The 56,491-nt window shown below is 68.2% G+C and carries 50 protein-coding genes and 1 tRNA gene (2 of these 51 cut by a window edge); 27 read left to right on the top strand and 24 right to left on the bottom strand.

The window, feature by feature from the left end; translation table 11 throughout:
* Window positions 1-1,038, bottom strand: the 5' portion of a protein-coding gene (gene argH, locus GQR91_RS05700; RefSeq protein WP_149682830.1) for an argininosuccinate lyase. It extends 330 nt beyond the left edge of the window; only the first 1,038 of its 1,368 coding nucleotides appear in the window; it begins with the start codon at window positions 1,036-1,038; its stop codon lies beyond the left edge, outside the window.
* Window positions 1,039-1,054: 16 nt separating this feature from the next.
* On the opposite strand from argH, the gene GQR91_RS05695 reads away from it, so the two are divergent.
* Window positions 1,055-1,639 (top strand): TlpA family protein disulfide reductase, encoded by a 585-nt coding sequence (locus GQR91_RS05695; protein ID WP_149682700.1) that lies wholly within the window; start codon window positions 1,055-1,057, stop codon window positions 1,637-1,639.
* Between the two features lie 31 nt (window positions 1,640-1,670).
* On the opposite strand, the gene GQR91_RS05690 is transcribed toward GQR91_RS05695, so the two are convergent.
* Window positions 1,671-4,661: a TonB-dependent receptor domain-containing protein gene (locus tag GQR91_RS05690; protein ID WP_235904067.1), complete on the bottom strand. Its 2,991-nt coding sequence runs from the start codon at window positions 4,659-4,661 to the stop codon at window positions 1,671-1,673.
* Window positions 4,662-4,881: 220 nt separating this feature from the next.
* Between GQR91_RS05690 and GQR91_RS05685 the strand changes: the two genes are divergently transcribed.
* The 3 genes from GQR91_RS05685 to GQR91_RS05675 are packed head-to-tail and all read left to right on the top strand — an operon-like array spanning window position 4,882 to window position 10,106.
* Window positions 4,882-6,393: an OpgD/OpgG family glucan biosynthesis protein gene (locus tag GQR91_RS05685; protein WP_149682699.1), complete on the top strand. Its 1,512-nt coding sequence runs from the start codon at window positions 4,882-4,884 to the stop codon at window positions 6,391-6,393.
* Window positions 6,390-8,219, top strand: coding sequence for a glucans biosynthesis glucosyltransferase MdoH (gene mdoH / locus GQR91_RS05680; RefSeq protein ID WP_235904066.1), 1,830 nt, complete (start codon window positions 6,390-6,392; stop codon window positions 8,217-8,219). The genes GQR91_RS05685 and mdoH overlap by 4 nt, the downstream gene beginning before the upstream one ends.
* A 54-nt stretch (window positions 8,220-8,273) precedes the next feature.
* The gene (locus GQR91_RS05675; protein ID WP_235904065.1) at window positions 8,274-10,106 is read left to right on the top strand and encodes a methyl-accepting chemotaxis protein; all 1,833 of its coding nucleotides are present in this window, start codon (window positions 8,274-8,276) and stop codon (window positions 10,104-10,106) included.
* Window positions 10,107-10,297: 191 nt separating this feature from the next.
* Here GQR91_RS05675 and GQR91_RS05670 read toward each other — a convergent pair.
* Window positions 10,298-10,371: transfer RNA gene (locus GQR91_RS05670), tRNA-Gln, on the bottom strand.
* 159 nt (window positions 10,372-10,530) lie between these two features.
* Between GQR91_RS05670 and GQR91_RS05665 the strand changes: the two genes are divergently transcribed.
* Complete coding sequence (locus GQR91_RS05665; RefSeq protein ID WP_112383728.1) at window positions 10,531-11,589, top strand: Ppx/GppA phosphatase family protein; 1,059 nt, start codon at window positions 10,531-10,533, stop codon at window positions 11,587-11,589.
* On the top strand, window positions 11,586-12,260 hold the full coding sequence (locus tag GQR91_RS05660) for an RlmE family RNA methyltransferase (protein WP_112383729.1): 675 nt from the start codon (window positions 11,586-11,588) through the stop codon (window positions 12,258-12,260). The genes GQR91_RS05665 and GQR91_RS05660 overlap by 4 nt, the downstream gene beginning before the upstream one ends.
* Window positions 12,261-12,535: 275 nt before the next feature.
* Here GQR91_RS05660 and GQR91_RS05655 read toward each other — a convergent pair whose 3' ends face one another.
* The gene (locus GQR91_RS05655) at window positions 12,536-12,898 is read right to left on the bottom strand and encodes a response regulator (RefSeq protein WP_112383730.1); all 363 of its coding nucleotides are present in this window, start codon (window positions 12,896-12,898) and stop codon (window positions 12,536-12,538) included.
* Between the two features lie 39 nt (window positions 12,899-12,937).
* Here GQR91_RS05655 and GQR91_RS05650 point away from each other — a divergent pair, with 39 nt between their 5' ends.
* The 4 genes from GQR91_RS05650 to GQR91_RS05635 all read left to right on the top strand — a co-directional run bounded on the left by GQR91_RS05650 (window position 12,938) and on the right by GQR91_RS05635 (window position 15,798).
* The gene (locus GQR91_RS05650) at window positions 12,938-13,216 is read left to right on the top strand and encodes a DUF3572 family protein (protein WP_149682698.1); all 279 of its coding nucleotides are present in this window, start codon (window positions 12,938-12,940) and stop codon (window positions 13,214-13,216) included.
* Window positions 13,213-13,836 (top strand): HAD family hydrolase, encoded by a 624-nt coding sequence (locus GQR91_RS05645; protein WP_149682697.1) that lies wholly within the window; start codon window positions 13,213-13,215, stop codon window positions 13,834-13,836. The genes GQR91_RS05650 and GQR91_RS05645 overlap by 4 nt, the downstream gene beginning before the upstream one ends.
* 303 nt (window positions 13,837-14,139) lie before the next feature.
* Window positions 14,140-14,601, top strand: a complete 462-nt coding sequence (locus GQR91_RS05640; protein WP_149682696.1) for a RidA family protein — start codon at window positions 14,140-14,142, stop codon at window positions 14,599-14,601.
* Between the two features lie 63 nt (window positions 14,602-14,664).
* The gene (locus GQR91_RS05635; RefSeq protein WP_149682695.1) at window positions 14,665-15,798 is read left to right on the top strand and encodes a GNAT family N-acetyltransferase; all 1,134 of its coding nucleotides are present in this window, start codon (window positions 14,665-14,667) and stop codon (window positions 15,796-15,798) included.
* Window positions 15,799-15,882: 84 nt separating this feature from the next.
* Here GQR91_RS05635 and GQR91_RS05630 read toward each other — a convergent pair whose 3' ends face one another.
* The 4 genes from GQR91_RS05630 to GQR91_RS05615 form a co-directional block, all read right to left on the bottom strand.
* Window positions 15,883-17,499, bottom strand: a complete 1,617-nt coding sequence (locus GQR91_RS05630; protein WP_149682694.1) for a hypothetical protein — start codon at window positions 17,497-17,499, stop codon at window positions 15,883-15,885.
* 10 nt (window positions 17,500-17,509) lie between these two features.
* Window positions 17,510-19,045 (bottom strand): hypothetical protein, encoded by a 1,536-nt coding sequence (locus GQR91_RS05625; RefSeq protein ID WP_149682693.1) that lies wholly within the window; start codon window positions 19,043-19,045, stop codon window positions 17,510-17,512.
* Window positions 19,042-20,139, bottom strand: a complete 1,098-nt coding sequence (locus GQR91_RS05620) for a hypothetical protein (RefSeq protein ID WP_149682692.1) — start codon at window positions 20,137-20,139, stop codon at window positions 19,042-19,044. The genes GQR91_RS05625 and GQR91_RS05620 overlap by 4 nt, the downstream gene beginning before the upstream one ends.
* Before the next feature lie 836 nt (window positions 20,140-20,975).
* Window positions 20,976-22,193 carry an argininosuccinate synthase gene (locus GQR91_RS05615; RefSeq protein ID WP_112383738.1) on the bottom strand — a complete coding sequence of 406 codons (1,218 nt, stop codon included), beginning with the start codon at window positions 22,191-22,193 and terminating at the stop codon, window positions 20,976-20,978.
* Between the two features lie 147 nt (window positions 22,194-22,340).
* Here GQR91_RS05615 and GQR91_RS05610 point away from each other — a divergent pair, with 147 nt between their 5' ends.
* Window positions 22,341-22,730 carry an EF-hand domain-containing protein gene (locus GQR91_RS05610; RefSeq protein ID WP_160146791.1) on the top strand — a complete coding sequence of 130 codons (390 nt, stop codon included), beginning with the start codon at window positions 22,341-22,343 and terminating at the stop codon, window positions 22,728-22,730.
* A gap of 248 nt (window positions 22,731-22,978) precedes the next feature.
* On the opposite strand, the gene GQR91_RS05605 is transcribed toward GQR91_RS05610, so the two are convergent.
* The 3 genes from GQR91_RS05605 to GQR91_RS05595 form a co-directional block, all read right to left on the bottom strand.
* Window positions 22,979-24,337 carry an ammonium transporter gene (locus tag GQR91_RS05605; RefSeq protein ID WP_149682691.1) on the bottom strand — a complete coding sequence of 453 codons (1,359 nt, stop codon included), beginning with the start codon at window positions 24,335-24,337 and terminating at the stop codon, window positions 22,979-22,981.
* An 11-nt stretch (window positions 24,338-24,348) separates the two neighbouring features.
* Window positions 24,349-24,687: a P-II family nitrogen regulator gene (locus GQR91_RS05600; RefSeq protein ID WP_112383741.1), complete on the bottom strand. Its 339-nt coding sequence runs from the start codon at window positions 24,685-24,687 to the stop codon at window positions 24,349-24,351.
* A gap of 142 nt (window positions 24,688-24,829) precedes the next feature.
* Window positions 24,830-25,030: a putative signal transducing protein gene (locus GQR91_RS05595; protein WP_149682690.1), complete on the bottom strand. Its 201-nt coding sequence runs from the start codon at window positions 25,028-25,030 to the stop codon at window positions 24,830-24,832.
* Window positions 25,031-25,079: 49 nt separating this feature from the next.
* Between GQR91_RS05595 and GQR91_RS05590 the strand changes: the two genes are divergently transcribed.
* Together GQR91_RS05590 and GQR91_RS05585 are read left to right on the top strand one after the other, a co-directional pair.
* Window positions 25,080-25,325 (top strand): type II toxin-antitoxin system CcdA family antitoxin, encoded by a 246-nt coding sequence (locus GQR91_RS05590; RefSeq protein WP_112383794.1) that lies wholly within the window; start codon window positions 25,080-25,082, stop codon window positions 25,323-25,325.
* Window positions 25,325-25,624 (top strand): CcdB family protein, encoded by a 300-nt coding sequence (locus GQR91_RS05585; protein ID WP_149682689.1) that lies wholly within the window; start codon window positions 25,325-25,327, stop codon window positions 25,622-25,624. Before GQR91_RS05590 ends, GQR91_RS05585 begins: the two co-directional genes overlap by 1 nt.
* 7 nt (window positions 25,625-25,631) lie before the next feature.
* Here the strand turns inward: GQR91_RS05585 and tldD are convergent, their stop codons facing one another.
* Together tldD and GQR91_RS05575 are read right to left on the bottom strand one after the other, a co-directional pair.
* The gene (gene tldD, locus GQR91_RS05580) at window positions 25,632-27,059 is read right to left on the bottom strand and encodes a metalloprotease TldD (RefSeq protein ID WP_149682688.1); all 1,428 of its coding nucleotides are present in this window, start codon (window positions 27,057-27,059) and stop codon (window positions 25,632-25,634) included.
* A 46-nt stretch (window positions 27,060-27,105) separates the two neighbouring features.
* Window positions 27,106-27,339 carry a zinc-finger domain-containing protein gene (locus tag GQR91_RS05575; RefSeq protein ID WP_112383744.1) on the bottom strand — a complete coding sequence of 78 codons (234 nt, stop codon included), beginning with the start codon at window positions 27,337-27,339 and terminating at the stop codon, window positions 27,106-27,108.
* Between the two features lie 82 nt (window positions 27,340-27,421).
* On the opposite strand from GQR91_RS05575, the gene GQR91_RS05570 reads away from it, so the two are divergent.
* Window positions 27,422-28,342, top strand: a complete 921-nt coding sequence (locus tag GQR91_RS05570) for an ABC transporter ATP-binding protein (RefSeq protein WP_112383796.1) — start codon at window positions 27,422-27,424, stop codon at window positions 28,340-28,342.
* 39 nt (window positions 28,343-28,381) lie between these two features.
* Here GQR91_RS05570 and GQR91_RS05565 read toward each other — a convergent pair whose 3' ends face one another.
* Window positions 28,382-29,179, bottom strand: coding sequence for an SDR family NAD(P)-dependent oxidoreductase (locus tag GQR91_RS05565; RefSeq protein ID WP_112383745.1), 798 nt, complete (start codon window positions 29,177-29,179; stop codon window positions 28,382-28,384).
* 122 nt (window positions 29,180-29,301) lie between these two features.
* Here GQR91_RS05565 and nadB point away from each other — a divergent pair, with 122 nt between their 5' ends.
* The 4 genes from nadB (at window position 29,302) to GQR91_RS05545 (ending at window position 36,631) form a co-directional block, all read left to right on the top strand.
* A complete protein-coding gene (nadB, locus tag GQR91_RS05560) occupies window positions 29,302-30,891 on the top strand; it encodes an L-aspartate oxidase (protein WP_112383746.1) in 1,590 nt (529 codons plus the stop codon).
* A gap of 129 nt (window positions 30,892-31,020) precedes the next feature.
* A complete protein-coding gene (locus tag GQR91_RS05555; RefSeq protein WP_149682825.1) occupies window positions 31,021-32,139 on the top strand; it encodes a serine hydrolase in 1,119 nt (372 codons plus the stop codon).
* A gap of 78 nt (window positions 32,140-32,217) precedes the next feature.
* Window positions 32,218-34,977, top strand: a complete 2,760-nt coding sequence (gene polA / locus GQR91_RS05550; RefSeq protein ID WP_149682687.1) for a DNA polymerase I — start codon at window positions 32,218-32,220, stop codon at window positions 34,975-34,977.
* Window positions 34,978-35,113: 136 nt separating this feature from the next.
* Entirely contained in the window at window positions 35,114-36,631 is a 1,518-nt protein-coding gene (locus tag GQR91_RS05545) for a lipopolysaccharide biosynthesis protein (RefSeq protein WP_149682686.1), read from the top strand.
* A 5-nt stretch (window positions 36,632-36,636) separates the two neighbouring features.
* Here GQR91_RS05545 and GQR91_RS05540 read toward each other — a convergent pair whose 3' ends face one another.
* The 5 genes from GQR91_RS05540 to GQR91_RS05520 all read right to left on the bottom strand — a co-directional run bounded on the left by GQR91_RS05540 (window position 36,637) and on the right by GQR91_RS05520 (window position 42,577).
* On the bottom strand, window positions 36,637-37,143 hold the full coding sequence (locus GQR91_RS05540; RefSeq protein ID WP_149682685.1) for a hypothetical protein: 507 nt from the start codon (window positions 37,141-37,143) through the stop codon (window positions 36,637-36,639).
* 90 nt (window positions 37,144-37,233) lie between these two features.
* Entirely contained in the window at window positions 37,234-38,823 is a 1,590-nt protein-coding gene (purH, locus tag GQR91_RS05535; protein WP_149682684.1) for a bifunctional phosphoribosylaminoimidazolecarboxamide formyltransferase/IMP cyclohydrolase, read from the bottom strand.
* A 46-nt stretch (window positions 38,824-38,869) separates the two neighbouring features.
* Window positions 38,870-40,597 (bottom strand): heparinase II/III family protein, encoded by a 1,728-nt coding sequence (locus tag GQR91_RS05530; protein WP_149682683.1) that lies wholly within the window; start codon window positions 40,595-40,597, stop codon window positions 38,870-38,872.
* The gene (gene rpe / locus GQR91_RS05525) at window positions 40,594-41,250 is read right to left on the bottom strand and encodes a ribulose-phosphate 3-epimerase (RefSeq protein ID WP_112383753.1); all 657 of its coding nucleotides are present in this window, start codon (window positions 41,248-41,250) and stop codon (window positions 40,594-40,596) included. Before rpe ends, GQR91_RS05530 begins: the two co-directional genes overlap by 4 nt.
* Before the next feature lie 34 nt (window positions 41,251-41,284).
* Window positions 41,285-42,577, bottom strand: coding sequence for an RsmB/NOP family class I SAM-dependent RNA methyltransferase (locus GQR91_RS05520; RefSeq protein WP_375781608.1), 1,293 nt, complete (start codon window positions 42,575-42,577; stop codon window positions 41,285-41,287).
* A gap of 61 nt (window positions 42,578-42,638) precedes the next feature.
* Between GQR91_RS05520 and GQR91_RS05515 the strand changes: the two genes are divergently transcribed.
* Entirely contained in the window at window positions 42,639-42,800 is a 162-nt protein-coding gene (locus GQR91_RS05515) for a DUF1674 domain-containing protein (RefSeq protein WP_149682681.1), read from the top strand.
* A 53-nt stretch (window positions 42,801-42,853) separates the two neighbouring features.
* Window positions 42,854-44,701 carry an AsmA family protein gene (locus GQR91_RS05510; protein WP_174236645.1) on the top strand — a complete coding sequence of 616 codons (1,848 nt, stop codon included), beginning with the start codon at window positions 42,854-42,856 and terminating at the stop codon, window positions 44,699-44,701.
* Window positions 44,702-44,794: 93 nt separating this feature from the next.
* Here GQR91_RS05510 and GQR91_RS05505 read toward each other — a convergent pair whose 3' ends face one another.
* A complete protein-coding gene (locus GQR91_RS05505) occupies window positions 44,795-45,409 on the bottom strand; it encodes a class I SAM-dependent methyltransferase (RefSeq protein WP_149682680.1) in 615 nt (204 codons plus the stop codon).
* Between the two features lie 166 nt (window positions 45,410-45,575).
* Here GQR91_RS05505 and GQR91_RS05500 point away from each other — a divergent pair, with 166 nt between their 5' ends.
* On the top strand, window positions 45,576-45,893 hold the full coding sequence (locus GQR91_RS05500; protein ID WP_149682679.1) for an antibiotic biosynthesis monooxygenase family protein: 318 nt from the start codon (window positions 45,576-45,578) through the stop codon (window positions 45,891-45,893).
* 33 nt (window positions 45,894-45,926) lie between these two features.
* On the opposite strand, the gene GQR91_RS05495 is transcribed toward GQR91_RS05500, so the two are convergent.
* Window positions 45,927-48,197 (bottom strand): CDC48 family AAA ATPase, encoded by a 2,271-nt coding sequence (locus tag GQR91_RS05495; RefSeq protein WP_112383758.1) that lies wholly within the window; start codon window positions 48,195-48,197, stop codon window positions 45,927-45,929.
* 257 nt (window positions 48,198-48,454) lie between these two features.
* Between GQR91_RS05495 and GQR91_RS05490 the strand changes: the two genes are divergently transcribed.
* A complete protein-coding gene (locus GQR91_RS05490) occupies window positions 48,455-49,345 on the top strand; it encodes a LysR substrate-binding domain-containing protein (RefSeq protein ID WP_112383798.1) in 891 nt (296 codons plus the stop codon).
* A gap of 287 nt (window positions 49,346-49,632) precedes the next feature.
* On the opposite strand, the gene GQR91_RS05485 is transcribed toward GQR91_RS05490, so the two are convergent.
* Window positions 49,633-50,088, bottom strand: coding sequence for a peptidylprolyl isomerase (locus GQR91_RS05485; RefSeq protein ID WP_112383759.1), 456 nt, complete (start codon window positions 50,086-50,088; stop codon window positions 49,633-49,635).
* 111 nt (window positions 50,089-50,199) lie between these two features.
* Here GQR91_RS05485 and mgtE point away from each other — a divergent pair, with 111 nt between their 5' ends.
* Together mgtE and GQR91_RS05475 are read left to right on the top strand one after the other, a co-directional pair.
* The gene (gene mgtE, locus GQR91_RS05480; protein WP_112383760.1) at window positions 50,200-51,597 is read left to right on the top strand and encodes a magnesium transporter; all 1,398 of its coding nucleotides are present in this window, start codon (window positions 50,200-50,202) and stop codon (window positions 51,595-51,597) included.
* Window positions 51,598-51,634: 37 nt separating this feature from the next.
* Window positions 51,635-52,039 (top strand): DUF1489 family protein, encoded by a 405-nt coding sequence (locus tag GQR91_RS05475; protein WP_149682823.1) that lies wholly within the window; start codon window positions 51,635-51,637, stop codon window positions 52,037-52,039.
* A gap of 161 nt (window positions 52,040-52,200) precedes the next feature.
* Here GQR91_RS05475 and GQR91_RS05470 read toward each other — a convergent pair whose 3' ends face one another.
* Window positions 52,201-52,800: an ankyrin repeat domain-containing protein gene (locus GQR91_RS05470; protein ID WP_112383799.1), complete on the bottom strand. Its 600-nt coding sequence runs from the start codon at window positions 52,798-52,800 to the stop codon at window positions 52,201-52,203.
* Window positions 52,801-52,863: 63 nt separating this feature from the next.
* Between GQR91_RS05470 and GQR91_RS05465 the strand changes: the two genes are divergently transcribed.
* The 3 genes from GQR91_RS05465 to GQR91_RS05455 are packed head-to-tail and all read left to right on the top strand — an operon-like array spanning window position 52,864 to window position 54,588.
* Window positions 52,864-53,451, top strand: coding sequence for an SCO family protein (locus GQR91_RS05465; RefSeq protein WP_149682678.1), 588 nt, complete (start codon window positions 52,864-52,866; stop codon window positions 53,449-53,451).
* Complete coding sequence (locus tag GQR91_RS05460) at window positions 53,448-53,879, top strand: YcgN family cysteine cluster protein (protein WP_149682677.1); 432 nt, start codon at window positions 53,448-53,450, stop codon at window positions 53,877-53,879. The genes GQR91_RS05465 and GQR91_RS05460 overlap by 4 nt, the downstream gene beginning before the upstream one ends.
* A 40-nt stretch (window positions 53,880-53,919) precedes the next feature.
* Window positions 53,920-54,588, top strand: a complete 669-nt coding sequence (locus GQR91_RS05455) for a M48 family metallopeptidase (protein WP_149682676.1) — start codon at window positions 53,920-53,922, stop codon at window positions 54,586-54,588.
* Here the strand turns inward: GQR91_RS05455 and GQR91_RS05450 are convergent.
* A protein-coding gene (locus GQR91_RS05450) for a transglycosylase domain-containing protein (RefSeq protein WP_149682675.1) crosses the window boundary here: on the bottom strand, window positions 54,564-56,491 show its 3' portion. The gene runs 211 nt beyond the window's last position; 1,928 of the gene's 2,139 nt are visible here — the last part of the coding sequence; its start codon lies beyond the right edge, outside the window — the gene reads right to left on this strand; its stop codon occupies window positions 54,564-54,566. The genes GQR91_RS05455 and GQR91_RS05450 overlap by 25 nt on opposite strands.

Genomic DNA, 56,491 nt, shown 5'->3' with positions numbered 1-56,491 from the left:
CGCGCTTTCCACCATGCCGGTCATCGCCGCGATCGACAGCGCCAGCAGGTCGTGCGCCTCGAACACCGGCGGCTTGTCGTCCTGCATGTCCTTAGAATAGGCGAGCGGCAGGCCCTTCATCGTCACCATCAGCGCGGTCATGCACCCCATGATGCGGCCCGCATGGCCACGCACCAGCTCGGCCGCATCCGGATTGCGCTTCTGCGGCATGATCGAGCTGCCCGTCGACCATTGATCGGAAAGCGCGACGAAGCCGAAGGGCTGCGACGCCCACAACACGAACTCCTCGGCCAGCCGCGACAGGTGGAGCGAGCAGTTGGTCGCCGCCTGGAGGTAATCGATCGCGAAGTCCCGGTCGCTGACCGAATCGAGCGAATTGGCGGTCGGCCCGTCGAAGCCGAGCGCGGCCGCGGTCGCGTGCCGGTCGATGGGGAAGCCGGTGCCGGCAAGTGCGGCGGCGCCCAGCGGGCACCTGTTCATCCGCGCCCGCGCATCGGCGAAGCGGCTGGCATCGCGCACGATCATCTCATGATAGGCCATCAGGTGATGGCCCAGCGTCACCGGCTGCGCGCTTTGCAGATGGGTGAAACCGGGCATCACGCTGGCCGCATGCTCCTCGGCCCGCACCAGCAGCGCGGCGCGCAGCCCGCCCAGCGCCGCCAGCGTCTGGTCGATCGCATCGCGCACCCACAGGCGGAAGTCGGTCGCGACCTGGTCGTTGCGCGACCGTGCGGTGTGCAGCCGCCCGGCGACCGGGCCGATCAGTTCGGCCAGCTTCGCCTCGGTCTGCATATGGATGTCTTCGAGGGTCAGGTCCTCGGCGACGCCGTTCGCTTCATAATCGGCGGCGACGCGGTGCAGCCCCTCGGTGATCGCGGCGGCATCCTCGGGCGTGACGATCCCCTGTTTGCCCAGCATCGCCACGTGCGCCAGCGAACCGTCCACGTCCTGCCGCCACAATCGCTTGTCGAAGGGGATGGAGGCGTTTATCTCGCGCATCACCGCGGCGGGCCCTTCGGCGAAGCGCCCGCCCCACATCGCATTGGAACCGCCCATGGTATCGCGTGCCGTGATCGCCTGTCTCCTCGGCTTCAGTATCGCGGCGTGCGATAGGCAAAGCGGAAGCGCGGAGCAAGCCGCCACCACCCCCACCGCCGACGAGGTGACCACCGCCGCGCCCGCGCCGGAGAACCGCCCCACCGGCACCGTCGACCGGAGCCACAAGGGCGAGGCCGCCCTTCCCGCCGCCTTCCAGACGCTGGACGGCAAGCCCGCCAGCCTGGCCGATTTCAGGGGCAAGCCGGTGCTGGTCAACCTGTGGGCGACCTGGTGCGCGCCCTGCGTCGCCGAGATGCCGACGCTGGATGCCGCCGCCGGGCGACTCGGCGCGGCCACGCCGGTGATCGCGGTGTCGCAGGACCTGGACGGCGCCGCCAAGGTGAAGCCGTTTCTGGCGGGCAAGAATTTCGCCAACCTGAAGATCTATACCGATCCCAAGCTGGCGCTCAGCACCGGATATGGCGCGAACCTGCCGACGACGATCCTGTACGGCGCGGATGGCCGCGAGATCTGGCGCGTCACCGGCGGCTTCGACTGGGCCGGGGCAGAGGCGCGCAAGCTGCTCGCCGAAGCGGCGTGAACGCCCCGCCCGCAGGGGCGGGGCGCCACCATCAGAACTCCGCCGTCAGCCCGACGAACACCGTGCGACCCACCGCGTCATAGACGCCCGGATAGGTGTTGCCGTTGTTGAACCCGCCCAGCGCGCTCAGCGCCAGGATCGGCGGGTCCTTGTCGAACAGGTTGTTGACGCCCGCGCGGAAGACGATGCCGTCCTGCACCTTGGCGGTCGCGGCTAGGTCGAAATAGGAATAGGCCTTGATCCGCGAATTGAACACCGGCTCGGTCGAATCGAGCGTGGTCCCGCCGATATAGCGCCAGTTGAGCGAGATCGAGCCGACCTGCTCCGCATCCGACCAGGTCAGGCGGGCCTGATGCTTCCATTCCGGTGTCGGCTGTCCGCAGGTCTGGCCGTTCTTGCCCTTGCAGTCATAGGATTCCAGTCCGGGCAGCGGCTCGGTGCGCAGTTCGTTCAGCCATGTGCCCTGCGCATCCAGATTGAGCGCGCCCAGTGAGCCCAGCGGCTGTGCGAAGCTGAAGCCGATATCGATGCCCGAGGTCGCCAGCGATCCGGTATTCTGCGTGTTGCTGGCGATCGCGCCGACATCGCCGAAGATCACGCCGTTGCGCGGATCGCGGGTGATGAGCGCGCAGAAGAACGGGTTGGCGTTCTCGAAACACTGCTCGGTGGTCAGCGCGGGCGCGACGATGCCGATATAATCGCGCACCTTGATGTTGAAATAATCGACGGTCAGCGTCAGCCGCTTCAGGAAACCGGGATTGAGCACCACGCCCGCGGTATAGGTGTCCGCCGTTTCGGGCTTCAGCGCCAGATTGCCACCGGACAGGCCCGTGCAGAAGTCGGTCGGGCATTCCGACACCTGACCATAGAGCGCATCGGGCAGGCCGGTCAGGCGACACACGTCGCGCGAGGCGGTGGGGGTGGCGCCGGCGCAGCCGTCCTGCGCGATCACGTTGCCGCGGATCTGCGGCCCGAACAGTTCGGAGATGTTGGGCGCGCGGATCGCGCGGTTGTAGCTGCCGCGCAGGCGGATATCGCTGATCGGCGCCCAGGACACCTCGCCCTTGTAGGTCGATACCGCCTTGGACAGGTTGCTGTAGTTGGACAGGCGATAACCGCCGTTGATCACCAGTTCCTTGGCGAACGGCACGTCGGACAGGATCGGCACCTCGATTTCGGTGAACAGTTCGGTCACGTTGAACGCGCCTTGCGAGTTGAGCGTCCCCTTTTGCTGCGCCAGCGCATCGGCGGTGAAGCGCAGGCTCTCGCGACGATGCTCGATGCCCAGCACGAAGCCGACACCCTGCGACGACCAGGGCGACCGGATGCCGTAGGTGCCGAGATCGGCGCTGATATTGGCGTTCAGCACCGTTTCCTTGTCGACCCCTTCGGTCGAGGTCGGCGCATAGATATAGCTGAACGCCGCGTCGCTGATCCCGTTGTAGCGGAACACGTCCAGCGGCACGCAGTTCGGGTCGGTGCCGTCGATCACCGACTTGCAGGTCGGCACGCCGTTCACGTTCACCACCTGAAGCCCGCGATTGGCGCGCGCCGGGTCGATGTCGTTCTGGTAGGTTTCGTTGAACAGCACCACCGAATGCAGCGCGTTCACGTCGTAGCGCAGCCCTTCGGCAATCTCGCCGCGCACCCCGCCGGTGAAGCGGTAATCGGTATGGCGCAGATCGTCGCGCCGCGGCCGGGCGTTGCCCGCGACGGGGCGATAGCCGACGAACAGGTCCTGCGTTGCGGTGGAGCCGGGCGCCGCGCCACACAGCAGGCCATATTGCTGCGCGCTGAGCAGCGGATTGTCGCAGTTCACGCGGTAGGTGAAGCCCTGGAACAACGCCGACGGCGCCACCTGCGAAAAGGTGTGGTCGTCCATGAACATCGCGCTGCCATAGACTTCGGCGTAATCGGTCACCTCATATTTGGCGAACGCGCCGGCGGTGTAGCGTACGTCGGACCGCTGGAAATAGTTCAGCGGCGCATAATTGTAGAGGAAGGTCGGGCCATAGGGCACCCAGGTCTTGTTGCCGTCCTTGGTGTTGTTGAGCAACAGACCGCGGCCGGGGCCGGTCTGCGGATTGAACAGGCCGAATTCGTTGTTGCTCGATCCGCCGCACGATACCGTGCTGCCCCGGTCGCCTGCGGCGTTGAGCGCGCAGGAGGATACGTCGCGCGTGCCTTGCGTGATCGGCTTGTAATCGCGGTAGCCGAAATAGGCGGTGACGTTGCCGCGCCCGTCGCCCATCTCCGCGCCGAACGCGATGTTGGCATCCAGCTTCTGTCCATCGGCGACATTGCGATTGGACAGGCGGAAGCCCGCCTGCCGCTGGATGCCGCGGATGAACTCGTTGTTGTTCTCGTGAACGGCCAATCCGTACTGCACGTCGGCGCGGATGCCGTTCAGATTGTCGCGCAGGATGAAGTTCACGACGCCCGAAATCGCGTCCGAGCCATACACCGCCGATGCGCCACCGGTAACGACGTCGACACGCTGTACCAGGAAGGACGGCAGGAAGTTCAGGTCGTTGGCCTGCACCGGCAACAGACGCTGGCCGTTGACCAGCACGAGGTTGCGGGTGGAGCCCAAATTGCGCAGGTTGACGCGCGCGGTGCCGTCCGACCCGTTGGATCCGTTCTCGTTCGAATCCGGCGTCACCTGCGGCAGGCGGTTCAGCACGTTCTCGACCCCGACCGCACCCTGGTAGCGGATTTCGGCGGCATCGACGGAGGTCAGCGGGCTGTTGCTGGTCAGGTTCGGTCGCCGGATGCGCGTGCCCGTCACCACGATCGCGTCGCCGCTCTGCTGCTCGTCGGACACCGTTGCCGCTTCCGGCGTGGATTGCGCCTCTTCCAGGCGGGGGCAGGCCGGATTGTTGGGGTCGGTCTTACATGCCTCGACCTGCGCATCTTGCGATGGGAGCGAGGCTGCTTCCTGTGCGCTGGCGCCACCAGGTAGCATTCCCATGGCGATAAATGCGATTGCCGACCCGCCAGCCCAAGACATCTTCTTACGCATCGATAACCCCCTTGTTTTTATATTACGAACATCCTCCGATAAAAACGACCTGTCAAATATATTATACGGTATTAGGGATGAGGAGTGTTCGGCCGTCCCATCACGTCGGCGAAACGAAACCCTTCTCCGATCGCCGCGTTGCAGCATGAACTCGGCGCGAAAGACGTGCCTTGACCCGGGTCGCCGCGCATGACGGCGGCTCGAATGGCCGGGAGGTGACATGATCGATCCGACAAGGCGTGCGATGCTGGCGGGTGCCATCGCACTGGGGCTGCTGCCTCGCGCAGCGCTGTCGCAGGGTGCCGCCGCGCTGGGCGCGCCCAGGCCCTTCGACTGGGCTGCGCTGCAACAACGCGCCCAGGCTTTGTCGCGCCAGCCCTACCGCGCCGTGCCCGAGGTCGCAGCGGCCGAGGCGGTGGATTACGACCGCGTCGGCGCGATTCGCTACCGTGCGGATCGGCAACTGGCGGGCGGCATCCGCCTGTTCCCGCTCGGTCGCTACGCCCCCACGCCGGTCGGCATCAACATCGTCGAAGGCGGACAGGCCCGCCCCCTCACCTTCTCCCCCGACCTGTTCGAGGCGGAGGCGGGTCATGCCCCCGCGCTCGGCATCGCCGGTTTCCGCGCGGTGACAAAGGACGGCAAGAGCGACTGGATCGCCTTTCAGGGCGCATCCTATTTCCGCGCGTCGGGCGCGCAGGATCAATATGGCCTGTCCGCCCGCGGGCTGGCGATCGATACCGGCATCGCCGGCGCCGAGGAGTTTCCCGCCTTTACCGAATTCTGGATCGAGCGGACCGGCGAGCAATCCTATCTGATCCACGCGCTGCTCGACGGCCCCAGCGTCACCGGCGCATACCGCTTCGCCACCGCCTTCACGCCGGGCGTGTCGGGCGGCACGGTGCAGCAGGTGTCCGCGGTGCTGTTCTTCCGCCGCGACGTCCGCCGGCTGGGAATCGCGCCGGCCACCAGCATGTTCTGGTATGGCGAGGGCAACCGCGCCGCCGCCAGGGACTGGCGCCCCGAAATCCACGACTCCGACGGCCTCGCCATCTGGACGGGCGCGGGCGAGCGCATCTGGCGCCCGCTGACCAACCCGCCGCGCGAAACGCTGGACAGCTTCGCCGACCAGAACCCCAAGGGCTTCGGCCTCATCCAGCGCGACCGCGACTTCGATCATTACCAGGATGACGGCGCCTTTTACGATCGCCGGCCGAACCTGTGGGTGGAACCCGGCCAGGGATGGGGCAAGGGGCAGGTGATGCTCTATGCATTCCCGACGGGCAGCGAGACGGTGGACAATATCGTCGCCTTCTGGACGCCGGCCGCCGCGCCCAGGGCCGGGCAGCGTCTCGCCTTCGACTACCGGCTGCGCTGGGGGTCGCAGGACCCGTCGCTGCCCACCACGGCGCATGCGGTGGATAGCTGGACCGGTGACGCCGGTCGCCCCGGCGCCGAGCCGACGCCGGGCGCACGCAAGCTGGTCGTCGACTTTGTCGGCGCGGGTCTTGCCGGGCTCGATCGGCAAAGCGGCGTTTCGGCGGAAATCGGCGTGGCGCGCGGCCGGCTGCTGACCAGCGCCGCCTATCCGGTCGTCGGCCAGACCAATCGCTGGCGGGTCACTGCCGATATCGCACCGGAGGGGAGCGGTCCCGCCGATGTCCGCCTGTTCCTGAAGCGCGGCAACACCGCGCTGAGCGAGACGGTGCTGTTCCCCGTCTTCCTGCCGTGAGCAGCGCCGCCGCGCTTCCGCCGATCATGCCGCCACCGGCGCCGCTGGACATGCCCGTCCAGCGGTTCGACGGTGCGCCGCCACCGATCACCGCGCCGCTGCCCCGGCCGGGACTGGCGATCGCACCCGAGGACATTCTGGTGCGCCGCGTACTGCTGGTGCTGGTCACCGGCCTGCTGGCCACCGCCGCGGCGGGATCGGTCGAGGAATCGCTGCTCTCCGACGGATTCAGCATCGGCGACGCGCTTCTCCTCTTGTTGTTCTTCCCGCTGTTCGCCTGGATCGCCTTCGGCTTCGTCACCGCCGCGGTCGGCTTCTGGCTGCTCATGTCGGGCGCACATCCCGGCACCACCCGCGCCCCCCGCACCGATGCCCCCCTTACCGGCTGCACCGCGGTGCTGATCCCGGTGCATAACGAGGATGTGGATGCGGTGTTCGACCGGATCGCGCGCATGGGCGCGATGCTGGAGCGGACTGGCCAGGGCGATCATTTCGCCATCTTCGTGCTCAGCGATTCGGGCGAAGCGGCGGAAGCGGAGGAGCGTGCCGCCTGGGCCGCCCTCGCCCCGCGCCTGCGCGTGCCGCTTTACTATCGCCGCCGTACCGAAAATACCGGTCGCAAGCCCGGCAACGTGGCGGAATGGATCCGCGCGCATGGCGGTGCCTTCGACCATATGATGATGCTCGACGCGGACAGCCTGATGGGCGGCGATACCATGGTGGCGATGGCGCAGATCATGGAACAGCGCCCCTCCATCGGCCTGATCCAGACCGTGCCGATGGTGATCGGCGCGACCACGCTGTTCCAGCGCTGGATGCAGTTCGCCAGCCGCCTGTACGGCCCCATCTCCACCGCCGGCCTCGTCTGGTGGTCCGGCTCGGAGGCGACCTTCTGGGGGCACAACGCCCTGATCCGCACCTCGGCCTTCGCCTCGTCCTGCGGCCTCCCCGAACTCCCCGGCAACCCCCCGTTCGGTGGCACGATCATGAGCCACGACATGGTGGAGGCCGCCCTGCTGCGCCGCCGTGGCTGGCGCGTCCACATGATCATGGTGGAGGACACGTTCGAGGAATATCCCCCCACGCTGATCGATCAGGCCGTGCGCGACCGTCGCTGGGCGCAGGGCAATATCCAGCATCTGGGCGTTCTCGGCAGCTCGGGCTTCCACTGGATCAGCCGGCTGCAACTGCTGATCGGTGCCTCGGCCTATCTCACCTCGCCGGCCTGGCTGATCCTGATCGCCACCTCGATCGCGCTCGACCTGTCGGAAGGCGGCGGGTCGGTGCGGGCGGCCACCTCCGCACAGGTGCTGGTGACGACGCTGGCGCTGCTGTTCGGCCCCAAGCTGATGAGCGTGATCTGGGCGATGGCGAACCGGGAACGCCGGGCCAGCTACGGTGGCGCGGGTGGCATCCTGAAATCGGTCGCGCTGGACGTGCCCTTGTCGATCCTCACCGCGCCCGTCATCGCCCTGACTCAGACCATCGACCTGATCGCCATCCTGCGCGGCAGGAAGTCGGGCTGGGCCCCGCAAAGCCGGGTGCGCGACGGCCTGGCGCTGGCGGACGCGCTTCCCCGCTATCGCTGGCATCTCGGGATCGGGCTGGTGCTGGTCGCGGTGTCGTTGCTGCGCCCCACGCTGGGCTGGTGGTTGTCGCCGGTCACCATCGGCCTGTTGCTCGCCCCCTGGCTGGCGATGTGGACCGCGCGGCGACGACCGGGCGACCGGCTGGCGGCCCGCGGCGTGTTCCGGGTGCCGGCCACGCCGCTCGCCGACGAGACGTTGCAGCCGGCCGCCGCTTCCCCTTCGTTAGCGGTTCGCTAACGCCGCACCTTCCATAGCTTGCCCCAGATCAAGCTACGGGAAAGTCGAGTGGAAATGTTACAGCGCAGTGTCACCGCCAGGTTGATGGCGCCGCTGGTGGTGTCGCTGGCGCTGCTGATGCTGCTGGCCGGCGTCATGCTGCACGGCCAGCGGCAGGTGTCGCGCGCCAACGATGCCGCCCGGGCTGCGCAGGACCGGATGCTCGCGCTGGCGGAGCAGCGTTCGCTCAGCCGTGCGCTGCAACGCGATGCCCTGAACCTGGTCACCGAACCCGATGCCAGCGAGCTGGCCGCGATCCGCGGCCGTTTCGAGAAGCGCCGCGACACGCTGGTCACGCAGCTGGACGCGCGGGAGGCGGAACTGCGCGCCGCCACGATCCCCGCCGCCTATTTCACCCGGCAACGCGCACTCGTCGCCGATTTGGCGCGCGTCGCAGCCCGCGCCGATGCCGGTGATCGGGCAGGCGCGTTCCAGGCGTTTCGTCTGGAGGTCCGCCCGGTCGAACGCGCCGCATCGACCATTGCCGAGGCGCAGATCGACGCACTCGGCGAACAGGTGACCACGCTGCGCGCCGCGGCGGATGCGGAGGCCAGCTGGTCGCGCCTCGTCCTGCTCGTCGCCACCGCGCTGCTCGCGATCGCAGGTCTTGCCGCCGGCCTCGTCATCACGCGGCGCAGCGTCGTGGCACCCCTGCACCAGTTGCGCCAAACGATGGAAACGCTTGCCGCAGGGCGCACCGACCTGACGGTGCCGCAGGTCGAGCGGGCGGACGAGGTGGGGCAGATGGCCCGCGCCATGGCGACCTTCCGCGATCAGCTGGCGGGTGCCGAGCGGGCGAAGCAGGATCAGGAAGCCCTGATCGTCGCCAGCATCGGCGAGCGGCTGGCCAGCCTGGCGCGGGGCGATCTGGTGTCGCGGGTAAACGCCGACCTCGCCGGCCCGTTTGCCAAGCTGAAGGATGATTTCAACACCGCGCTCGCCGCGCTTCAGGCGACCATGACCCAGGTCGGCAGCGCGGCGGGCAGCATCGCCCATGGCTCCAGCGAGATACGCCATGCCTCGGGCGACCTGTCGCAGCGTACCGAACAACAGGCCGCCAGCCTGGAGGAAACGGCCGCGGCGATGGTGGAGATCACCGCCACCGTCGGCCGCACCGCGGACGATGCCGCGCACGCCCATGAAAGCGTCGAGCAGGCCAGTGCCGAAGCCGAGCAGTCCGGCGAGATCGTGCGCCGCACAGTGGAGGCGATGGGCGGCATCGAGCGGTCGTCCAGCGAGATCGTCGAGATCATCAGCGTGATCGACGGCATCGCCTTCCAGACCAATCTGCTGGCGCTCAACGCCGGGGTGGAGGCGGCGCGGGCCGGCGATGCGGGCAAGGGGTTCGCCGTCGTCGCCTCCGAGGTCCGCGCGCTCGCCCAGCGCTCAGCGGAAGCGGCCAAGGACGTGAAGGCACGCATCCAGGCCAGTTCCGAACAGGTCGAGGCCGGCGTTGGCCTTGTTGGCGAAACCGGCGCCGCGCTCGGCCGCATCGCCACGCGGATCGCGGAGGTCGGCACGCTCGTATCCTCGATCCGCGTCGCCACCGGGCAGCAGGCATCGGGCCTGCGCCAGATCAGCACCGCGGTGAGCGACATGGACGGCGTGACCCAGCAGAACGCCGCGATGGTGGAGGAAGCCACTGCCGCCGCCCGCAGCCTGGCCGGCGAGACCGAATTGCTGATGCAGCATATCGCCCGCTTCCGGATCGGCGAGACGCCGCCGGCACAAGCGCCGGCCAGCCCGGTCCATGCCCTGCAGAGCCGCGTCGCATCGGCCCCGGCGCGGCGTATCCGGACCGGCGCGGCGGCCTTGGCGGTGGAAGAGGATGACTGGTCGCGCTTCTGACCCGGAAACGGGGGGGCGACCGGAAAGGGACGCCCCGCTCAATCCGTAGTGACACAAGCCTGAGCGGGGCGTTGAGGACGTGCGGAAGCTCGCCTCATCACCCCGAAACGCGCGACATGCGAAAAGGCACCACGCCGCCTGCGCGAATCCTGCGATCCGTGTCGGCAATGCGGCAGGTGGATGAATGTGTCTGGATGCCCCGTGAGGATTCGAACCTCAATTGACGGAGTCAGAGTCCGTAGTCTTACCTTTAGACGACGGGGCAACGACAGGCGCGTGCCTCTAGGCTGGCGGGGGTGGACTGTCAACAGCTTCATGCATGGCATCGTCTTGTCGGAGCGGGGGGGACACGCTACGTTCCATGCCAAGCACCGGACGGGCGATCATGCCCGCGACGGCAGAACAGAAAAAGTGAGATACGGCGATGGGGGATGTTTCCGCCCGAAGGCCGTACCGGCAGGCCAAGCCGCCTGCCCGTTCGGCCCCGACCCGCCCCGCCCGAGGGCGGTGGTCGGATGCGCAGGCCTTTGCCGCGCTGGACCTGGGGACCAATAATTGCCGGCTGCTGATCGCGCGGCCACAGGGCGGCGGCTTTGCCGTGGTCGATGCCTTTTCGCGAATCGTGCGGCTGGGTGAGGGACTGGCGACGAGCGGGCAGTTGTCGGACGCGGCGATCGAACGGACGATCGCGGCCCTGCGCGTCTGCGCCGACAAGCTGAAGCGCCGCAACGTCACGCTGGCGCGCTCGGTCGCGACCGAGGCGTGCCGGCGCGCGTCGAACGGCCCTGCCTTCATCGCCCGCGCGCTGGAGGAAACCGGCATCCATCTCGACATCATTTCCGCCGAGGAGGAGGCGCGGCTGGCCGTGCTCGGCTGCCATGCGCTGATCGAACCGGGCGAGGATCCCGCGCTGGTCTTCGACATCGGCGGCGGCTCGACCGAACTCGTGCTGGTCGATACGCGCAGCCCCGTTCCCAAGGTGCTCGACTGGCATTCGGCGCCCTGGGGTGTCGTCTCGCTGACCGAGAGTGCCGGCGGTGGCGAGGGCGAGGAGGGGCGGCTCGCCGCCTATGCACGGATGCGCGGGCTGGTGGCGGACAGTTTCGCAGGGTTCGCCAGCCGCCTGCCGCGCAACCTGCGCAATCCCCGCCTGCTGGGTACCAGCGGCACGGTGACGACGCTGGGCAGCGTCCATCTGGGCCTCAGCCAATATGACCGCGCCGCGGTGGACGGGCTGATCGTGCCCGCCGCCGCGATGCGCACCATCAGCGCGCAGCTTTCGCGCCAATCGCTTGGCCAGCGCGCCAAGGTGCCGTGCATCGGTACCGAACGCGCGGACCTGGTGGTGGCCGGCTGCGCCATTCTGGAGACGATCATGGACCTGTGGCCGGCCGAACGGCTGGGGATCGCCGATCGCGGCATTCGCGAGGGCATATTGCGCCGCCTGATGGGAAGCCCCCCGCCCCAGAGCGCGCGCGCATGAGTCGCGGCGACAACGGCCTGCGCCAGCGGGTGCGCACCGCGCGCGGCCGCACCGCGCAATCGACCCGCTGGCTGGAGCGGCAGCTGAACGACCCCTATGTCCGCCGTGCCAAGGCGGAGGGGTATCGCAGCCGCGCCGCCTACAAGCTGATCGAGCTGGACGAGCGATTCGGGCTGCTGAAAGGATCGAAGCGCGTCATCGACCTGGGCATTGCCCCCGGCGGCTGGACGCAGGTGGTCCGCCGCAAGGTGCCGGGCGCCAAGGTGGTGGGCATCGACCTGCTGCCCGTCGACCCGATCGACGGCGTCGAGATCTTCCAGATGGATTTCATGGACGATGCCGCACCCGACCGGCTGATGGAGGCGCTGGGCGGCGCGCCCGACCTGATCCTGTCGGACATGGCGGCGAACACCGTCGGCCATCCGCAGACCGATGCGCTGCGCACCATGGGCCTGGTGGAAACCGCCTTCGCCTTCGTGCAGGACGTGCTGGCACCGGGCGGCGCCTTTGTCGCCAAGGTGTTTGCGGGCGGCGCCGATTCGCAGTTCGTCGCCGAGATGAAGCGCCATTTCGCCACGGTGAAGCACGCCAAGCCGCCCTCCAGCCGCAAAGGGTCGGTGGAATGGTTCGTCGTCGCGCAAGGCTTCAAGGGCCGCCGCGGCGAGGATTGAGGGCACGCAGGCGCAGAGCCTTTCGCGTCAGCGAAATTATGCAAGGGCCGCTGTTGCTGTGATCCAAGGCTTCCCCGCCCGCGCGCCCTCTTCGCGTCTTCGCGGCTTCGCGTGACATCACGACCGGCATTCACCAGGTGGATGTCGGTTCGAAGATTGAACTCACGCGAAGACGCGAAGACGCAAAGAGGTTTTGCCTGCCGCACCGTCCGGGGCTCGTTTTCTTCAAGACCATGCCTCAACCGTCGTGGGCAAGACAGCCTGCGGCGCCGGTCCTACAGCAGCGCCGTCACCGCATCGATGAATCGCGCCAGGCTGATCGGCTTGGACACATAGGCATCCGCGCCCGCCGCGCGGATGCGTTCCTCGTCCTCGCGGCCGGCATAGGCGGTGACGGCCATCACCGGGATCCGGCGCAGATCCTCGTCCGCCTTCAATTCCAGGATCAGGTCGTAGCCGGTGACGTGCGGCATCTGGATGTCCATGATGATCAGGTCGGGCCGCACCGCGCGCGCGCGCGCCACCGCCTCGCGCCCGTCGCGTACCGGCTCCGCCACGAAGTCGTGCGCGCGCAGCAGGTCGCAGAACAGCTTCAGATTGAGTTCGTTGTCCTCGACAACGAGCACCTTTCTTGCCACGCGGGTCCTCGAGTCCTTTCCAAAATGGGGTGATAGGCAATGGCCGAACCCGACACAATCGATGACGCAGAGGCGCTGGCGCTCCATGCCCTCGTCTGGACGCTCGGGCAGCAGGAGCGGGCCGAACGCCTGCTCGCCACGACCGGGCTGACACCCGCCGACCTGCGCGCCCGCGCCCGCGCGGGCGACCGGGCGGTGCTGGCGGCCGTGCTCGGCTTCCTTGCCGCGCACGAACCCGACCTGATCGCCTGTGCCGATGCGCTGGACATACGCCCGGAAGCATTGGCCCGCGCGCTGACCCTGCTGGAGTTCCGATGAAACCGCTACTGATCTGCGACTGCGATGAAGTATTGCTCCACATGGTGCGCCATTTCCGCGACTGGCTGGGCGAGCATCACGCGATCGACTTCGCCGTCGGCCATCATGACTTCGCCACCGCGATGACCCGCCGCGACGGCAGCGCCCCGCCGTCCCAGGCCGAGATGTGGCAGTTGCTCGGCGGCTTCTTCCCCGGCGAAATGCACCGCCAGACACTGGTGCCCCACGCTGCCGAGGCGCTGGCGACGCTGGCGGAGCAGGCCGACATCGTCATCCTGACCAACCTGCAGGACGAATGCCAGGCGCCGCGCCTGGCCCAGCTGTCCGCCTTCGGCATCGACCACCGTGTCCAATGCAACACCGGTGGCAAGGGCGAACCCGTCGCGCGGCTGGTGGCCGAACATGGCAACCCGGTCACCGTCTTCGTCGACGATCTCGCGGTGCATCACGCCTCCGTCGCGAAACACGCGCCGGGCGTGCACCGGCTGCACATGATCTCCGAGCCCGAAATGGCGTCGCACGTCCCGCCGGCGCCCGACGCGCACGCGCGGATCGATGACTGGCGGGAGGCGGTGGTGTGGATCGGCGAGCGATTCGCGGCGGGTCGGGCGGCGGATTGAGTTCACGCGAAGACGCGAAGACGCGAAGATGATTTGTTCACGCGGAGACGCGGAGAGTTCCGCCTACGGCATTCTCCCGAGCCGCCGGGGGCGGCTCTTGCTTGGGAAGCAGGATGATAAAGGCTCTCGCTGGCGCGAGACGCGGCCCTAAGCACAACTCTCCGCGTCTCCGCGTCTCCGCGCGAACCCCCTTCTTCTACCCTTCGCGTCTTCGCGTCTTCGCGTGAATCCCCCTCCTCACCCCCGCGCCGCACGAACCGGAACCTTGACCCGGACGCCGCCCCCACGCCACAACCCGCACCCATGACCACGCATATCGACCGCCGCCTGGAAGAACTGGGCATCACCCTTCCCGAGGCTGCCGCCCCCGTCGCCGCCTATGTTCCCGTCGTCGAGGCGGGCGGGCTGCTCCACATTTCCGGCCAGTTGCCGTTCAAGGACGGTCAGCTCGTCACCGGCCGGCTGGGCGAGGACGTCGCGCTGGAGGGCGGCACGGAGGCCGCGCGCCTGTGCGGGCTGATGCTGCTCGCGCAGATCAAGAAGCATGTCGGCGACCTGTCGCGCGTCACCCGCATCGTGAAGCTGGGCGTGTTCGTGAACTCCGCGGCGACCTTCACCGACCAGCCCAAGGTCGCCAATGGCGCGTCCGAGCTGATGGCCGACGTGTTCGGCGAGGCGGGCAAGCATGCCCGCTCCGCGGTCGGGGTGCCGGTGCTGCCGCTCGGCGCCGCGGTCGAGGTCGACGCGATCGTCCAGATCGGCTGATCTTGCGCAGCCGGATCGCCCTTCGCATATCGGTGTCATGACCGAGTGCGAAGGACGGCCGGCTTGACGGCGATCACTGCGCGCCTCGCAGATGGCGTGGCGAGCATCCCCGCCGCCGATTGGGATGCTTGCGCAGGCAACGGCAATCCGTTCGTCGGCCACGCCTTTCTTGCCGCACTGGAAACATCGGGCAGCGTCGGTGGCCGCACCGGCTGGCAACCCCTGCCCATCGTCATCGACGGCGCCGACGGCCGCCCGGCGGCGGTCGCCCCCGCCTATGCCAAGGCGCACAGCCAGGGCGAATATGTCTTCGATCATGCCTGGGCGGATGCCTGGGAGCGCGCCGGCGGGGACTATTATCCCAAGCTTCAGGTGGCCGCCCCCTTCTCGCCCGTGCCCGGCCCTCGTCTGCTGTTGCGCGATCCTGCGCTCGGGTCGGCCCTGATCGGCGCGCTGGAAAGCGTGGTGGACGGCAACGGGCTGTCCTCCGGCCATGTCACCTTTGTCGCGCCCGATCAGGTGCCCTTGTTTGAGGCGGCCGGCTGGCTGATCCGCCACGGCACGCAATTCCACTGGACCAATGACGGGTACGCGTCGTTCGACGATTTTCTCGGCGCCCTCGCCAGCCGCAAGCGCAAGGCGATCCGCAAGGAGCGCGCCGCCGCGGTCGAGGGGCTGACGATCCGCCACCTGACCGGCGCGGAGATCACCCCCCGACACTGGGACGCGTTCTGGACCTTCTATCAGGATACGGGCAGCCGCAAATGGGGCCGCCCCTATCTCACCCGCGCCTTTTTCGCGCGGTTGAACGAGACGATGGGCGACCGGGTGCTGTTGATTCTGGCCGAGCGTGACGGCCACCCGATCGCGGGCGCGCTGAACCTGATCGGCGGCGATACGCTTTACGGCCGCTATTGGGGCGCGGTGGAGGAGGTGCCGTTCCTCCATTTCGAGCTTTGCTATTACCAGGCGATCGACGCCGCCATCGCACGCGGGCTGAAGACGGTGGAAGCCGGTGCGCAGGGTGAACACAAGCTGGCGCGCGGCTATGCCCCGGTGCCGACCTATTCGGCGCACTACATCCCCAACGCCTCGTTCCGCCGCGCGGTCGCCGACTTCCTCGCGATGGAGCGCGACGCGGTGGCGGCGGAGGCGGAGTACTTGGACGAACTGACGCCGTTCCGGCGCGAGGGGTGAGCGCCGACCGGGCACTCTACCCTGCCCGTTCGTGTCGAGTAGAGATTGAGTCGACCTCAACGGATGCCTCGCGGCCCACCCCCGTCAGATCGCGATCCGGCTGGGCTCCGCAGGTGGCGGCCGCCGGATCGGACGCGTCAGCCGCTCATATTCTTCGGGCGAGATGATCGGGCGGCGGTCGTCGATGCGGAACAGCACGCTGCTGCCGTCGCGCCAGATCGGCGTCATGCCCCTGGTCAGGGCCGGGTCATAGGCGGGCGGCTTGACCATCCAGACATAGTCGAACGCGTCGCGCGGCAACAGTTTCAGCGCGGTGCTGATCGGCCTCCACCATTGCCCGCGGCAACGCCGGCCGGTGACGATCTCGGACGGATCATGCGCGAAACGACCCGCCGCGCGGTAGTTGACGGTCAGCAACTGCCCGCCCGCCATCGACCATTGATCGTTGGCATAGGCCAGCTTGCGTTCCAGCGCGAGGCCGGCGACATGCTCCAGCCGCGAGGATTCCCAGTCGTCGATGCAGCGCCGCCCCACGAACGTCACGAGGCGGGCACGCTCCGGAATGTGATCCAGCGCCGCCAGCGTCCGGTCGTAATCGCGGTCGTACAGCCAGTTGCTGTAGGTGCCCGCGGCGATCCGCACGCCAAAGAACGCCAGCCCCAGCGCGGCAAAGGTCGCCGCCCCCCGGAACGACAGCCCGCGCTTGGGACGCAGCCCGATCAGCGCGATCGCCAGCACATAGGGGGCAAGGCGCATATCGGCATAGGCGGAGCCGAACACGATGCGCGGCAACAGGATGTAGACCGCCGCCAGGAACAGCGCCGACAGCGCCAGGTTGCGCGAATATTCGATCCGCTCGTCGCGCACGCCCTTCAGCAGGATCAGGAACATGACGGTGACGGAGGCGAGGTCGAACGCCATCCACCGGTCGCGCAGCACCATCTGCACCCAGTTGATCTTCCACCGCCAGTTGAACCAGTCCGCGGTCTGCCCGGTGACGTGATCGCCCGATCGCCACAGCACCATCATCACCATCGGCAGCGCCAGCGGAATGCACCCGATGCCGGCCCGCCAGAAGGCATGGACCCAGCCATGCCCGCGGTCACGCTGGCGGATCAGCTCGCCGGAAAAGGCCAGCACGCCCAGCACGCCCCAGCCAAAGGTGTGGCACACCCACAGGATGCACGACAACGGCACGAAGATCGCGGTGCGAAGGGCCACGCGGTCATAGCGCCCCAGCCGCAGCCACAGGGCGAACAGGTTGAGCGCCCACGCCATCGACAGCGCGAAGTTCACGAAGCCGAACTGGAAGGGGTAGCTATAGGCCAGCGGCAGCGCGAACAGCGCGGTGGCGGGGATGCGGCCATGCACCTCCCGCGCGATCCACAGCAGCCCCGTCACGGTCAACACCGGGATGGTCAGCACGATCAGCTTGACCGCCGGCTCCAGTCCGATCAGCGGCGCCAGCGGCACGATCAGCAGATCGATGCCGAGATTGCCGATCACCTGCCAGCGGAAATCATACCACTGGTTCAGCCAGGGCTGGCGACCGATTTCGAGCTGGACGCGGTAGCGCCCCATATGCCCCGGCAGGTCGACCAGCGGCGCGATATCGGGCCAGAGCAGCGGCACCGCGGCGAGCAACGCCATCGCCGCCACGAACCACCGCGTCTGCCACCAGTGAAGCGTACCCCCGTTCATCGACCCGTGCCTAGCGGACGGACGGGCTCCGCGACAAGCATCGGCTTTCGCGAACGCGGTAGATCGCAGACGCGCCGTCACTCCAGGCGACCGAAAGATCAGCGGCTTGGGCCCGGCCGGGCGGAAAACCGATCGTCCAGACCAGAGCGAAACTGCACCGGTCGAATGTCCGGATCGCCGTGTCGAAGTCGGTCGCCCCCGCGACCAGCCCGGGAGGATAGACGATGTGCGAGGGATCGCGGTCGAAGGGCGCGGCGCGCGGGTGTCGCGGATGGACGAGCTGTTGCCCGGCCAATGCCCATTGCTGGTTGGTGAAGATGCGCCGCCGGGCGATGGCGATCCCGGCGATATGGGTCAGCCGGTCGTTGCCCCACAGCAATGCCGGCGCTTCATTTACCAAAGTCAGCACCGCCGCGCCCACCGGCAACGCCGGCACCGCGCGCAGCGTCTCGGCCTGCGCTTGCGAAACCTGGACGAAAGCCAGTGTGGTAACGCCGATCCGGGCGACGAAGAACAGCGTGGCGAGCCCAGCCATGCGCGCCGCCAGCACGTCCTCGCCTGTGCGCGGCGCGATCGACAGGATCGCCAGCGCCACCGACGGCGCCAGCATCCGCATGTCGACATAGGCGCCGCCCTGGAACAGCCGCGGCAACGCGATAAAGGCCGCCAGCCCCGCCAGCGCCGGCCAGCCGAGCAGCCCTGAGATGCGCAGCCGGGGCGAGCGTATTGCAGCAAACAGCAACAGGGATATGACGAGCAGCGCTGCAACGTCCCACAGCGCCCATCGCTCACGAAAAAGCGACACCGTCCATCGCAGCTTGGCGGCCCAGTAGAACCAGTCGCCGGTATCCCCCGCCAGCGCATCCGCATGGCCGTGGAGCATCAGCAGCACCGGGCTCGCCATCGGGGCCACGGCCGCGCCTGCGCGCAGCAGGGCGGGCACCGCGCGCTCCCCCGCTTCCACGCGGCGGCGCCATTCCAGCATGCCGGTGAACAGCCCCAGCATTGCCCAGCCGAAGCTGTGACACAGCCAGACGATCGGCGCGAAGGCGGCGAACGCCGCGATCCGCACCCAGCTGGCCCGCGTCCGCGCCAGATACAGCCACGCCGCCAGCCCCAGAAAGACCAGCGACTGCGCCAGACAAAAGTTCACGAAACCCAGCTGGAACGACCAGCCATAGACCAGCGGCAGCGCAAACGCCGCGCTCGGCGGGATGCGGCCATGCACCTCGCGCGCCAGCCACAACAGGCCTGCGACGCCCAGCGCCGGGATCGCCATCACCGCCAGCTTCGCCGCCGGCTCGACATCGAGCAGCGGGTGCAGCGCCAGCACGATCAGGTCGACGCCCAGATTGCCGATCACCGCCCAGCGCACCCCGAAATGCGCTGCCAGCGGCCCTTGCCCCGCTTCGCTCAGGATGCGGTAGCGCCCGATATGGCCGGGCAGGTCGGTCAGCGGCGGGATTGCCGGCCACAGCAGTGGCACCACGGACAGCATCACGCAAAGCGCGACAAAGGTCCGCGACCGCCACCAGCCTGCGCTCAAGGCGTCACCCGGTACAGGGTGGTCGTGCCCACGCGCGCGATGCCGGTCAACGGCGCCCGGCCCTGCTGCAATGCCGCCGCCATGCTGCCCGGCACTTGCCGATAGGGCATCGCGGCACAGGCCAGCACGTAGCGGACACCCAGCCGCTCGGCCATGCGCCGCGCCGCCGGCGGCGGCAGGCGGTAGAAGCGGTAGCTCGCCAGGATCGCCTCGCCCGCGCGGTGATAGGGCGCGGCAAGCACCCGGTGCGGCGTATGCGCGATCAGCATCGCGCCGGCATCCACCGGCGCCAGCACCAGCCCCGCCGGTTGCCGCGCCAGCGTCGCCAGCATCGCCGGCGGCGTGCAGCCCATGTCGGCGGTTCCGCCCGCCGCCGATGCGGCCGTCGCCGGCACCGTCATCTGGGCGACCAGCGCATAAACGATTCCCGCCGACCCCAGCCACGCCCCCGCCATCCGCCATCCCCCGCGCGCCCGAGCCAGCACGACGATGCGCGCCAGCGGCAGGCAGGCGAGCAGCGCCCCGCCATTGGCCGCTCGCGCCTGCACCATCGCCAGGCCCAGCGCGCCGACCAGCAGCACGAGGATGATGATCCAGCCCCGTGTCCGCTCGGCACGCACGGCATGGACCGCGGCCAGCGTGCCTGCGACCAGGAGTCCGCCATAGCCGATCGCCACCGCCGGCGTCGCCAGCAGCGGCCGTGCCTCCGCCACCTGCGACAGCCAGACGCGCACCAATAGCGGGTCGAGCGCGCCATAAGGCGACAGGCAGGCCGGCGTCAGCCGCCACACCGCCCATGCGGCCAGCGCGGCCACGACGCCGATCGCCGCCAGCCGATGCCGCCGGTCGCGCAAAGCCGTGGCGCCCGCCCCGGCAAACACCGCCGCGGCCCCGATCACGCTCGCCACCCAGGCATTGGCGGTAAAGCCGTCGCACGCCGGGTAGAACCAGAAGTTCGGTGCAAAGCACCGCGCGGCGACCAGCCCGAACGCCAGCCCGCCACCATAGCCGACCAGCCGGTCGCGCCGCCCGCTCCACGCCGCCTCCGCCAGAAGGATGGCGGCGAGCAGCGCGAGCAGCGGTGCGGTTTCCATCCCGACCACCAGACTGGCCGCCGACGCCCCGCCGATCAGCGCGCCGATCCGGCCCCAGCAGCCCCGCGACCGCGATCAGCCACAACAGCATCTGCAACCCGTGATGATCGATCCGCCCCGGCGCGAAATATGTGGTGGCCGGGTGGGCGAGCGCGGCAAGCAGCATCGCGACCGGCGCGATCCTGTTCCCGCCCACGTCGCGCGCCGCCCGCGCCATCACGAACAGCACGCCCGCGAACAGCAGGGCGGGCCATGCCACCACCGCGATCCGCTCGGCGGTGGCGACGCCGGCCAGTGGCGAAATGAGCAGGATGATCGCCGCCGGCCCCAGATCGGCAAGGCGCGTCCAGTGCATCGGCACACCGTCGAACCCCAGCCGGTGCTGCGTCAGATCGGCGAAGCGCTGTCCGCCCAGCCAGTCGCGGATCTGGACGAGGCGCATCAGGTCGTCGGTATCGGGCAGCCGCATCGCCGCCAGCGCGGCCGCGTCGCGCAGCGTCCATGCCGCGGTCAGGACGGCCGCCAGCAATACCGCCAGCAGCGCGTCCCGTCGCCATCCCGTACCCAGCGTGGTCATCGTACCACTCATAAGGCCGGGATGGTTAAACGCGAGTTGGAGTCTGTTCGAAAACGTGCCCAAAAGCACGTTTTGCGGTGCCGGCCAGTGCCGGGTGAACAGCGCTCAGCGCTGTTCAGATCATGCCGGGGGCATGATCGACCCGTCACTCCCCCACCCGGCCGCCCATCAAGGATACTCTGTGGGCGGTCGGGTGGGGGAGTGGGCCGGCACCGCTTCAAAACTCGCACTTCCGCGAGTTTTCATACCAGAGCTTGGATCAGCGGTCCCGCCGACCGAGCAGGCGCAGGCGCAGCGCGTTCAGCTTGATGAAGCCGGCTGCATCGCGCTGGTCGTAGGCGCCCTGGTCGTCCTCGAACGTCACCACCTTCTCGCTGTACAGCGAATAGGGCGACTTGCGGCCGGTGACGATGCACGAGCCCTTGTACAGCTTCAGGCGGACGGTGCCCGTCACCTTGGTCTGGCTGTGGTCGACCGCGGCCTGCAGCATCTCGCGCTCGGGCGAGAACCAGAAGCCGTTATAGACCAGCTCGGCATAGCGCGGCGCCAGTTCGTCCTTCAGGTGCGCGGCACCGCGGTCCAGCGTGATCTGCTCGATGCCCCGGTGCGCCATCGCATAGATGGTGCCGCCCGGCGTCTCGTACATGCCGCGGCTCTTCATGCCGACGAAGCGGTTCTCGACCAGGTCGAGCCGGCCGATGCCGTGCTTGCGACCCAGTTCGTTCAGCTTCGCGAGCAGGGTCGCCGGGCTCATCCCCTCGCCGTTCAGCGCAACGCCGTCGCCGCGCTCGAAATCGATGGTGATCGTCTCCGGCGCGTCCGGCGCGTCCTCGGGGTTCACCGTGCGCGAATAGACATAATCGGGCACCTCGTCCCACGGGTCCTCCAGCACCTTGCCCTCGGACGAGGTGTGCAGCAGGTTCGCGTCCGTGGAGAACGGCGCCTCGCCGCGCTTGTCCTTGGATACCGGGATCTGATGCGCCTCGGCGAACTCGATCAGCTTGGTGCGGCTGGTCAGGTCCCATTCGCGCCACGGCGCGATGACCTTGATGTCGGGATTGAGCGCGTAATAGCCCAATTCGAACCGCACCTGGTCGTTGCCCTTGCCGGTCGCGCCGTGGCTGACCGCGTCGGCACCGACCTGCCGGGCGATCTCGATCTGGCGCTTGGCGATCAGCGGCCGCGCGATCGAGGTGCCGAGCAGGTACGTCCCCTCATAGACCGCATTGGCGCGCATCATCGGGAAGACGTAATCGCGCACGAACTCTTCGCGCAGATCGTCGATGAAGATGTGCTCGGGCTTGATGCCCATCAGCTCGGCCTTGGCGCGCGCCGGCTCCAGTTCCTCGCCCTGGCCCAGATCGGCGGTGAAGGTCACCACCTCGCAGCCATAATGCTGTTGCAGCCACTTCAGGATGACGCTGGTGTCGAGGCCGCCGGAATAGGCGAGAACGACGCGCTTGATATCTTCGCTCATGCGGGGGTCCTTGGATGGATAAGGGCTTTGGTCGCGCCCCTATGCGCAAGCGCGGTGCCGTGCAACCGGGTGCGGCGCCATTCATTGGGCATACAAGCCGCAGGTCCTAGCGACCGTGCCCAAAAGCCATCAGGAGTCGACCACCCCATGCCCCGTTTCGCCCTTCTCGCCGCCGCTGTTGCCGGCACGCTTGCCCTGCCCGCCGCCGCGCAGGAGACGCAGGCCACCGCCGCCGCCAAATTCTCGCGCGAGTTCAAGGCGACCGACACCAACAAGGACGGCGTGTGGAGCAAGGCGGAGGTTACCGCGCGCATCGCCCGCATGGGGGCTGCCAACAAGAAGTTCGACAAGGCGCATGCCGACCGGCTGGCGACCAAGTGGTTCGCCGCGGCAGACGCCAACAAGGACGGCAAGGTGACCGAAAAGGAAGCACAGGCGCTGCTCGCCGCCACCTTCCAGGCCTATGACGCCAATCGCGACGGCCGCATCGGCGCGGGCGAACGCTCCACTGCCAAGAAGGCGATCCAGGGACGCTGAGCGTTTGTTTTAAAACGTGCTGTGGCACGTTTTGCGGCGCCGGCCCGCTCCCCCACCCGACCACCCATCAAGGATACTCTGTGGGTGGCCGGGTGGGGGGAGCGGGCCGGCGCCGCCTCGAAACTCGCCCTTTCGCGAGTTTCCAAATGGACATGACAAAAAAGACCCGGTGCGTCACCGCACCGGGCCAGGTCGTCCGCAGGAGGAACATCGTGGGGGGCGGGCTCTGCCGGTCCGCCCCCGATCTCTTAATTGTAAGCGCGCTCGCCGTGCTCACCGAGGTCGAGGCCTTCCTGCTCGACTTCCCTGGAGACACGCAGGCCGGTGACCGCCTTGGCGACGAACATCGCGACAACCGTGCCGATCGTCGCCCAGACGATGGTGGTCGCCACCGCGCCGAGCTGGACGAGCAGCTTGGCGCCCATCGCGTAATCGGCCGCACCCGGTCCGCCGAGCGAAGGGGCATAGACGATGCCCGTGCCGATCGCGCCGACCATCCCGCCGACGCCGTGGACACCGAAGGCGTCCAGCGAGTCGTCGTAACCCAGCCGAGGCTTCACCACCGACACCATGTAGAAGCAGATGACGCTGGCCACCGCGCCCAGCACGATCGCGCCGAACGGGCCGGAATTGCCCGCCGCCGGCGTCACCGCGACCAGCCCGGCGACGATGCCCGAGCAGAAGCCGAGCGCCGACCCCTTGTGGCCGTGCAGCCGCTCGGCCAGCATCCAGAACAGCGCGCCCGATGCGGTGGCGACAAAGGTGTTGATCATCGCCAGCGCCGCCGACCCGTTGGCCTCCAGCGCGGAGCCCGCGTTGAAGCCGAACCAGCCCACCCACAGCAGGCCGGTGCCGACCCCGGTCAGCGTCAGCGAGTGCGGCGGCATCGGCGTGGTCGGATAGCCCATGCGCTTGCCCAGGATGATCGAGGCGACGAGCGCGGAGACGCCGGCATTGATGTGCACCACCGTGCCGCCCGCGAAATCCAGCGCTCCTGCCTTGAAGAACAGGCCGGAGGCCGCCCACACCATGTGCGCGACGGGGAAGTAGACGATGGTCAGCCACACCGCGGCGAACACCATCACCGCGGAAAACTTCATCCGCTCGACCACCGAACCCAGCACCAGCGCGATGGTGATCGCGGCAAAGGTCATCTGGAACGCGACAAAGACATATTCCGGGATCTCTACGCCCGCGGTAAAGGTCGCGGCCTGGCTGGCGGGCGTCACGCCCGACAGGAACGCCTTGCCGAAACCGGCGATGAAGTTCGACGCGCCGCCCGACAGGTCGGGACCGAAGGTCAGCGAATAGCCGTACATCACCCACAACAGCATCGCGAGGCACGCCACCGCGCCGATCTGCGTCATGGTGGACAGCATGTTCTTGGCCCGCGTCAGGCCGCCATAGAACAGCGCCAGCCCCGGCAGGATCATCATCAGCACCAGGACCGTGGACGTCATCATCCACGCGGTATCGCCCTTGTTCACCACTCCGGCGGGCGCGGCCGGCGGCGCCTGCAACGCCGCCTCCTGCGCCACGGCCGGCAACGCGGCGAACAGTGCCGCCCCCAGCGCCAGCCCCGCCGCGGTACGAATCGCTCGGTTCATACGGTCCCCCCTCACAACGCGGTATCGTCGGTTTCGCCGGTACGAATGCGCACCGCCTGACCCACATCGAGTACGAAGATCTTGCCGTCGCCGATCGCGCCGGTGTTTGCCGCCGCCTGGATCGATTCCACGACGCGGTCGGCCAGATCGGTGGCGCACACAACCTCGATCTTGATCTTGGGCACCATGTTGGTGCTGTACTCGGCCCCGCGATAGATTTCGGTCTGGCCCTTCTGCCGACCGAATCCCTTGACCTCGGTGACCGTCATCCCCGCCACGCCCAGAACGGTCAGCGCTTCGCGCACCTCGTCCAGCTTGAACGGCTTGATGATGGCAATGACCAGCTTCATCGCACCCCCTTTTCGGTTACCCGTCAGGCAACTTTGCAAGGGGTGTGCCAGTTACGTTTCGTAAGGGCCCGCCGGGGTTTGAGGGAAACGGGCCACCGATCCCGGTAACTTATTTAGGCACCGATCCGGCCCTGCCCGAAAATCAGGCAGCGTCGACGATTTCGCGCGCCGCATCCAGATCATCCTTGTCCACCATCACCCGCACCGGGATCAGCAGCCACGATCCGTCCGCGATGCTGGCCCCACCATCGAAGGCCAACGCCGGAATGCCCTCGCTCTCCAGCCGCGCCACCAGGATGTGCGCCTCGTTGCGATCATAACGGCCGAGTTCGACGAGGCTCATGGATCAGTACCTTGTTGTGGCGTAGGAAAGATGCGCATATCTTTTGCGCATGGCAACGACCCAACGATCGGCGGCGCCCCGCCGGCCCACCAATGTTTCCCTGCCCGTCGACACGGTCGCCGCGGCCAAGGACCTTGGCATCAACGTTTCGCAGGCCTGCGAGCAGGGTCTGGCCGCTGCCGTGAAGAAGGCGCAAGAGGAACGCTGGGTTTCAGAAAATTGGGAAGCCATCCAGTCCTCCAACGCATGGGTGGAGAAAAACGGTCTGCCCTTCACCAAATACCGCATGTTCTGATGGCGCGGTTCGACGTCCACCGGCTGCGTGATGATGGAGCCTATGCGCTGAATTGTCAGGCCGACACCCTGTCGCACCTGAACACACGTCTTATGGTACCGCTCTGGGCTCCGGATCGCGCCCCCCTTCCGATGCGACGCCTGAACCCGATCTTCGAGGTCGATGGCAGACGCATGATGATGGTGACCCAATTCGCCGGCGCGTTGCCGATCGCCGAAATCGGCGCGCCGGTTTACTCGCTTGCCGAGCACGACTTGATCATCATGGCCGCGCTTGACCTGCTTCTCACTGGCGTCTGAACACGCCTTAAACCGCAGTCCCGCCCACCGTCAGCCCGTTCACCAGCAGCGTCGGCTGGCCCACGCCCGCGGGCACCGACTGTCCGCCCTTGCCGCACATGCCGATGCCCTCGTCCAGCGCGAAGTCGTCGCCGATGCCCGCCACCTTGGTCAGCACGGTCGGCCCGTCGCCGATCAGCGTCGCGCCCTTGATCGGCGCGCCCAGCCTGCCATTCTCGATCCGGTACGCCTCGGTGCAGGAAAACACGAACTTGCCCGACACGATATCGACCTGCCCACCGCCGAAACTCTTGGCGAAGATGCCGGACTTGACGCGCGACAGCAGCTCGGCCGGATCGTCGCGGCCGGCCTTCATGAAGGTGTTGGTCATCCGCGGCATCGGCGCATGCGCGAAGCTCTCGCGCCGCCCGTTGCCGGTGGGTGCCACCCCCATCAACCGTGCGTTGAGCCGGTCCTGCATGTAGCCCTTGAGGATGCCGTCTTCGATCAGGATGGTCTCGGCGGTCGGTGTCCCCTCGTCATCGATCGACAGCGAGCCACGGCGATCCTGGATCGACCCGTCGTCCACCACCGTTACGCCCGGCGCCGCGACCCGCTCGCCGATCCGACCCGAAAAGGCCGAGGTGCCCTTGCGGTTGAAATCGCCCTCCAGCCCGTGGCCGATCGCCTCGTGCAGCAGCACGCCCGGCCAGCCCGGCCCGAGCAGCACGGTCATCTCGCCCGCCGGTGCGGCCACCGCGTCGAGGTTCACCAGCGCCTGCGCCAGCGCCTCGTCGATCGCGCGATTCCATGTCTCGGGCGCCATCAGCCGGTCGTAGAGATAGCGGCCGCCCATACCGAAATTGCCGCTTTCGCGCCGGCCATTCTGCTCCACCACCACCGAGACATTCAGCCGCACCAGCGGCCGCACATCGGTGGCGAGGAAGCCGTCGGCGCGGACGATCTCAACCACGTTCCACGTTCCCGACAGGCCGACCGACACCTGCACCACGCGGGGATCGCGGGCGCGCGCGGCGGCATCGATCGTCTGGCACAGGTTCACCTTGTCGGCGAAGGGGACGAGGTCGAGCGGATCGGCCGCGGTATAAAGATGCCGGTTGGTCCCCTGCGGCGGCGCCGCAGGCGCGGCGCCCGACGGATCGATCAGCGCCATCGTCTCGGCCGCGCGGCGGATCGCCGCCTCGCTCATCTCATTGGCATGGGCAAAGGCGGTCATCTCGCCCGACACCGCGCGCAGGCCAAAGCCCGAATGCGTGTCGTAGCTGGCGGTCTTCAGCCGGCCGTCGTCGAAGCCGAAGGCTTCCGACCGCTTATATTGCAGGAACAGCTCGCCATCGTCGGCGCGCGCCAGCGCCGCCGCGGTCAGGCGCCGGGCGGTGTCGGGATCGAGCGTGTCGCGGTACAGGAACGAGCGGGGATCGGGGGCAAGCGTCATGCCCTTGATATAGGGCACGGTGGGTACAGGTAAATGGCCCCGCCGATCAGCGGCCTGCGCCGTCCCCGTGATCGCGCAGCTGCGACTGGTCGGCCCCGTCGGCGGGTCCGCCGATCAGGATGAAGCGCCGGTCGCAATAGCCGCAATCGACATAGCCGGTCTCGTCGATCTGGAGCCAGACGCGCGGATGGCCGAGCGCGGCTCCGCCGGCAATGTCGGTGGCGCCGTCACAGGCGACGCGGGCGTGCGAGACGCGGGTGGTTTCGGGCGGCGGCAACATGATGGACCCGCGATTAGCAGGCACGGACCTTCTGTTCAATTCCCGGTTGTTGGTGGCCGCACAGACGCCTATCGCGATTGCCATGACGCAAGCGGCCATCTCGATCGACGGATTGTGCAAAACCTATGCGGGCGGCAAGCGCGCGCTGGACGGGGTCAGCTTCGATGTGCCGCGCGGCCAGATCTTCGGCCTGCTCGGCCCCAATGGCGCGGGCAAGTCCACGCTGATCAACATCCTGGCCGGGCTGGTCAACAAGACCGAGGGTCATGCCAGCATCTGGGGCTTCGACATCGACGCGCATCCGCGCAACGCCAAGGCGTCGATCGGCATCGTCAACCAGGAAATCCTGTTCGACCCCTTCTTCACCCCCATCGAGACGCTGGAGATCCAGGCCGGGCTCTACGGCGTCCCGAAAGCGAAGCGCCGCTCGATGGAATTGCTGCGCGCGGTGCATCTGGAGGACAAGGCCAACGCCTATGCGCGCACCCTGTCCGGCGGCATGAAGCGCCGCCTGATGGTCGCCAAGGCGATGGTCCACACGCCCCCGGTGCTGGTGCTGGACGAGCCGACGGCGGGCGTCGACATCGAGCTGCGCCAGCAACTCTGGGCCTATGTCCGCGAGTTGAACCGCGGCGGCGTCACCGTGGTGCTGACGACGCACTATCTCGAAGAGGCCGAGGAGCTGTGCGACCGCATCGCGATCATCAATCACGGCCGCCTCGTCGCCAACGAGCCGACCCGCGAACTGGTCGGCAAGGCGCAGGAGAAGATCGTCGCGGTCACCGTCGACCGTGACGTCGCGGCGGTCCCCGACAATGCCTGCTTCGGCAAGATCGTGCTGAAGGGCACGCGCACGCTGGAGATCACCTACGCCAAGGACCGGGTCAACGCCGGCGAGGTCCTCGCCGCGGTGACCCGCGAAGGCTACGGCATCGTCGACGTCTCGACCAAGGAAGCCGACCTCGAAGACGTGTTCCTCAGCCTGACCCGCTCGGCGGGGTAAACGGAATGCCCTCTCCCCTCCGGGGAGAGGGCATAAACCTCAAATCGTCATCACCGACCCCGCATCCACCCGCATGTTCGCGCCGGTGATGAACCCTGCCCGCTCCGAACACAGGAAAGCGATCATCGCCGCCACCTCTTCGGGCTTGCCGCGCCGTCCGCGCACCATGCCGGGGCGTTCCTCCTTCAGGAAGCTCTCGATCGCCTCCTCGCGGGTGGTGCGGCGCTTCCTGGCGCGTTCGTCCATCATCGCATCGGTCATCGGCGTGGCGATGAACGCCGGCGACACCGCGTTCACCAGGATGTTGTCCCGGCCATAGGCCTTGGACAAGCCCTTGGAGAGCGACAGGATACCGGCCTTCGACGCGCAATAGGGCAGTTCGTCGACATAGGGCTGCACGCCGTCCTCGGACGCCAGCATCACGATCCGGCCCCAGCCCTTGCCGCGCATCCCCGGAATCGCCGCGCGGCACATGCGCACCGCACCCAGCAGGTTGATGTCCAGCGTTTCCAGCCAGCCGCGCTCGTCCACCGACAGGAAGTCGCCGGTCGCACCGGTCACCCCGGCCGCGTTCACCAGGATGTCGGGATTGCCAAGCTGGCGGTAGACCGAGGCGAACAGCCGCGACACGTCGATCGTGTCGGTCACGTCCGCCGTCACCGCGATCACCTCGCCGTGGCTCGCCAGCATGCTGCGCGCCTGTTCCAGCGGCTCGTGCGTCTTGTCGGTGATCGCGACACGGCACCCCGCCTCCAGCAGCATCCGCGCCGTCTCCAGCCCGATGCCGCTGTCCGCGCCCGTCACCAGTGCGATGCGCCCCGCAATCTCCAGATCCATGTCATTCTCCAAATGCTCCGGGGGCGGGACGAAGGGACGGGCGCTGTTGTTCCACGTCCCTTGCGCCCGCGCGCCCCGCCTGCCATCCGAGGCGCTTTAGGCCTTGCCGGAGATTGCCCGACGTGACCGGTTCCGCATCGACGAGCGACATCCTGATCGTGGGGTCCGGCGCGGCCGGGTTGACCGCCGCGCTCAACCTCGCGGAACGCTTCCACGTCACCGTGCTTGCCAAGGGCGCCCTGAACGAGGGCTCCACCGCCTGGGCGCAAGGGGGGATCGCGGCGGTGCTGGAGCCGGGCGACACCTTCGACAACCATGTCGAGGACACGATGGTCGCCGGCGCCGGGCTGAACGACCGCAGCATCGTCGAATTCGTCGTGGAGGGCGCGCCCGCCGCGATCGAGCGCCTGCAAAAGCTGGGCGTCCCCTTTGCCGAGGAAGGCGGCACGCTGCACCTGACCCGCGAGGGCGGGCATTCGCACCGTCGCATCGTCCATGTCGCCGACGCCACCGGCTGGGCGGTGCAGGACGCGCTGCAAAAGGCGGCGGAGGCGCATCCCAACATCACCCTGATCCCCGATCAGGTCGCGATCGACCTCGCCACCAGCCGGCACGAAATGCGCTATTCGGGCGCCGGCAACGTGTGGGGCGTCTATGCGGTCGATCGCCGTACCGGCCGCGTCGGCCTGCACACCGCACGCGCGACGATATTGGCGACGGGCGGCGCGGGCCGCACCTATCTGTTCTCCACCGCGCCGCGCGGCGCGACCGGCGACGGCATCGCCATGGCGTGGCGTGCAGGTGCGCGCGTGTCGAACATGGAATTCATGCAGTTCCACCCGACCTGCCTCTACAATCTGGAGGTCAAGAACTTCCTGATCACCGAGGCGGTGCGCGGCGAGGGAGGGCGGCTTTGCAACCCGCGCACCGGCCGCCGCTTCATGCCCGACGTCGACCCCCGCGCCGAACTGGCCCCCCGCGACGTCGTCGCCCGCGCGATCGATGCCGAGATCAAGCGCGACGGCCTGGATTACGTCCATCTCGACATCAGCCACATGCCGGCGGATTTCATCCGCGCGCACTTCCCCAACATCCAGGAAAAGCTTGGCGGCCTCGGCATCGACATGACGACCGGGCCGATCCCCGTCGTGCCGGCACAGCATTATACCTGCGGCGGCATCGTCGTGGACCGGGACGGACATACCGACCTGCCCGGCCTGTATGCGGTGGGCGAATGCACCCAGTCCGGGCTCCACGGCGCCAATCGCCTCGCCTCCAACTCGCTGCTCGAATGTTTCGTCTTCGGCGAGGCGGCGGCCAACCATATCGCCGCGCACTGGGCGGACCTGCCGCCGCCGCCGGCGATCCGCCCCTGGGACGAAAGCCGCGTCACCGATTCGGACGAGGAAGTGGTCATCAAGCAGAACTGGACGGAGATTCGCCGGTTCATGTGGAATTATGTCGGCATCGTGCGCACCACCAAGCGGTTACAGCGCGCCGCCAACCGTATCCGCATGCTGAACGACGAGGTGGCCGAGCATTACGGCCATTTCCGCGTCACCCCCGACCTGATCGAGTTGCGCAACCTGCTCCAGACCGCCGACCTGATCGTCCGCTCCGCGCTGCATCGCAAGGAGAGTCGGGGCCTCCACTATACGCTCGACTATCCCGAAACCCTGCCGCACGCGGTGGACACGATCCTCGTCCCCTGACCGCCACCCCCGGCTTCGCGGTTCGCCGCACCCCTGCCGCGCTTCATCGCAACCCGCGGAAATCCGCGGTTTCCTGACACCGCTCGACCGGTCAAGGATCGCGGCATCGTGCGGGGTGCTTTTGTGAACATGCGTATGGCCGGGTTCGGCAGATGGGCGACGGTTGCGGGTCTGCTGGCGCTTGCCGGATGCAATGTGGTGCCAAGCCCCGGCGCCAGCGCCAACGCCCCGGCGCGCGAACCGGAGGTGGCGGTGTCGATCCCCGTGCCGCCGCCCCGCCCGCGCAGCGCACCCGCCGCACCGCAGGGCCTGATCCGCACCGTTCAGAGCCTGTATGCCGGGTTCGAGGGCAAGAAGGGCATCGCCATCCGCGCCGTCGATGACGGCTGGACGGTGGAGGCCGGCGGCCGCCAGCGCCTGCCGCAGCAATCGGTATCCAAGCTGTGGGTCGCGATCACGCTGCTCGACCTGCGCGACAAGGGCAAGGCGCGGCTGGACGACCCGATCACCGTTCGCCGCGAGGACCTGACGCTGTTCCACCAGCCGATCGCCTATCTGGTGAAGGGCGACGGGTTCCAGACCACCGTCGGCGGCCTGCTCACCCGCGCCCTGACCCAGAGCGACAACACCGCCAACGACCGCCTGCTCACCTATGTCGGCGGGCCGGCGGCGGTGCGGCGGATGATCGCGGAGAAGCGGCTGGGCGACATCCGCTTCGGCCCCGGCGAACGGCTGCTCCAGGCCAAGACCGCCGGCCTGACCTGGCAGCCCGCCTATGCGCTGGGCAACGCCTTTTCCGTGGCGCGCGCCCGGCTCGACCCGGCGGCGCGCGCCACCGCGCTCGACGCCTATGTCGCCGATCCGCCCGACGGTGCCGCGCCGATCGCGATCGCCGACGCGCTCGCCCGGCTGACCCGCGGCGAGTTGCTGTCCGAAACCTCGACCCGCATCCTGCTGGAGACGATGGGCGCTTCACGCACCGGTCATGCCCGCCTGCGCGCCGCCGTGCCGGCTAGCTGGCAGATCGCGCACAAGACCGGCACCGGGCAGGATCTCGGCCGCCGCAACGCCGGGTTCAACGACGTCGGGCTGCTCACCGCGCCCGACGGCCGCCGTTTCGCGGTCGCGGTGATGATCGGCGACACGACCGAGCCGATCCGCAACCGCCAGGTGCTGATCCAGAACGTCGCCGCCGCCGTCGCCACCTATGCCGGTTCCGCGCAGGGGCCGGGGTCGGTCGCGAACTGACGGAAAGCCGCCCCCGCCGCTATCGCCAAGGCGGGGGCTGTTTACGCACCCCCGCATCCGCTACACCCCCGAACCGTCATGCCCCATCTTTATCTCGTCGACGGCTCCGGCTATATCTTTCGCGCCTATCACCGGCTGCCGCCGCTCACCAACAAGCATGGCGAGCCGGTCGGCGCGGTCTATGGCTACACCACCATGTTGTGGAAGCTGGCGGACGAACTCCACGCGGCCGAGGGCCCGACCCACATGGCGGTGATCCTCGACAAATCGTCGAAGACGTTCCGCAACGACCTGTACGACCAGTATAAGGCGCACCGGCCGCCCCCGCCCGAAGACCTGGTGCCGCAATTCCCGATGATCCGCGACGCCACCCGCGCCTTCTCGCTGCCCTGCATCGAGACCGAGGGGCTGGAGGCCGACGACATCATCGCCTGCTATGCCAAGGCGGCACTGGCGCAAGGCTGGCAGGTGACGATCGTCTCGTCCGACAAGGACCTGATGCAGCTGATCGAGCCCGGCCTCGACCTGTACGACACGATGAACAACCGCCGGCTGGGCCCGGAGCATGTCGCGGAGAAGTTCCACGGCATCGCGCCCTCGCAACTGGGCGACGTGCTGGCGCTGATGGGCGACAGCGTCGACAATGTTCCCGGCGTTCCCGGCGTCGGGCCCAAGACCGCGGCCAAGCTGATCCTCGAACATGGCGATCTGGCGGGCGTCCTGGCCGCTGCGGAGGGGATGAAGAAGGGCAAGCTGCGCGACAATCTGATCGAGCATGCCGACATGGCCCGGCTCAGCCGCGAGCTGGTGTCGCTGCGCTGCGACGTGGCGCTGCCCGAACCGCTGGAAGACCTCGAACTCAAGGGCATTCCCGACGCACCCTTACGCGCCTTTCTTGAACATCACGGCTTCCGCTCGCTCCTGACCAAGCTCGGTCAGGTCGCCGACGCCCCCGTCGAGAACCCGGCGTCCGTCGATCTGCCCGAGGATGACGATCCCCCCTGCAACCATGACGGGTACGAGACGGTGCAGGATGTGGATGCGCTCGATCGCTGGATCGCCGTCGCGCGCCACCAGGGCTGGATCGCTGTCGATACGGAGACGAGTTCGACAGACGCCACCCAGGCCGAACTGGTCGGCGTCAGCCTCGCCCTCGCCCCCAACCTCGCCTGCTACATCCCCCTCGGCCACGGCGGCAACGACCTGCTCGCCGAGGTGCCGGTGCAGATCGACCGCGAGGTCGCCCTGGCGAAGCTCAAGGACCTGATGGAGGACCCCTCGGTCCTGAAGATCGGCCACAATCTGAAGTTCGACATGATCGTGCTGGGCGAGCGCGGCATATCGGTCGCGCCGCATGACGACACGATCGTGATGAGCTTCGATCTCGACGCCGGCCTGCATGGCCATGGCATGGACGAACTCGCCGCCACCCATCTCAGCCATGCCTGCATCGCGTTCAAGGACGTGGTCGGCACCGGCAAGACGCAGCGCGGCTTTCACGAGGTCGATCTGAACGCCGCCACCCGCTACGCCGCCGAGGATGCGGATGTGACGCTGCGCCTCTGGAAGCGCTTCAAGGCGCGCCTGCCCGCCGAAGGCTCGACCCGCGTGTACGAGATGGTCGACCGCCCGCTCGCTCCCGTGATCGCGCGCATGGAGCGCCGGGGCATCAAGGTCGACCGCGAGGTGCTGGCCAGGCTGTCCGACGAGTTTGCCGGCCGCATCGCCGAGCGCGAGGGCGAAGTGCACGCGCTCGCCGGCCAGCCCTTCACCATCGGCAGCCCCAAGCAGCTTGGCGACATCCTGTTCGAGAAGCTGGGCCTGAAGGGCGGGCGCAAGGGCAAGTCGGGGGTCTATTCCACCGACGTCACCGAGCTGGAGCGCCTCGCGCGCGACGGCGGTCCGGGTGCGGAGATCGTGCGCAAGGTGCTCGACTGGCGCCAGCTCACCAAGCTGAAGAACACCTATACCGATGCGCTGCAGGCACAGATCAACCCCAAGACCGGCCGCGTCCACACCAGCTACTCGCTGACCGGCGCGCAGACCGGCCGCCTGTCCTCGACCGAGCCCAACCTCCAGAACATCCCGATCCGTACCGAGGTCGGCCGCCAGATCCGCGACGCGTTCGTGGCTGAACCGGGCAACGTCATCCTCGCGGCCGACTACAGCCAGATCGAACTCCGCCTCGCCGCCCACATGGCGGACGTGCCGGCGCTGCGCGATGCATTCGCGAATGGCGACGACATCCACAGCCTGACCGCCACCGAGTTGTTCGGCGAAGTGAACCGCGACACCCGCGCGCGGGCCAAGACGATCAACTTCGCGATCCTCTACGGCATCAGCCGCTGGGGCCTTGCCGGCCGTCTCGAAGTCTCCGCCGACGAGGCGCAAGCGATGATCGACCGCTATTTCGAGCGTTTCCCCGGCATCAACCGCTACATGGCCGAGACGCTGACCCAGGTGCGCGACCACGGCTTCACCCAGACGCTGTTCGGCCGCAAGACGCACTTCCCGCGCATCAAGTCGCGCAACCAAGGCGAGCGGCAGGGTGCCGAGCGCGCCGCGATCAACGCGCCGATCCAGGGCACCTCGGCCGATATCATCAAGCGTGCCATGGTCCGCATGGAACCCGCGCTGGAGGCGGCCGGCCTGCCCCAGGTCCGCATGCTCCTCCAGGTTCACGACGAACTGGTCTTCGAACTGCCCGAAGGCGATGTCGACGCCGCCAGCGCGGTGATCCGCGACGTCATGGAGCGCGCCGCCGAGCCTGCGGTGATGCTCTCAGTCCCGCTGGGCGTCGAGATCGGCACGGGAGCAAGCTGGGGAGCGGCACATTGACCGCCACCACCCGGTCACCCTCACCCTTCCGCGGCTTCGCCGCGCCCTCCCTCTCCCAGCGGGAAAGGGAAGGGGCCCGCCTGGCGCAGCCGGGTGGGAAGGGTGAGGGCGATCCGGTGGCGAAAGCCTGACCCGCATGGCCTCCTCCTCCCAGGACATCGACACGCTCGCCAAGGGCGGGCGGACCAATATCGCCGGCTTCATCCTGCGTCTGGCCGCGCGCATCCCCTTCCTGTTCATCGCCGGCCGCATCTACGGCCCCGATCTGGTCGGCCGCTTCGCCATCGCGGTGGTGGTGGTCGAACTGGCCGCGCTCGTTGCCACGCTGGGGCTGAAACGCGGACTGGCGCAGGCGCTGTCCTCGACCGACCGGCCGCATGTGAACGTGGTGTGGGACGCGATGGCGCTCGCGCTGATCGCCAGCGTGGCCGCCAGCAGCTTCCTGTGGCTCTTTCCGGAGATCATGTACCCGAACACGGCGATCACCGGGCTCGACCGGTGGTTGCCCGCGATCATCGTCGCCTCCGCCTGGTCCGATGTCAGCCTCGCGGCGCTTGCCTACCGGTTGAACGTGAAGGCGGCGGTCACCGCGCGTGCGGTGGTGGAGCCGTGGACCATCTCGATCGCCGCCTGGATCTTCTCCTTCTTCACCATCCGCGACGGGCTCGTCCTCTCCTACGTCGCCTCGATGATCGCCGCCCTGATCGCCAGCATCGTCCCCCTGATCCGCAGCTACGGCCTGCCCCGCGGCTGGTCCCCTGAGCTCACCCAGCTCTTCGCCCTCGCCCGCGCCAACGCCCCCCTCGCCGGCGCCGACGCCCTCGAATGGGGCAGCCGCAACGTCGACCGCTTCATCCTGGGCGTCATGTTCGAACCCAAGATCGTCGGCATCTATTACATGGCGCAACAGGTCGCAAGCCTGCCGCAGAAACTGAAGACCAGCTTCGACCCCATTCTCGGCCCCGTCATCACCCAAAGCCTCGCCGTGCGCGATTACGTTGCAATCGCGCGACAGGTGCGCCAGGTCGCATTCTGGATCATGGCGGCGCAGGGCGGCCTCGCGCTCATGGGATCGATCCCGGGCGAGGCGGTGATGGGCGTCGTCGGCCCGCAATTCGTCGCCGGCACGGCCGCACTCGCCTTTCTGCTCACCGCCGAAGTGCTCGCCTCGACGGGCGCGGTATGCGAGTCGGCGCTGGTCTATACAGCGCGCCACCGCAACCTCATGATCTCGGTGGTCATGCTGGGGGTACAGGTAGGGCTCAGCTTCGCGCTGATCCTCGGCATGCGCGCGCTCGGCTGGCCCGCGACATGGCAGGCCGCGGGCCCGGCCGTCGCGCTGATGCTCAGCCTCGGCATCACCTCGATCGTCAAGGCGACGCTGCTGTCCCGCATCCTGAAAGCGTCGGTTTCGCCGCTGCGCTGGCCGCTCTTGTGGGCGCTCGGGGCCGCAATGGTGGTCGGCGTGGGCTTCACCGCCCTGCCGGCGCATCTCGAATGGGTGGAACTGGTCGTCGGCGAACCGGCGATCCTGGCGACCTATCTCTTCGTCCTCTGGCGCTTCGCCTTCGGCCCTGCCGACCGCGCCCTGTTCGGCAAGATGCCCGATGCCGAGGAAGCGACCCTGCCGCATGCGGGCGGGGTGACGCGCTAAGCGGTTCAGTCGATCACGTCGACCGTGACGGTATTGCTGAACCACTGCTGATAGCGAGCTGGTGTGGCCGCGATGTTCATCAGCGAGACGAGAAGCCGCACCCGGTAGCGGCCGGGGCCCGGAAACACCCAGCGTGGAAACTCTGCCACCTGCAAGGTCATGGGCTGGCCTGGGCGCACCACAGTAAGCCCGTCGGACGACTGTGGCGGCGCCGGCGGGGATGTAGCCGGCGGTTCCAGCGGCGCAACCCGTCGACCCTGCATATCCATCACATCGAAGGCGATCCCGCCTGTCGGCTTGAGGAAGCGCGAAATCCTGAATGCCGAGCCTTGTACGGCAAGGACGGCGCGCAACTGCACTTCGCCGCGCATCGAAATCGCGGTATCCGGACGTTCGAGCCGCACGTTCAGGTGATGCTCGTCCCCCGACGCCCATTCCGCCTGTGCCGGCACCGTCCACAACGCGACGGGCGCCTCAATTCCCAGTGCCAGCACTACCGCCATGGCAAGCATCGACGTCCCCCCTCATCCCCGCGCAAGGCTTTTGTGGCTGACCCGGCCATGGCGCGAACAGCACACAAGGCCGGGTCAGGTCGGGTGACATCAATGCCGGAAGTGGCGCATGCCGGTGAAGACCATCGCCAGCCCGGCCTCGTCGGCGGCGGCGATCACCTCGTCGTCGCGGATCGACCCGCCCGGCTGGATCACCGCGGTGGCGCCGGCCTCCACTGCCGCCAGCAATCCGTCGGCGAACGGGAAGAATGCATCCGACGCGACTGCCGATCCGATCGTGCGCGGCTCGGCCCAGCCGGCCTTGTCCGCGGCGTCCTTGGCCTTCCAGGCGGCGATGCGCGCCGATTCGAGCCGGTTCATCTGCCCGGCGCCGACGCCGGCCGTGCTGCCGCCCTTGGCATAGACGATCGCGTTCGACTTCACATGCTTGGCCACCGTCCAGGCGAAGCGGCAATCGGCCAGCTCCTGCTCCGTCGGCGCGCGCCTGGTCACGACCTTCAGCATGTCGTCGGTCAGCCGGCCATTGTCGCGGCTCTGCACCAGCAGCCCGCCCGCGATCGACTTCACCATCAGGCCGGGGCGTGCCGGGTTCGGCAACTCACCCGACAGCAGCAGGCGCAGGTTCTTCTTCCTGGCAAAGATCGCCCGCGCCTCCGGGCTGGCATCGGGCGCCACCACCACCTCGGTGAAGATCCCCGAGATCGCCTCGGCGGTTTCCGCATCCAGCGGGCGGTTGCACGCGATGATGCCGCCGAACGCCGACACGGTGTCGCACGCGAACGCCGCCTTGTATGCATCCAGCAGCGTATCGCCGCTCGCCACGCCGCACGGATTGGCATGCTTGACGATGACGACGGTGGGCGGCCCGTCGATGAACTCGGACACCAGCTCCAGCGCGGCATCGGCATCGTTCAGGTTGTTGTAGCTCAGCGCCTTGCCCTGCAACTGCTCGGCCTGGGCGATGCCTCGCGCCCCCTTTTGCGGCAGGTAGAGCGCTGCCACCTGGTGCGGATTCTCGCCATAGCGCAGCGGCTCGTGATGACGCGTATAGGCCATGGGCAGCGTCGTCGGAAATGCCTCGCCCTGGTCGGCAAAGGCGAACCACTGCGCGATCGCCGCATCATAGGCCGCGGTCGCGGCATAGGCCTTGGCGGCGAGGCGGCGGCGCATGTCGATGCCGCTGGCGCCGTCGTTCGTGGCCAGCTCGGCGAGGAACGCGTCATAATCCGACGGATCGGTCAGGATCGCGACATAGGCATGGTTCTTCGCGGCCGAACGCACCATCGAGGGGCCGCCGATATCGATATTCTCGATGATCTCGTCGCGCCCGGCGCCCTTGGCCACCGTCTGCTGGAAGGGGTAGAGGTTGACGACGACGAGATCGATCGCGCCGATGCCATGCTCTTCCATTGCGCGCGCGTGGGCCGCATCGTCGCGCACCGCGAGCAGGCCGCCATGCACCATCGGGTGCAGCGTCTTGACCCGCCCGTCCATCATCTCGGGGAAACCGGTGACGTCGGAAATGTCGCGCACGGGCAGGCCGGCGTCGCGGATCGCCTTGGCGGTGCCGCCGGTCGAGACGAGGTCGACGCCCCGTTCGGCAAGCGCGCGGGCAAGGTCGATCACCCCCGTCTTGTCGGATACGGACAGAAGGGCGCGCTTCACGGGAATATGGGTCATCGGGGCTCCGGGAGTGGAGGGGAACACCGCCGAAGCCCTGTAACGGTCACAGCGCGCGCTTCAAGGCCCAGCTTACATGCCCGCCGCCCGCCGGCGCCTCACCGGTGACGACCAGTTGCTGCGTCTCGACCGGGCGACCATCGGGATCGATCCACAACGAATCCTCGATCACCAGCGCACCGCCGCGGCAGCGGAACTGCCACAAGGCGCCGCTGGTCATGCGCAGCACCGCCGCCGATCCTTCCGGGCTCAACACCGCCTCCACCTCCTCGCCCAGGTGGAAGCGCAAGGCGAAGGGCGTCGTGCCGGTGCGGCGCTTGCGCCCTTGCGGCAGCAACGCGTCCTCGCCACGCAGTTCGCGCCCGTCACCGGTCAACAGCAATTGCCGGCGGTGGACGAAGCCCCAGCGGCGGACATAGCCGTCATGGCTCGCCTCGATCCGGCTCGCCGCCTCCGATTCCTGGCGGCTGAGTTCCACCTGTCCGACGCCCCGGCCCAGCGTGCCGTCGGCATGGATCGCGGTGGAGTTCGAATCGCCCACCACCAGGGTCGAGTGCGCCGCGGTGGTGCGCAGGCCATCGGCCAGCCGCATCGGCAATTGCTCGATCGCGGCACGCGCGCCGCCGCAATTGACCACGATCCGTTCCGGCCCGTCCGAGAACTCGAACGCCAGGGTCGAGGCGCAGCCGCCATCCACCACCTGCGCGATCGGCGGCGGGGCGGCATCGACGACCAGCACCGCACCGCCGCCGGCGAGACGCTGATACCCCCAGTTGCGCGGCTGGCGCAGCGGCCGGGTGCGCACGCCCGACGCCTCGATGATCGCGGCGATCTGTTCGGGCTGTTCGGGACCGGCACCCTGCCAGCTCGACAGCGCCCGGTCGGGATGCATCACGCCCAGCAGCGCGGACACCATCCGTTGCAGCGTCGCCGCGATATCCTCGGGCAGCGTCTTGCCGACCGCGGCATAGGATTCGCGCAGCATGGCGAGCAGCATGATCGAATCGAGCAACTGGCCCGGGCTGCGCGACACCGATCCGCCATCGTCGAACAATCCGGTGCCCAGCGCGCGCGTCAGCCCTGCCTCGCCAAAGGCCAGCCGCGGCTCGCCGCCGGGGATCAGCAATCCCGCCGCCACCACGCCGCACCATGCCGCGATGCGCGGCGCGCCCGCCGGGGCCTTGTCCGCCCCGCGGTCCAGGTGCCGCGCCCCGCGCGCCATCGCGTTCAGCACCTTGGAGCGGTACACCAGGTCGGTCGACGACAGGATCAGCGGCGCATGGCTGGTCCAGAACAGGATGCGCCTGCCCCACAGATCGGGCCGCCACGCCAGCGCGTCCACCGTCTCGGCATGCGCATCCAGCCAGCGGGCCATCAGGAACTCCGCCACCGGCGCGCCCTGTTGCCGCGTCGCCACCGTGGACAGGTCGCGCAGCCAGGCGAAGCCGTGCAGATATTCGGCGATCGGCCCGGTCAGCCCGGCCTGCGTAAACCACAGCTTGTCGATCTCGCGCTCCGCGCCGCGATAGCGGACAAAGCCGTCGAGCAGCGCATAGCCGCGCGTCGCGTCGCCCAGCACGGGATCGTCGGGCACCGCGATCAGCTTCAACGGATGCCGGCCGTTCAGGCGCATGCCGTGGATCGGCGTCCGCCAGGTCAGCCGGTGGAAGCGCTCGGCAAGCCGCTCCGCCAGCGACAGCCCGCTCGTGCCCCCGACGCGGACAAGGCGCTTGCCCTCCTCGATACCGTCCGGCGCGTCCAGCGGCTGGTTCATCCGCGCAGGGCCGCGATATTGGCGGCGTACATGTCGGGCCCGCCCCGGAACGCCGCGGTGCCCGCGACCAGCGCGTCCGCGCCCGCCTCGATGCATCGCCGGGCATGGGTGGCATCGACGCCGCCATCCACCTCCAGGTCGATCGCCCGGCCGCTCATCTCGATCATCTTCCGGATCGCGGCGATCTTCTTCAACTGGCTGTCGATGAAGCTTTGCCCGCCGAAACCGGGATTGACGCTCATCACCAGCACCAGGTCGACCATGTCGATCAGGTAATCCAGCATCTTGGCCGGCGTCGCGGGGTTCAGCACCACGCCCGCGCGCTTGCCCAGCCCCTTGATGTGCTGGATGGTGCGGTGGATATGCGGCCCCGCCTCCGGGTGCACGGTGATCGTGTCCGCGCCGGCTTCCGCAAAGGCATCCAGATACTGGTCGATCGGCGAGATCATCAGATGCACGTCGAACGGCTTGGTCGTGTGGGGGCGCAGCGCCTTCACCACCGCCGGGCCGATGGTGATGTTGGGCACGAAATGCCCGTCCATCACGTCGATATGGATCCAGTCCGCGCCGGCGGCGTCGATGGCGCGCACCTCCTCCCCCAGCTTGGCGAAGTCGGCGGACAGGATGGACGGGGCGATACGGACGGGCTGCATGGGCAATGGTCTCTAGGGCTAATGAAAGGTTAAGTCAGCCGTTGCGTTCCAGCAGCGCGATAAAGAAGCCGTCGCACCGCCCCTGTTCGGCCATGTCGCTGGGCAGGGTGCGGATATAAGGCGTGGATTTGCCGACGGGCAGCGGCGCCTGGACGCTGCACAGCGTATAATCCGGATGCGCGGCCAGAAACGCCTCCAGCTGCGCCTCGCCTTCCTCCGGCTCCAGCGAGCAGGTGGCATAGACCATGCGCCCGCCCGGCCGCAGCCATCCGGCGGCGCGCGACAGGATTTTGGCCTGCAGTGCCGCCATCTCGGCGATCACCGAGGGGCGGACGCGGTACAGCACGTCCGGATGCCGGCGGAAGATGCCCGTCGCGCTGCACGGCGCATCGATCAGGATCGCATCGACGGGTGCGGGCGGCGCCCATTGCAGCACGTCGGCGCACACCACCTCCGCGGCCAGCCCGGTCCGCTCCAGATTGGCGCGCAGCCGCTCCAGCCGGGTGGGCGATGCATCGAGCGCGGTCACCTGCCACCCCGCCGCCGCCAGTTGCAGCGTCTTGCCGCCGGGGGCGGCGCACAGGTCCAGCACGGTGCCGGCGCCCGACCCCAGCAACCGTGCCGGCATCGACGCGGCCGCGTCCTGCACCCACCACGCGCCTTCCTCAAACCCCGGCAGCTCGGGCACCGACGCCGCATCGTGCAGGCGGACATGGCCCGGCATCAGGCTGGTACCGCCCAGCCGCTCCGCCCAGTCCGCGGTCGCGCCGGGATCGGCCAGCGTCAGGTCGAGCGGCGGCGGCGCGGCGATCGCCTGCTCGGCCGCATCCACCATCGCATCGCCCCACTGCGCCGCCCAGCGTTCCGCCGTCACGCCCGGCAACTCCGGGACTTCCGGCAGGGACACCCCCTGCCGCATCAGCGTGCCGAACACGCCGTGGACCAGCTTGCGCGGGCCGCCATCGACCAGCGGCAGTACGGTGGAGATGGCGGCATGCGGCGGCGTACCCAGCGACAGCACCTGGACCAGCGCGATGCGCAGTGCCGACCGCGCCTTGGCATCGTCGGGCAACTGGTTCCTGGTCGCCGAATCGATCAGCGCGTCCAGATCGGGCAGGCGGCGCAGCGTTTCCGCCGCGATCGCATGGGCCAGCCCGCGATCGGGCCCGCCATGCAGGTCGCGCGTCGCCGAGGCCAGCGCCGCCTCCAGCGGTTCCCCCCGGCGCAGCACCGCGTCCAGCAGGCGCAGGGCCGCGCGCCGGCTTGCCGTGCCCAGCGGCTCGGCTTGACGAACGGGATGATTGGGCCGGCGCGGGGGTCGATTCACTTGGCAAAGCTCCTTGGCACCCCGATGTGGGGGGCACACCCCGCTACCGAAAGGCACGCCCATGGGCCAGCGCCCAGACCATGTGAAACCACCGGCCTATCTCTCTCCCAACCCGCCGGTCCCCGAACCCGAGGCGGAGAAGCGCCCGGAGCATGATCCGCTCGGCAAGGACCCGACCCGTTATGGCGATTGGGAATTGAAGGGTATCGCAATCGATTTTTGATGCGGTCCTGACGCAACCGGAACGAACGTGCGGCTGGCGCGTCGGGCAAAGGGATGCGCACGATCATGAAGGGGCGGACGGCACGGATCGTCCTGGGTACGGTTGCAGCGACCTTGCTGCTCGGCCTGCTGGTCCTGGCGCTGTTCCCCTGGGGCGTGTTGCGCGGCATCGTCACGCGTGAGGCGACCGAGCGCTTTGGTCGCCCCGTCACGATCGGCGCGGTCGAGCGGGTCGACACGATCGGCTTCCACCCCGTCATCGCCATCCGGCACCTGCGCATCCCGCAGGCCGCCTGGGCCGGCAGCGGCGATTTCGCGCGGGTCGATACCGCAAAGGTTCGTTTTTCCGCCTGGGCGCTGCTCACCGGGGATTTCCGGATCGAGGCGGTGGAGGCCAGCGGGCTGCGTCTCGCGCTGGTTCGCGACCGGAATGGCCGGACCAACTGGTCGCGGCCCGGCCGGCGCGAAAGCGGCGGCGGCGCCACCGATCTTCGGGATCTTACCCTCACCGGCAGCATCATCAGCTACCGCGATTCCAAGCAGGACCGGACCGCCACCGTCCGCTTCGCCGCCGATCCCAATACGGGATTGCGTGCCGAAGGCCGCGGATCGATTCGCGGTGCCGATGTCGCGATCCGCGTCACCGGGGCACCGGTCCGCCCCGGCCCCTGGCCGTTCACCGCGGTCATCGACGGCCCGGCACTGGCGATGCGCGCCGTCGGCCGCATGGACCGCGCGCTCGACACCAATGCGATGACGCTGGATCTGACCGCACGCGCCAGCGACCTGAAACTGATCGATGCGGTGGTGGAGGCCGGGCTGTTCCGCACCCGCCCGGTGCAATTGTCCGCGCATGTCCAGCATCAGCGTCCGGTCTGGACGATCACCGACCTGACAGGAACGATCGGCCGCTCCGATCTCACCGGCCGGATCACCGTCGACAAAAGCACCGACCGCACGAAGCTCGACGGGGAGATCACCTCCCGCCAGTTCGACTTCGACGATCTTTCCTCGGCCGAGGGTCGCGCGGAGGCCGCTGCACTCGAACGCCGCATCGGCCCGCGCCTCGTACCGAACACCCGTATCGACATCAGCAAGATCGATTCGACCGACGGCACGATCCGTTTCAAGGTCGGTCGCATCGTTAGCGCTCAGGGCCCCTCTCCGATCACCGCCATGGCGGGCAGGCTCGTTCTAGACCGCCAATTGCTCCGCATCCCCGAATTGCGCCTGAACCTGACGGAAGGGGTGGTCCGCGGCTCGGCCCAGGTCGATCAACGGGGTGGCGCGACCCGGCCGACGCTGACGCTCGACCTGCGGCTGTCGGATGCCAGCGTGGTGTCGCTGGCCGGCGGTGGCGGCGACTTCACCGGCCGGGTTTCCGCCCGCGCGCAACTGACCGGCGCGGGGGAGACGATCCGCGACGCCATCGGCCGGTCGCGCGGGTTCATCGGGCTGGTCGTGCGAAACGGCACCCTGCCGGACCGCTATGCCGCGGCGCTCGGCTTCGATGCCGGACGCATGCTGGTGGCCGGCGACGACTCGACGGCCGGCCTGCGCTGCCTCGTGCTGCGGCTGAACATGCGGGACGGCACCGGCCGCGTCGATCCGCTGGTGCTGGATACCACGCGCAGCAAGCTGGAGGGCACGGGCACGGTGCGCTTCCCCGAAGAGCGCATCGCACTGCGCCTGACCGGCGCGCCCAAGGGCGATGCGATCCTCCGGCTCGACGGTGCCGCCCTGATGAACGGCACGATTCGCCAGCCCGATCTGGTCATCCCGCGCGAGGTGAAGTCGATCGGCAACATCTTCCGCTCGATCGGTCGCGCGATCACCGGTCATGGCGGGCCGACTGCCACCAACGCCGATTGCGGCGCACTGGCCAACCGGGCGCTACGCTGAGGCCGATATGGAAACGCCGGCCTTTTTAAGGGCCGGCGTCCGGGAAACTCAGAGGCTGTCTGGAAACGCGATGAAGCGCGTTTGAAAACGCCTTCAGTCCTTCCAGGCCCAGTAAAGCTGGGCGGGGGGCACGTTCCACCATTCCATGTCATGGTCGATCCGCTGCCAGTGGGGCAGCAGGAAGTCCTTCACCTTCGGGCTGAACTGATAGACCAGGAAGGCACCGTCCGGGCGCAGCACCTCATGCGTGGCGGCGGCGATCGCGGGACCGACGCCGGCCGGCAGCGTGGAGAAGGGCAGGCCCGACAGCACATAATCGGCGTGCTCGTGGCCGTGATCCTTGATGATCTGGGCGACGTCCGCCGCCGACCCGTTGATCGCGACAAAGCGGGAATCGGTGATCGTGTGGCGCAGATAGCCGCAGAAATCTTCGTTCGTGTCGATCGCGATCAGCGTCGCATCGGGCGCCATCCGCTCCAAAATCGGTCGGCAGAAGGTACCGACGCCTGGGCCATATTCCACGAAGAGCTTGGTATTCGCCCAGTCGACGGGCGCCAGCATCTTGCGGATCAGCTTGTTGGAGGAAGGGATGATCGAGCCGACCATCACCGGATGTTTCAGAAATTCTTGGAAGAACATCTGGCCGGGGGACGGCACGCCGGCGGGTCGGGAACGCGCACGGCGCGCGGCGGTGGTCGAGCTGGGCATCGAGATCCTGTCGTTCGTGGTCCCCACACGGGCGGCGAGGTCTCCCCCTCCGTCGCACAGGTGGCAAACGTGTTTCAAGCTTTTGGGTTGCATCGGTGCGGCGGACGACCCTGGCGCCCCCATTCGCCCACGCCTAAACGGTGCCCGGACGGGGCAGGGTGAACATATGGACAGAACCGGGCAGATCGCCGTCATCTTCGTGTCGCAGCGCACCGACGCCGATGCGGCCGGCTATGCCGCAGCCGCCGAAGCGATGGATCGTCTGGCCGCCGCGCAGCCCGGATACCGTGGTGTGGACGCGGCGCGCGGCACCAACGGGTTGGGGATCACGGTCAGCTGGTGGGCGGACGAGGCCGCCGCCATCGCATGGCGCGAACACCCCGCGCATGCGGCGATCCGCGCCGAGGGTCGCGCACGCTGGTACGACCGCTGCGAGATTGCGGTGGCCGCGGTGACGCGGTCCTACGAATGGGAACGGCCATAACCCCCTCTCCCCGCCGGGGAGAGGGGAAAGGCGTCACTCCTTCGACCGGTTCGGAAAGGCAAAGCCGATCGGCTGGATCGCGGCCGCATCCTGCTTCAGCTTGGCGGCGATCTGCTCGTAATCCTGCTCCATTTCCGGCGTGACGCTGGCGCGTGCCTCGTCCAGCGCTTCCTCGAAATCGGCCATGGTCACTTCCTGCGACCGGATCGAGCGCCTGAGCGCGACCAGGCCGGCGCGGCGGACCACATCCTCCAGATCGGCGCCGGTAAACCGCTCGGTCCGCCGCGCGACGATGTCCAGGTCGACGTCGCCGGCCAGCGGCATCTTCTGCGTCTGGATGCCCAGGATGCGGCGGCGCCCTTCTTCATTGGGCACGCCGACATAGATCAGCTCGTCGAAACGGCCGGGGCGCAGCAGCGCGGGATCGACCAGATTGGGCCGGTTGGTGGCGCCGATCACGACCACCGACTGCAACTCCTCCAGCCCGTCCATTTCCGCCAGAATGGTGTTCACCACGCGCTCGGTCACCTGCGGCTCGCCCAGCCCGCCACCGCGCGCGGGCACCAGCGAATCAAGTTCGTCGATAAAGATCACCGTGGGCGCGACCTGTCGCGCGCGGGCGAACAGCCGGCTGATCTGCTGCTCGCTCTCGCCATACCATTTCGACAGCAGGTCGCTCGATTTGGTGGCGATGAAGTTCGCCTCCGCCTCGCGCGCCACCGCCTTTGCGAGCAGCGTCTTGCCGGTGCCCGGCGGCCCATACAGCAGGAAGCCCTTGGCGGGGCGGATGCCCAGCCGCCGGAACGCATCCGGGTCCTTCAGCGGCAGCTCGACGCCTTCCTTCAGCCGCATCTGCGCGGCATCCAGTCCGCCGACATCGTCCCAGCGCACGCTTGGCGCCTGCACCATCACCTCGCGCATCGCCGAGGGCTGAACCCGCTTCAAGGCTTCGAGGAAATCCTCGCGCGTGACGGACAGGGTGTCCAGCACCTCGGGCGGGATCGTACGCTCCTCCAGATTGAGCTTCGGCATGATCCGCCGCACCGCCTCGATCGCCGCCTCGCGCGTCAGTGCCGCCAAGTCGGCCCCCACGAACCCGAACGTGGTCCGCGCCAGTTCGTCCAGATCGACCCTGTCCCCCAGCGGCATCCCCCGCGTGTGAATGCCCAGGATCTCCCGCCTGCCCCGCTCGTCCGGCACCCCGACCACGATCTCCCGATCGAACCGCCCCGGCCGTCGCAGCGCCTCGTCGATCGCCTCCGGCCGGTTCGTCGCCGCGATCACCACGAGGTTCGCACGCGACTCCAGTCCGTCCATCAGCGTCAGCAACTGCGCGACGAGGCGCTTCTCCGCCTCGCCCTGCACCCGGTCGCGCTTGGGGGCGATCGAGTCGATCTCGTCGATGAACACGATCGAGGGCGCGGCCTTGGTCGCCTCCTCGAACACCTCGCGCAGCCGCGACTCGGACTCCCCGTAAGCGGAGCCCATGATCTCCGGCCCGTTGATCAAAAAGAACTGCGCATCCGATTCGTTGGCGACCGCGCGCGCCAGCCGCGTCTTGCCCGTTCCCGGCGGGCCATAGAGCAGCAGTCCCTTGGGGGGATCGACCCCCAACCGCTGGAACAGCTCGGGATAGCGCAGCGGCAGTTCGACCATCTCGCGCAACTGGTCGATCGTCGTCGCCATGCCGCCGATATCGTCATAGGTGACGTCGGCACGCCGCTGCGCCGGCTCCTCATATTCGGGGCGCAGCTCGATTTCGGTATTCTCGTCGATATGCACCACGCCCTTGGGGCTGGCCTGCACCACGGCGAGCCGGATCTCCTGCAAGGCATAGGCGGGCGCGTTCATGTAGCGCTGCACGCCCGGCGGCATGTTCGTCACCCGCTGCTGCCCTGCGGTCGCGACCACATCGCCCTGGCACAGAGGACGCCCGAAAAAGGTGCGCTTCAGCGCGTTGGTGGAGCCTTGCAGGCGCAGATTCTGCTGCGCCGGCGCAAAGACGACGCGCGACGCCGGCTTCGATTCCACCCGCCGCACTTCCACGAAATCGCCCGAGCCGACGCCGGCATTGGCGCGCTGCAACCCGTCGATCCGCAGGATATCGAGCCCTTCATCCTCGGGATAGGGGCCGACCGCACGTGCAGGCGTCGCCTGCTTGCCGACGATCTCGATCACGTCACCCTCGGCGATCTGCAACGCCGCCATCAGCGAGCGCGGCAGGTGCGCGAGGCCGCGTCCCGAGTCCTCGGGGCGGCTGTTCGCCACCTGTATCTTGCGCGTCGGCGCGTCGCTTTCGGCCATGCTGTTCCTCGTGCTTTTCGTATCGCCAAGAGCGCGCCACGTGGGGGCGGGTTCCGGATCGCGAAAGGGCGAGGCGGCGTGCAGTGCCAAAAAAAAGGGCCGATCCGCAGACCAGCCCATGAAAGTTTTTAGGAGAGGATGCCTGAAAGGCCCGTGCTTTTTGCGTCGCGGCGGATTATGTTGCAAGTGCGAAAAGCGTGTTGACGCTTGCAAGATGTGCAACCGTTTGATCCAAGTGTCCCAGGAGGAGGATGTCGATGCGCAGGCTGCCGCCCTTGGGGGCTATCGAGGCATTCGTGCAGGTGGCGCGGCTCGGTTCGATCAAGGCCGCCGCAGAGGAACTGGCCCTGTCCGCGCCCGCGCTCAGCCGCCGGGTGCAGACGCTGGAGCGATTCGTCGGCAAGCCGCTGTTCGCGCGGCGGCATCAGGCGATGGTGCCCAATGACGATGGCGAAACGCTGATGACGCAGATCGCACCGCTGCTCGATCAATTGTCGGATGCGGTGGAGGCGATGTCGAGCGGGCAGGAAGTGCTGCGCCTGCGTCTCGGCGTGCTGCCGCTCTATGCCTCGCAAAAATTGTTTCCGCGGCTCGGCGAACTGCGCACCGCGCATCCCGAACTGCATCTGGACATCGACACCGCGGGCCATGGCATCGCGCGGCTGGGCGAGGGGCTGGATGCGGTGATCGCGCTGGGGCGCGAGATCGATCCGGCGCTTTATGCCAAGCGGCTGGATACCAACCGTGTCTATGTGATCGGCGCCAAGACGTTGCTCGACGGGCCGAACCCGATCGTCCGCCCGGAACAGATGAACGGCATGACCGCGCTGCTCCACCGCGAAATGCCCGACGCCTTCACCGCCTGGACCAGCGCGGTCGGCCTGCCGAACGTGAAGCCCAAGGCGATCGACTTTTTCGATTCGGGCGGGCTGATGCTGGAGGCGGTCGCGCAAGGCCTCGGCATCGCCTTCATGCATGCCAGCCATTTCGAGAATGCGCACGACCCGCGACTCGTGCGGCTGTTCGATATCGAGGTGGAAAGCCCCTACAGCCACTGGTTCGTCTGCCGCCCGCGTGCGCTCCAGCAAAAGCCGGTGAAGCTGTTCCACGACTGGCTGATCCGCACGCTTTACCCGCAAGCGGCGTAAGGTTCACACGAAGCCGCGAAGACGCCAAGATGGCTCGTCCGCGGCAGCGGACCCTAACCCCTTCTCTTCGCGCCTTCGCGGCTTCGCGTGAACATCTTTTCGCGCCGAGGCGCGGAGAACGCAGAGGGGTTGCGCGCGCCCGAACATCCGTCGCCGCTTATCCGCAAGGACTAGTATTTGGCGACGCTCGCAACAGCCGGAGCGCAGGCCCAGCAGCGCAATCTCCGCGCCTCCGCGTCTTCGCGTGAAAAAAAGCCCTCGCTCCAACGAAGCGAGGGCTTCGATAATCAGGCCGCGCGGGCCTTCACGATCTTGCCCGGCTCACGCGGAGGCTCGCCCTTGGGCAGCGCGTCGATCAGCTCCATGCCGCTCGAAACCTGGCCCCACACCGTATACTGGCGGTCGAGGAAGCGCGCATCGTCGAAACAGATGAAGAATTGCGAGTTGGCCGAGTTCGGGTCGCTGGTCCGCGCCATCGAACAGGTGCCGCGCACATGCGGCTCGGCATTGAATTCCTGCTTCAAATTGGGCTTGTCGGACCCGTGCATGCCCGTGCCGGTCGGATCACCGCCCTGCGCCATGAAGCCGGGGATCACGCGGTGGAACACGACGCCGTCGTAGAAACCCTCGTTCGCCAGCTCGCCGATGCGGCGGACATGCTCGGGCGCCAGGTCAGGGCGCAGCGTGATGACGACGTCGCCGTCGTCCAGCGTCAGGGTCAGCGTCTCAAAGGTATCGGCCATCAGTCTTCCTTCCTCTAGTGCCCGCGCAGGTAGGGATTCGTTCGCCCGCTGGCAAATCGCGTTGCACCGCGATAGAGCGCGAACGGCACGCGAAACGTCAGGGAGGCAGCGATGAGCGACACCGAGCTTCCCGAGGTGGAGGGCGAAACCCAGCTGGACGAGGACGATCGGTTGAAGCCCGAATTCGTCCGCGCCGTGCTGGACGCGGTAGAGGACGGCAATGACGAGGGCGCCCGCGCGCTGGTCGAGCCGCTGCACCCCGCCGACATCGCCGACCTGTTCGAGCTGACGCCCGAGGAGGATCGCGGCACGCTGGCCCGCGCGGTCGCCGACCTCTTGAACGGCGACGTGTTCGCCGAGATGAACGATTATGTTCGCGAACAACTGATCCAGGCGCTGGAGCCACATCAGGTCGCGGACATCGCCTCCGAACTCGATACCGACGACGCGGTCGCGATCATCGAGGACATGGACGCCGACGAGCAGCGCGCGGTGCTGCGCGCGCTCGACCCGGACGACCGTGCCGCAATCGAGGAGGCACTGTCCTACCCCGAGGAATCCGCCGGCCGCCTGATGCAGCGCGAGCTGATCGCGGTGCCCGAGCACTGGACGGTGGGCGACGCGATCGACTTCCTGCGCGGCCATGACGAGCTGACCACCGACTTCTGGGAAATCTTCGTGGTGGACGAGCGGCACAAGCCAGTCGGCACCTGCCAGCTGTCCTGGATCCTGCGCACCCCCCGCGACATCGCGCTGGCCGACGTCATGAAGCGCGAACAGACGCTGATCCCGGTCGACATGGACCAGGAAGAGGTGGCGCTGCGCTTCCAAAAATATGCGCTGATCTCGGCCGCGGTGGTCGATGCCAGCGGCCGGCTGGTCGGCATGGTGACGGTGGACGACATCGTCCACATCATCCAGGAAGAGGCGGGCGAGGACACGCTGCTGCTGTCCGGTGCCGGCGAAGGCGACATCAACGAACCGATCCGCTTCACCGTCCGCACCCGGCTGACCTGGCTGCTGATCAACCTGCCGACTGCGATGCTGGCCGCCACCGTGGTCGGGCTGTTCGACGACCGCATCGCGCGCTTTGCGGTGCTGGCGCAGTTGATGGGGATCGTCAGCGGTATGGGCGGCAATGCCGGCACGCAGACGCTGGCGGTGGTCGTCCGCGCGCTCGCCACCAACCAGTTGACCGGATCGAACACGCTCAGGATGATCGTGCGCGAACTGCGCATCGCCGCCAGCAACGGCACCGGGCTCGGCCTGCTGGTCGGCGCGGGCGCCTATCTGTGGTTCGGCAATCCCGGCCTTGCGATCGTCTTCGCGCTGGCCCTGTTCATCAACAACATCGTCGCGGGCCTGGTCGGCGTGCTGGTGCCGGTGACGCTGGACCGGTTCAACGTCGACCCGGCGGTGGCGTCGTCGGTGTTTGTCACCACCTGCACCGACTCGATGGGCTTCTTCACCTTTCTGGGGCTGGCGGCGCTGTGGGGTCTGGGCGGCTGACTTGTCGCGGGCGGGTTTCGCCCCCAAATCCAGCGGCGTGGCACTGCATCTGACCAAAGTCGCGTTTGGCGCGACCAGTATCGATCACCTTGCCGAACGACTGGCCCTGCGCGCCGCCGACGGCCCCGTCTTTCTCACCACCCGCTATCTGCCCAAGCGGCACGAGGAGGTGGCGGGACAGGGATCGCTGTTCTGGATCCTCAAGCACCAGCTGATCGCCCGCTCGCCGATCCTGTCCTTCGGCGAGGCGGAGGGTGGTCGCTGCGCGATCCATATCGATCCCGCGCTGGTGCTGGTCCAGGCGCGCCCCAAGCGCGCGCACCAGGGCTGGCGCTATCTGGAAGCCACCGACGCCCCCGGCGATCTCGGCGGCGACGCCAGCGGCGCGGACGTGCTGCCGCCCTCACTGCTCGGCAAGCTGGCCGAACTGGCGTTGATCTAAGGCATCAACTCACATCCGTTCGCCTCGAGTAGGGATCGAGCTTGTCGAGAGCCCGTATCGAGAGGTACTCGCCTGAGGGGAAGGTCTCTCGATACGCCGTCTCGACACGCTCGACGACTACTCGAGACGAACGGGTAAGGGTGATTGGAGGTTCTGGGGCCCTACAGCTTCGGCCCCGACACCGCCTTGCGCGTCTTCTTGGGCGTATCGGCCAGCACCTTGGCGATGGCGGCGTTGCGCGGGTCCTGCGTGGCGTAATCGCGCGCCGACATGCCGGCGAGCAGGTCGCCCTGGTCCGGATCGGCGCCCGCCGCCAGCAACTCGCGCACCATGGTGATGTCGCGGCGCTGCACCGCACGGATCAGCGGCGTCTCGCCCGCCGAATTGGCGATGTTGGCGTTGGCCTTGGCCGCCGCCAGGATGCCGATCATGTCGGTCTGCCCGGTGGTGACGACCAGCAGCAGCGGCGTATTGCCGCGCCCGTCACGCAGGTTCGGGTCCGCCCCCTTTTGCAGCAGGAAGCGCAGATAGGTTTCGTCGCCCCGCTTGATGACGGTGTGCAGCGCCCCCTCGCCCGTGCTGGGATCGCGCGTGTTGATGATGTTGCTGCCGGGGCGGCCGAGCATCTCGGTCACCTCGTTGCCCTTGGCGTCCTTGACCGCCTGAAGGAACTTGTAGCTTTCGGACTGTTGTTGCGCACCGGCCGGTGCTGCAACGAGAACGCCCAGCAGCATGGCTGCCAGGAGGGAGCGGACGGACATGCGGAGATCCTTGGAATCCATGGCTTGCGATCCGCTGCCTAACACAGCAAGGCTGCGCGCGTCATGACCCTGTTGCGCCTCATGCCGCTGCTTCTCGCGCTGGCCGCGTGCAGCCCGTCCGACCCCGATGCCGCCGCCGCGCCGCCGCTGGCGGGTGCGAAGATCGGCGGCCCCTTTCGCCTGACCGGCGGCGACGGCGCGCCGGTGACCGACCGTTCGCTGGGCAAACGCTGGCGCGTCATGTATTTCGGCTACACTTTCTGCCCCGATGTCTGCCCCACCGACATGCAGGCGATCGGGGCCGGCCTGCGCCTGCTGGAGGCACGCGATCCGGCCAAGGCACGCGCGATCGTCCCCGTCTTCGTCACCGTCGACCCCGCACGCGACACCGCCGCCGTGGTGAAGCGCTTCGCAGAGGCCTTCCACCCCCGCGCCATCGGCCTGACCGGCAGCGAGGCGGCGATCGCCGCCATGGCCAAATCCTACGGCGTCTATGCGGAGAAGGGCGAGGCGTCGCCCGGCGGCGGCTATCTCGTCAATCACGCGCGCACCACCTATCTGATGGATCCGAACAACCTGCCCATCGCGCTGATCCCTGCCGACGAGGGACCGGAGGCCGTGGCAAACGCGCTGGAGCGCTGGGTCCGATGACCGTGAAATTCTGGGAGCTGCCGATCGAGCAGCTCGACCGTGCCCAGTGGGAGGCACTGTGCGACGGCTGCGGCAAATGCTGCCTGCACAAGCTGGAGGACGAGGATACCGGCGAGCTGCTGCCGACCAACGTCGCCTGCCGCATGCTCGACCGGCGTACCGGCTTCTGTTCCGATTATCGCAACAGGCGCGCCTATGTGCCCGAATGCGTGCGCCTGACCATGCGCAACGTCCGCGATATCGACTGGCTGCCGCGCACCTGCGCCTATCGCCTGCGCGCCGCGAACGAGCCGCTGCCCGACTGGCATTACCTCGTCTCGGGCGACCGCGACGCGGTGCACCGCGCCGGCGAATCGGTACGCGGCTGGACGGTCAGCGAAGACGATGCCGGCGAGTTCGAGAATCACATCGTCGAACGCGACCTGTGAGGCCCCTCGCCCCATCGGGGAGAGGGATATCAGTCCCGATATGATCGACCAGATCATCCGCCACCCCACCGCGCGGCGTATCCGGCTGGTGATCGACCCCGCCACCGGCACCACCCGCCTCGTCATCCCCAAGCGCGCCGCGCTCAAACCCGCGCTCGCCTGGGCGCAGGGCAAGGGGGAATGGATCGCCGCGCAGCGCGCCGCCCTGCCCGCCCCGCGCCCCTTCGTGCCCGATGCGACCATCCCCTTCGGCGACACCGAGCTCACCATCCGCTGGACCGAGGGGCGCAGCCGCCTGCTCCGGCGCGAGGGCGACGTGCTGCACGCCTCCGGCCCGATCGAAACGCTGCCCCGCCGCGTCGCCTTGTGGCTGCACCGCCAGGCGCTCGACCTTCTGACGCAGGAAACCGCCGAGTTCGCGGCAAAGGCCGGCGTCACCGTCACCCGCGTCGCGATCGGCGATGCCAAGGCCCGCTGGGGAAGCTGCGCGTCGTACGGCGCGATCCGCTATAGCTGGCGGCTGATCCTAGCGCCCGATTTCGTCCGCCGCGCGACGGTGGCGCACGAGGTGGCGCACCGCGTCCACATGAACCACGCCCCCGCCTTCCACGCGCTCGTCGCGGACCTGCTGGGCGAGAACCCCGCGCCCGCCACCGCCTGGTTGCGGCGGCATGGCGCGGCACTTCACTGGGTCGGCCGGTCGTCCTGATCGAAGCGCGGCGGCGCCAGCCCCTCGCGCGGCGCCGGGCGCGGGCGTGACGGTTCGCGCGGGCCATCGCGCCCGGTGACGCGGTCCAGCCAGTCCTGATCCAGCCGCTGCGGCGGTGCGGCCTGCACCGGCGGCCCGTCCTCGTCGCTGCCGCGGCGCACGTCCACCGGTGCCTGATCGTCGTCATAGCCGTCACCCGGCACCGCCGGCGCGATCGGATTGCCATCGGCATCCACCGCCGCGGTGCCATTGTCGGGGGCGCCGAAATAGCTCTCCTCGTCCGGCTCCAGCTGCCATTCGGGGAGCGTCACCTGCGTCTCGAACTGCTCGATCGGCCGGCTGGCGGTCGCCACCTTCATATATTGCGCAAAGGCACGCGCCGGCGCGGTGCCGCCGTGCAGCCCGGCGACCGGTCGCGCATTGTCGCGCCCCATCCACACGCCCGTGGTCAGCCCGCTGGCGAAGCCGACGAACCAGCCATCCTTCATGCTGCTCGTCGTGCCCGTCTTGCCCGCCACCGGCCGCCCGATCTGTGCCGCACGCCCCGTGCCGGTGTTGACCGCGGTCTGCAGCAGGTCGGTCATCTCGGCCGCGACATAAGGGGCGACCAGCACATGGCTGCGATCCACCTCGTGGCGATAGATTTCCTGCCCGTTGGTGGTCACGCGGGTGATGCCATAGGGGGCCACCGCCACGCCCTTGTTCGCCACCGAGGCAAAGGCGCGCGTCATGTCGATCAGGCGCACGTCCGACGTGCCCAGCACCATCGACGGATGCGTGTTGACCGGTGTGGTGATGCCGAAGCGGCGCGCCATGTCGGCCACCGTGGTGAAGCCGACCTCCTGCCCCAGCTTGGCCGCCACCGTGTTCAGCGAATAGGCAAAGGCGGTGCGAAGCGACACCTGCCCCGAATTGCGCCGCGAATCGTTGCGCGGGCTCCACCCGTCGATCGTCACCGGCTCGTCCACCACGGTATCCTCGGGCTTGTGGCCCGCCTCGAGCGCCGCGAGATAGACGAACAGCTTGAACGCGGAGCCCGGCTGGCGGACCGCCTGCGTCGCACGGTTGTAGTTGGTGGACACGTAATCCTTGCCGCCGACCATCGCGCGCACCGCGCCGTCACGGTCCAGGCTGACCAGCGCCCCTTGCGTACCGGCCGGCGCCTGCTGCCGGATCGCGGCATCGGCGGTGCGCTGCATCCCCAGGTCCAGCGTCGTCCACACCTCCAGCGGGGCCTGCGTCTCGTCGATCAGCGTATCGAGTTGCGGCAAGGCCCAGTCGGTGAAGTAGCGGACGCTGTTCTGCTTGGGCTCGGGCGCCAGGTGCAGCGATTTCGGCTCGGCCTCCGCCGCTTCGGCCGCGGTGATGAAGCCGTTGCGCACCATCTGGTCGATCACCACGCCCGCGCGGCCCACCGCCGCCTCGGCATCGGCGGTCGGCGAATAGTTGGACGGCGCCTTGACCAGCCCGGCGATCACCGCCGCTTCCGACAGGCTCAGCGTGTCCGCGCCGTGCCCGAAGAATTTGCGGGAGGCCGCGTCGATGCCATACGCACCGCCGCCATAATAGACCTTGTTCAGATAGAGTTCGAGGACCTGGTCCTTGCTGAACTTGCGCTCCAGCGCCAGCGCCAGGATCCATTCGCGAAACTTGCGGCCGAACTTCTTCTGGTTGTTCAGAAAGATGTTGCGCGCAAGCTGTTGCGTGATCGTAGAGCCGCCCTGCACCCACCGGCCGCGTTCATACCGGACCATCACCGAGCGCACGATGCCGATCGGATCGACGCCGGGGTGCTGGCGGAAACGGCGATCCTCCACCGCCACGGTGGCATCGCGCATCACCGCGGGGATGCGGCCATAGGACAGCCATTCGCCGTAACTCGGCCCGAGCGATACGATCACCG

This window comes from Sphingomonas carotinifaciens (genome assembly GCF_009789535.1).
In the GTDB taxonomy this organism is placed as follows: domain Bacteria; phylum Pseudomonadota; class Alphaproteobacteria; order Sphingomonadales; family Sphingomonadaceae; genus Sphingomonas; species Sphingomonas carotinifaciens.
The sequence above is the reverse complement of the archived record's forward strand: the minus strand, read 5'-3'. Positions and strand labels throughout refer to the sequence as shown.

Bases quoted from the DNA above. Each gene is read 5' to 3' on its own strand.
- purH (WP_149682684.1), bottom strand. From the start codon at position 38,823: ATGACCCATATTCCCGTGAAGCGCGCCCTTCTGTCCGTATCCGACAAG.
- GQR91_RS05495 (WP_112383758.1), bottom strand. From the start codon at position 48,197: ATGGCCGAAAGCGACGCGCCGACGCGCAAGATACAGGTGGCGAACAGC.
- GQR91_RS05490 (WP_112383798.1), top strand. From the start codon at position 48,455: ATGCGCAGGCTGCCGCCCTTGGGGGCTATCGAGGCATTCGTGCAGGTG.
- GQR91_RS05505 (WP_149682680.1), bottom strand. From the start codon at position 45,409: ATGCCCAGCTCGACCACCGCCGCGCGCCGTGCGCGTTCCCGACCCGCC.
- GQR91_RS05485 (WP_112383759.1), bottom strand. From the start codon at position 50,088: ATGGCCGATACCTTTGAGACGCTGACCCTGACGCTGGACGACGGCGAC.
- GQR91_RS05630 (WP_149682694.1), bottom strand. From the start codon at position 17,499: ATGAACGGGGGTACGCTTCACTGGTGGCAGACGCGGTGGTTCGTGGCG.
- GQR91_RS05585 (WP_149682689.1), top strand. From the start codon at position 25,325: ATGGCGCGGTTCGACGTCCACCGGCTGCGTGATGATGGAGCCTATGCG.
- GQR91_RS05590 (WP_112383794.1), top strand. From the start codon at position 25,080: ATGGCAACGACCCAACGATCGGCGGCGCCCCGCCGGCCCACCAATGTT.
- GQR91_RS05530 (WP_149682683.1), bottom strand. From the start codon at position 40,597: ATGAACCAGCCGCTGGACGCGCCGGACGGTATCGAGGAGGGCAAGCGC.
- GQR91_RS05640 (WP_149682696.1), top strand. From the start codon at position 14,140: ATGACCACGCATATCGACCGCCGCCTGGAAGAACTGGGCATCACCCTT.
- GQR91_RS05665 (WP_112383728.1), top strand. From the start codon at position 10,531: ATGGGGGATGTTTCCGCCCGAAGGCCGTACCGGCAGGCCAAGCCGCCT.
- mgtE (WP_112383760.1), top strand. From the start codon at position 50,200: ATGAGCGACACCGAGCTTCCCGAGGTGGAGGGCGAAACCCAGCTGGAC.
- GQR91_RS05600 (WP_112383741.1), bottom strand. From the start codon at position 24,687: ATGAAGCTGGTCATTGCCATCATCAAGCCGTTCAAGCTGGACGAGGTG.
- GQR91_RS05615 (WP_112383738.1), bottom strand. From the start codon at position 22,193: ATGAGCGAAGATATCAAGCGCGTCGTTCTCGCCTATTCCGGCGGCCTC.
- GQR91_RS05570 (WP_112383796.1), top strand. From the start codon at position 27,422: ATGACGCAAGCGGCCATCTCGATCGACGGATTGTGCAAAACCTATGCG.
- GQR91_RS05695 (WP_149682700.1), top strand. From the start codon at position 1,055: ATGGTATCGCGTGCCGTGATCGCCTGTCTCCTCGGCTTCAGTATCGCG.
- GQR91_RS05555 (WP_149682825.1), top strand. From the start codon at position 31,021: ATGCGTATGGCCGGGTTCGGCAGATGGGCGACGGTTGCGGGTCTGCTG.
- GQR91_RS05690 (WP_235904067.1), bottom strand. From the start codon at position 4,661: ATGCGTAAGAAGATGTCTTGGGCTGGCGGGTCGGCAATCGCATTTATC.
- GQR91_RS05545 (WP_149682686.1), top strand. From the start codon at position 35,114: ATGGCCTCCTCCTCCCAGGACATCGACACGCTCGCCAAGGGCGGGCGG.
- polA (WP_149682687.1), top strand. From the start codon at position 32,218: ATGCCCCATCTTTATCTCGTCGACGGCTCCGGCTATATCTTTCGCGCC.
- GQR91_RS05460 (WP_149682677.1), top strand. From the start codon at position 53,448: ATGACCGTGAAATTCTGGGAGCTGCCGATCGAGCAGCTCGACCGTGCC.
- GQR91_RS05455 (WP_149682676.1), top strand. From the start codon at position 53,920: ATGATCGACCAGATCATCCGCCACCCCACCGCGCGGCGTATCCGGCTG.
- GQR91_RS05470 (WP_112383799.1), bottom strand. From the start codon at position 52,800: ATGTCCGTCCGCTCCCTCCTGGCAGCCATGCTGCTGGGCGTTCTCGTT.
- GQR91_RS05510 (WP_174236645.1), top strand. From the start codon at position 42,854: ATGCGCACGATCATGAAGGGGCGGACGGCACGGATCGTCCTGGGTACG.
- GQR91_RS05540 (WP_149682685.1), bottom strand. From the start codon at position 37,143: ATGCTTGCCATGGCGGTAGTGCTGGCACTGGGAATTGAGGCGCCCGTC.
- GQR91_RS05610 (WP_160146791.1), top strand. From the start codon at position 22,341: ATGCCCCGTTTCGCCCTTCTCGCCGCCGCTGTTGCCGGCACGCTTGCC.
- GQR91_RS05575 (WP_112383744.1), bottom strand. From the start codon at position 27,339: ATGTTGCCGCCGCCCGAAACCACCCGCGTCTCGCACGCCCGCGTCGCC.
- GQR91_RS05605 (WP_149682691.1), bottom strand. From the start codon at position 24,337: ATGAACCGAGCGATTCGTACCGCGGCGGGGCTGGCGCTGGGGGCGGCA.
- GQR91_RS05565 (WP_112383745.1), bottom strand. From the start codon at position 29,179: ATGGATCTGGAGATTGCGGGGCGCATCGCACTGGTGACGGGCGCGGAC.
- GQR91_RS05620 (WP_149682692.1), bottom strand. From the start codon at position 20,139: ATGGAAACCGCACCGCTGCTCGCGCTGCTCGCCGCCATCCTTCTGGCG.
- GQR91_RS05675 (WP_235904065.1), top strand. From the start codon at position 8,274: ATGTTACAGCGCAGTGTCACCGCCAGGTTGATGGCGCCGCTGGTGGTG.
- GQR91_RS05645 (WP_149682697.1), top strand. From the start codon at position 13,213: ATGAAACCGCTACTGATCTGCGACTGCGATGAAGTATTGCTCCACATG.
- GQR91_RS05515 (WP_149682681.1), top strand. From the start codon at position 42,639: ATGGGCCAGCGCCCAGACCATGTGAAACCACCGGCCTATCTCTCTCCC.
- GQR91_RS05500 (WP_149682679.1), top strand. From the start codon at position 45,576: ATGGACAGAACCGGGCAGATCGCCGTCATCTTCGTGTCGCAGCGCACC.
- GQR91_RS05650 (WP_149682698.1), top strand. From the start codon at position 12,938: ATGGCCGAACCCGACACAATCGATGACGCAGAGGCGCTGGCGCTCCAT.
- GQR91_RS05465 (WP_149682678.1), top strand. From the start codon at position 52,864: ATGACCCTGTTGCGCCTCATGCCGCTGCTTCTCGCGCTGGCCGCGTGC.
- tldD (WP_149682688.1), bottom strand. From the start codon at position 27,059: ATGACGCTTGCCCCCGATCCCCGCTCGTTCCTGTACCGCGACACGCTC.
- GQR91_RS05660 (WP_112383729.1), top strand. From the start codon at position 11,586: ATGAGTCGCGGCGACAACGGCCTGCGCCAGCGGGTGCGCACCGCGCGC.
- GQR91_RS05595 (WP_149682690.1), bottom strand. From the start codon at position 25,030: ATGAGCCTCGTCGAACTCGGCCGTTATGATCGCAACGAGGCGCACATC.
- GQR91_RS05685 (WP_149682699.1), top strand. From the start codon at position 4,882: ATGATCGATCCGACAAGGCGTGCGATGCTGGCGGGTGCCATCGCACTG.
- rpe (WP_112383753.1), bottom strand. From the start codon at position 41,250: ATGCAGCCCGTCCGTATCGCCCCGTCCATCCTGTCCGCCGACTTCGCC.